The organism is Bordetella muralis, from assembly GCF_054781015.1.
Map to the genome: position 1 here is coordinate 57,223 of NZ_BAAGVF010000003.1, position 57,171 is coordinate 114,393.

Here is a 57,171-nt window from a genome sequence, read left to right on the forward strand (position 1 = left end):
GCGCGTCGGCCATCATGGCCGCACCGCCCTCCTGGCGGCAGACCGTGACGTCGATCTGGGCGTCATGCAGGCCGTCCAGCACGGCCAGATAGCTTTCGCCGGGGACACAGAATACGTGTTTGACGCCGTGGGCGGCCAGTTGATCGACCAGAATATGTCCGCCCAGGCGGGCACGGGAAGGAGTCGTCGCGATAGTCATAGGTAAGCCGGTAATTAAATAAGCGGGCAGGCAAAATCAGCCGGATAGCAAGCTATTGAGCATAATGTTCCTCGCTTGCACAATGCAATTGATAAAATTGCACAATATAGTGACTTGTCAGCACGTAGTGTTCAACCTTGCGATGTTTCTTTATGCGTAATGGCATTCCTAATCTGAGCGCCTTGCAGGCTTTCGAGGCATCGGCCCGGCTGGGGAGCTTTTCCCGCGCGGCGGAGGAGCTCGCACTGACGCATAGCGCTGTCTATCGTCAGGTAGCCAGCCTGGAGGCTCGCCTGGGCGTGCAACTATTCACGCGCGTGCGCCGGCGTATTGTGCTGACCGAGCATGGCGCCGAATATGCGGGCCGCATCCGCCATCATCTGGATCAGATCGAAAAGGACACGTTCGGCCTGGTCAGCCGCACCGGGATGGGGCGCAGCATTCACATTGCGGTGGTGCCGACGTTGGCCACGACGTGGCTGATTCCGCGTTTGCCGGGTTTTCAACAGCAGTATCCCGACATTAGCGTGAGCCTGTCGGTGCGCACGCTGCCATTTCAGTTCAAGGACCAGCCATTCGACGGGGCGCTGTATCACGCCACGAGTCTCTGGCCGGGGACTCAAGGCGTGCTGCTGTTTCCGGAAAAGGAACTCGTCCCGGTCTGCGCCCCGCATTTGCCACGTCGCGAAGAGGACGGCCTGGCTGGGTTGACTCATCTGCACTTGAGCTCCCGGCCGGATGCCTGGCGGCTCTGGTATGCGGCTAATGGTCAATCTTATGGGCCTCAAGCGGCGGGTGGGCCGCGTTACGAGCTTTTCACCATGATGCTGGCGGCTGCGGAGGCCGGCTTAGGCGTGGGGCTGGTGCCGCATTTTCTGGCTTATCCGGCGTTGGAGGAGGGGAGGCTTGTGCAGCCGGTGCCGCAGGTGTTGACGGTGGGGCAGGGGTATTACTTCGGGTATTCGCAGCGGGATGAGAGGTCTGAGGCGTTGCGGGCGTTTGAGCGGTGGCTGCGGTCGGTGGCTTAGGGGGTTGCTTGCATGCGGGAATCGGGGTTCTTTGGGCGCCGGGGCTCGTCGTGTCAAGGGCGCGCTGGCCCTATCGCCTGGTCTGGCCGCCTGCGCGGCCAGACTGCCCTTCACCTGTCTCGCCAGGCGGGGCGGCTGGGCAAACTCACTCCGCTGCGCTGCGTTCAAACATGCCCAGCCGACTGCCCCCCGCCTGGCAAGACAGGTTCGGCAGGCTCTACGGGCCAGCACGCCCTTGACACGACGAGCCCCGGCTCAGAGCTTCTCGTATTCATCGATGTTGGCCAGCGATATATGAGCTCTCGCGGATTCGCTGATGCTGGCCACCTATAAGGTCTAGACTACATGCATCGATGGCAAGTCACCATTGTGAGTCCCTGTCGCGTGCCGGAGTGTGATGCCGGGCCTATCGCACGGACTCGGCCCATGACCAGGGGCCTCGGCCCGCTTCGCGGGCTAAATCCGCGCTCAACGGCCCGGCATCACACTCCGGCACGCGACAGGGACGTTTTAATAGCGATCATCTCTCATCAGACGTAGATATAACCTTGCAAACTCAGAGACCACCGCGATAGCGATAGGCATCGCTCCCGTGGCACCAGAGATCATCTTTTAGAATCGCCACATGACCTCCACACCGTTAACTTCCCAGCCGGATATAGACGCCTTCATCGACGCCGTATGGCTGGAAGACGGCCTGGCCGCAAACACGCTGGCGGCATATCGACGTGATCTGACTGCGTTTGCACAGTGGCTGGAAAATCCGGCCGAGCATGGCGGCGCCGCGATGGCCACCCAATTGCGAGAGGTTGCGGCCGGCGATATCGAGGCGTGGTTTGCCGCGCGCCACGAGGAGAGCCGCGCGACGACTGCGAATCGCCGATTGGCGGCATTGCGGCGGTTTTATGCGTGGGCGTTGCGGGAACATCGCGCAGAGAAAGATCCCTGTCTGACGCTCAGCGCTGCAAAGCAGCCGCCCCGCATGCCCAAGACGCTGTCCGAGGCGCAGGTCGAGGCGTTGTTGTCGGCGCCCGATTTGAATACCGCGCGCGGGTTGCGAGACCGCGCCATGTTGGAAACACTGTATGCCACGGGGCTGCGCGTGTCTGAGCTGGTCAACGTCAAGGTGCTTGAAGTCAGTTTGAACGAGGGCGTGGTGCGCGTTGTGATGGGCAAGGGCGGCAAAGACCGCCTGGTGCCGCTAGGGGCCGAGGCGGCGCATTGGATCGAGCGTTATATGCAGTCTGCGCGCCCAGAGCTTGCCGGTGCACGGGTGAGCGACGCTTTGTTTTTGACGGGTCGTGCGCAACCGATGTCGCGACAGGCATTCTGGCAATTGATCAAGAAGTACGCCATCATCGCAGGCGTACAGGCACCGTTGTCGCCGCATGTGCTGCGCCATGCGTTTGCCACCCATTTGCTGAATCACGGGGCTGACTTGCGTGTCGTGCAGATGCTGTTGGGACATGCGGATATTTCTACGACGCAGATCTACACGCATGTGGCACGCGAACGGCTCAAAGCGCTGCATGCGGCGCATCATCCCCGCGCTTGAATGCAAGGCACGGCAGGTGAACCGGTTTTCATCAGCGTGATGGATATAGAACACGTGTGAGAGGCGTGTCAGGCCGCTGCGCACCGTGGTATTTTGACGCGCTCTGATTGCCGTCCAGGTCTACACTAACGGGCTTCTGGATTACGCCTAATTGCTGCTTGTGCCATGAGTAAAGCCCGTCACGTTTCCGAAACGCCCGCCACCCAGCTATTGAAGAAAAACAAGGTGGACTACACCGAGCATACTTATGACTATGTCGATCATGGGGGCGCAGGCGAGGCGGCCCGCCAGTTGGGGCTGGACCCTCATGCGGTGGTCAAGACCTTGATCATGGAAGACGAGGCGGCGCGGCCTTTGATTGTGGTGATGCACGGTGACCGCGAAGTCTCGACTAAAAATCTGGCTCGCCAGGCAGGCTTGAAGAAGGTCGCTCCTTGCCATCCCGAGGTCGCGCAGCGGCATTCCGGGTACCAGGTGGGCGGAACATCGCCATTCGGTACGCGCAAGCGTATGCCTGTGTGGGTCGAGGCACAGGTGCTGGAGTATCCCGTGGTCTATATCAACGGCGGACGCCGAGGGTATTTGATCGGCATTGATCCCAAGGTGCTGGTGAGCCTGTTGGGGGCCAAGCCTGTGTCCGTTGCGCTGGAATAGTTCGTATTGTGCGCTGCCGCGGCGGCTTGCCGTGCGGCTGCAATGCGGTAGTTTTCGGTCCGGCCGTATTCCTGTCCAGGCGGTATTCGGTTACCACCTCTTGTTCCGCCTCATGCCGCACAATGTCCTTTCTCATTCAGGCGGCGCTGGACGCGTCGAGCGCCGCCTGAATGTCGCCTCGCAACCAGGAACAGGGAGACAACGATGGCCAAGAAACTCTTGATGTTGGTCGGCGATTACGCCGAAGACTACGAAACCATGGTGCCGTTTCAGACGCTGCTGGCGGTGGGGCATACCGTGCACGCGGTCTGCCCGGGCAAAAAAGCCGGTGACAGTGTCGCGACGGCGATTCACGATTTTGAGGGCGCGCAGACCTATAGTGAAAAGCGCGGGCACAATTTCGCGCTGAATCATGATTTCGAGCAGGTCGATGTGGCGTCTTATGACGGCCTGGTGATTCCAGGCGGGCGTGCGCCGGAATATCTGCGTTTGAACGAACGCGTGCTGGAAATCGTGCGGCAGTTCGATCAGGCGGGCAAGCCTATCGCGGCCGTCTGCCACGGCGCCCAGTTGCTGGCCGCGGCAGGTATTTTGAAGGGGCGCACGTGCTCGGCCTATCCCGCCTGCGCACCAGAGGTTCGCCTGGCGGGCGGCACCTACACCGAGATTGCCATCGATCAGGCACACACCGATGGCAATTTGGTGACGGCTCCTGCCTGGCCGGCTCACCCCGCCTGGTTGGCGCAATTTTTGCAGGTTCTGGGCACCAAGATCACGCATTGATTCGTCTCCAGGCCGGCCGCTGCCTGCTCATCAAGCAGGCAGCAAGGTTGGCCATTACGGCTTGTGTGATCGTGGTCAGTGCCTGCCTGCGGCGAGGGCAGCAGAGTTTGGCGGGGAGTCGCCGTGCCCCTCGGAGCGCGTGGCGTTGTGCCGCCTGGCTTGCCGTGGGAGCGTCACAATCGTACAGTGACGTTCAGCTACCAGGAACTTGCGCCATGTGTGAAATCTTTATTCGTGCCCATCCCGATTCCTACGCGCCCGAGAGCCGCTCGCTGCGGTTGCATGGGGTGGCCACTAGTGTGCGGCTCGAACGTCTGTTCTGGTCGGTGCTCGAGGAAATCGCCGCTCGTGATGGCATGCGGGTGACGCAACTCATCGAGCGGCTTTATGACGAATTGATCGAGTATCGGGGCGAGGCGGCGAATTTCACGTCGTTCCTGCGCGTGTGTTGCCTGCGATATGAGGTGCTGCAGGTGGATGGCCGTATTCCGGCCGATATGGACGTCCCGATCCGCTCGCTGGACGCCCGGGCCGTACTGGCGGGTTTGCCCGGAACGCTGCACGATGGCGCGGTGCTGCAGCGCGCTGCGGCGTGATTGTCCGCTGGTTTTGTTTGGTCCGGCGGGATCGCGCAAGCCCGTGTGGTCAGATGAGCGGCGTCAGACGCTGCGGGTGCAAATTATTCGCAGCGTTCTCGTTACAGGCCAACGGCATGCGCCCTCGGCCTAGCGCATCGACATGACATTCGACCCGGTTGCCGGGGCCAATGAGGCGACGTCGCTTTGCAGAATGCGGCGCATGCGTACGGCATCGCCGATGCGCGAATATTTGCCTTGAGAGTCCAGCAGCACAATGGCAATATCGCGGCCGTTGATGCGGGTCATCATGACCAGGCATTCGCCGGCCTCGTTGATATAACCCGTTTTTGACACCTTGATGTCCCAGTCCGCCTTGCGCACCAGCAAGTTGGTGTTGCGGAATGTCTGGGTGCGGTTGGCGACGTCGACTTCGTATTCGTCGTCGGTGGAATAGCGGTGGATGAGAGGACGCTGGGCTGCCGCGCGCAGCAGGCGCGCCAAATCGTGGGGGGATGACACGTTTTGGCTGGACAGGCCGGTGGGTTCGATGAAGTAGGTGCTGGACATGCCGAGCGCGCGAGCCTTGTCGTTCATGGCCCGGACAAAGGCAGGGATACCGCCCGGATAATTTCGTCCCAGTGCGTGGGCTGCCCGGTTTTCAGAGGACATCAATGCCAGGTGCAGCATGTCGCCGCGGCTCAAACGCGTTCCGACCTGCAGGCGCGATGTCGTGTGCTTGAGGACATCTACGTCTTCGGTGGTGATTTCCAGGACTTGGTCCATGGGCTGGTTGGCGTCCACGACGACCAGCGCCGTCATCAGCTTGGAAATCGAGGCGATCGGCCGTACGACGTTTTCGTTTTTGGCGAACAGGACCGTCGAGGTTTCCAGGTCCTGGGCGTAGGCCGTGGTCGAACGCAGGGCACGGATTTCCTCGCGGATGGAGGCTTCGGCGGTGGGCAGGGCGGCGGCGCTGGCGTGGGCGGCAGCGGTGCGCTGGCGTGCGATGATCGTGCTCTTGCGCGATTGGGTACGCGAAGCGGTTTTCTTGCTCGTGGTGCGGCTTGCGGATTTCTTGGCGCTAGTCTTGGCCGAGGTCTTTTTGGCCTGGGAACTGGACTTTGCCGTCGCCTTGGTGGATTTTTTGGCGGTAGCCTTGGTCGTGGACTTGGCGCTGCTCGTCGCGGTCGTCTTGGATTTCGCTGCCTTGCAGGCAGAGGATTTCGCGTTGGTTTTGCACGGGTCGGCCTTGGCCGCATAGGCCGCGCCAGGCAACAGACTGACCAGTGCCATGGCCAAAGGCACCAGGGTGGTTACAACGGCGCGTTTCCAGAAAAACACCATAAGACTACCGAGACAAAAGGGGTACGCGACCGGACTGGTCAGGGGCGGCTTGAGCGGAGCCGGGAAAAAGTCAGATGAATTATAGACTTACGTGCAGAATTTAAACAGTTTTTTTAACTGTGGCGCAAGCGCGCGATTGCAACAGAGCCTAAGCGTGGCTTTTTTGCCCTGACATGGGGGCAACAAAAGGGATGGCCTCGCCGGGTGGAATCGAACCACCAACTGACCCTTAGGAGGGGTCTGTTATATCCATTTAACTACGGCGAGGCAGGCTCGGAACGCGCAAGTTCCTGATAACAAAGCATATCGTTGGTACGACCATTCGCTTTGCGAGAGCCGAATTCTAGCATCTGGCCGGGTGTGCTTTGGTGCGTCGCAAGATTGCGTTCGCGGGTCTGCGTGGAATGCACTCATATGGTGCAGCCGTGCACGGGGGGCGATACCCCACTCCCGGGCAGGGACTAAACCGTTTTATTACGGCAGCTTGTATATGATGGGCACGATTTCATCACGTGCACAATCTTGGTGCTCAAGCCTGCGCTTTGCATCATGTCGGCGCCCGCGCTAATCCTCTAGGCAAATCAGATGTCTTCATCGCAATCCGTTTCACTACGTACCCTGTGGTTGGGCACGTTGATCGTGCTGCTCGCCATGGGTGTGCGCGCCACGTTTGGGCTGTTCATGCAGCCGATGGGCCTGGCGCATGGGTGGGGGCGCGATGTGTTTTCGATGGCGTTTGCGCTGCAAAACCTGGTGTGGGGCGTGGCCTGTATTTTCATGGGGATGCTGGCCGACCGATATGGTTCGGGGCGCACGATTGCGCTGGGCGCTTTGCTCTACGTCGCGGGCATGATCGGGACGCGCTTGGCGACCGACGAATTCAGCCTGTACATGACAGCGGGCGTGTTGGTGGGCTTGGGCCAGGCCGGTACGACTTTTCCTGTGATTTTGCCGGTGGTGGCGCGCTCGGTGCCACCGGAGTTTCGCAGCACGGCGATGGGTATTGCCAGCGCGGGCGGTTCGATGGGGCAATTTTTGGTGGTGCCTGCCGGACAAATGCTGATCAGCGGGCTGGATTGGACAGGGGCGCTATGGGCGCTTTCCTTGTTGGCGGCGACAGGTATTCCGTTGGCCTACTACCTGCGAGGCAAGCCCGCGACTCACGCTGGCGGCCAGTCGCTGTCTGCCGCCATCCGTCAGGCCTTGCAGCATCCGTCGTTCCACTTTTTGGCCGGCAGTTATTTCGTCTGTGGATTCCATACTGCGTTTATCACGCTGCATCTTCCCGCCTATGTGGCCGACGGCGGATTGAATGCCAGTCAAGGCGCGACGGCGATTGCGTTGATTGGTTTATTCAACGTGATCGGGTCGTTTTACGCCGGCAAACTGGGGGGACGCCATAGCAAGAAGAAACTATTGGCGGGCGTCTATGGCTTGCGCGCCTTTGGCATGTTGTTATTGCTGGCGATGCCCCTTTCGCCCTGGGTGCTGTACGCCTTTGCGGCCTGGATGGGCCTGTTCTGGCTGGGCACGGTGCCGTTGACCCAGGGACTGATCGGGCAGATCTACGGGCTGCGGTATGCCGCTACCTTGTCCGGCATCGCATTTTTGGGGCATCAGGTGGGCAGCTTCATTGGCGTGTGGCTGGGGGGCTATGTCTACTCCACCACGGGGAACTACGACCTGATGTGGTGGATTGGCATTGCGCTGGCCGTCATTGCCGCGCTGTTGTGCCTGCCGGTGCGCGAACAATCGCTGGAATCGCGGCCGGTGCCGCAAGCGGTGGCCTGACATGGCGCGCCGCTCTCTCTGGCGGGCGCTAGGCGCAGTCGCATTGGTAGCGGTCCTCGCGCTGGGGTTTCTCGGATACATGAGACCGGACTTGCAACTGAACTGGGAAACGCTGGCGGCGATGTGCGGGTTTTGAACTGCTTGGGATTGAATTTAAAAATTATTTTTCATGATCGATAGTTAAAAGCTATTTATCGTTTTATTTAGTTCAATTTCATCTCCTAACAAAGCCTGAGTAAGATGAGTGCTCCAGTAACACCAGGGAACCCTCATCGTGTCATCTGAAGCCAAGTGTCCTTTCCATCTCGTCGCCGGCAGCGGTACTACCAGTCACGACTGGTGGCCCAATCAATTGCGTGTCGATCTCCTCAATCAACACTCCAACCGCTCCAATCCGTTGGGCGAGACGTTCAACTACGCCGAAGAATTCAAGAAACTCGACTACCACGCACTGAAGAAAGATCTGCGTGCCTTGTTGACCGACTCACAGGACTGGTGGCCCGCAGACTGGGGTAGCTACGCCGGTTTGTTTATCCGCATGGCCTGGCACAGCGCTGGTACGTACCGCATGGTCGATGGCCGCGGCGGCGGTGGCCGGGGTCAGCAACGTTTTGCACCCTTGAACTCCTGGCCGGACAACGTCAGCCTGGACAAGGCACGCCGTCTGCTGTGGCCAATCAAGCGCAAGTATGGACAGGCGATTTCCTGGGCCGATTTGATGCAATTGGCTGGCAACGTGGCATTGGAAAACAGCGGCTTCCGCACGTTTGGTTTCGGTGCCGGCCGTGAGGATGTGTGGGAACCTGATCTGGATGTGAACTGGGGCAATGAAAAGGCCTGGTTGGCGCATCGCAAATCCGAGGCATTGGAGGGCAGCCCGCTCTCGGCGACAGAGATGGGTTTGATCTACGTGAACCCTGAAGGCCCGGAGGCCAGTGGCGATCCGCTGTCTGCAGCGCCGTTTATCCGTGCGACGTTCGGCAACATGGCGATGAACGACGAGGAAATCGTCGCGCTGATCGCGGGTGGTCACACGCTTGGCAAGACCCATGGCGCTTTCCCGGCCGACAAGATCGGCGAGGCGCCAGAGGCCTCGCCGCTCGAATCGCAGGGCTTGGGCTGGACTTCCGGCTATGGCACCGGCGTCGGCGCGGATACCGTGACTTCGGGTCTCGAAGTCGTGTGGACGCAGACCCCCACACAATGGAGCAACCACTTTTTCGAGAACCTGTTCAAGTACGAATGGGTGCAGACGCGCAGTCCGGCAGGTGCCATTCAATGGGAAGCCAGCGACGCCGAGGCCATCATCCCCGATCCGTTCGACCCGTCGAAAAAGCGCAAGCCGACAATGTTGACGACGGATCTGACACTGCGCTTTGACCCGGAATTCGAAAAAATTTCCCGTAGATTCCTTGAGGATCCGCAGGCGTTCAACGAAGCCTTTGCTCGTGCCTGGTTCAAACTGACCCATCGCGACATGGGGCCGAAGGCGCGCTACCTCGGACCGGAAATTCCGAAAGAAGATCTGATTTGGCAGGATCCGTTGCCCGCGCCCGTGCATGCGCCGACCCTTGCCGATATCGCCGATCTGAAGGCCCGCATCGCTGAGTCCGGATTGACCGTCGGTCAGTTGGTCTCAGTGGCCTGGGCTTCGGCGGCCACGTTCCGGGGCGGCGACAAGCGAGGCGGCGCTAATGGCGCACGCCTGGCCTTGGCGCCCCAAAAGGACTGGGCAGTCAATCAGACGGCAGTCTGTGCATTGGATACGCTCAAGGCGATCCAGCAGGCCAGCGGCAAGGCCTCATTGGCTGATGTGATTGTGCTGGCGGGTGTGGTCGGCATCGAGCAGGCTGCCAAGGCGGCCGGTGTGGCGATCGAGGTCCCGTTTGTGCCGGGCCGTGTCGACGCGACGCAGGAACAGACCGACGTGCCGACGTTTGAACTGATGGAGCCGGTCGTTGATGGTTTCCGCAACTACGGCAAAGGCGGTCAGGGTGTGCGCACGGAGGAATGGTTGATCGACCGGGCACAGTTGCTGACGCTCTCTGCGCCGGAGTTGACTGTGCTGATCGGCGGCCTGCGGGTGCTGGGCGCCAATTACGACGGCGGCACACATGGCGTGTTCACCGATCGTGTTGGTGTTCTGAGCAATGATTTCTTCATTAATCTGCTCGACATGAACACGGCGTGGACTGCCACCGATGACAGCGCCGAAGTCTTCGCAGGGCGTGATCGCAAGACAGGTGAGGTGAAGTACACCGCCACGCGCAATGACCTGGTGTTCGGCGCGAACTCGATCCTGCGCGCTTATGCAGAGGTTTACGCTGCCGAGGATGCGCGCGAGCGGTTCGTACGCGACTTTGTCGCCGCCTGGGCTCGGGTGATGAACCTGGATCGTTTCGACGTGCAGTGATCCCCGCATCGTAAGGGATAGCAGAACGCAAAACCGGTCGCCAAGGCGACCGGTTTTGCGTTCTGCGAAAGCGAGATGCGCGGGTGCGCGATCAGTCCAGCTTCAAGTTGGCTTCGCCGACCACTTTTTGCCATTTGGCGATTTCCGCTTGCCGGAATGTGTCCAGCTCGGCAGGCGTGGACCCAATGGCTTCTGCACCGATTCCTGCCAGGGTTTGAGCGACGCCGGGATCTTTCAGAACCTCGGCCAGGGCTTTGGACAGTTGATCGAGGATGGCTGGGGGCGTGCCTGCAGGGGCGAAGATCGCATTCCACTCATAGGACTCATAGCCGGGAACCCCCGATTCCGCAATCGTGGGCAGGTCTGGAGCGGATGGCGAACGTGTGGCGCCGCCTACCGCCAATGCACGCAGCTTGCCATTCTTCACGTGTTGCCAGCCAGAGCCCATCGAAGCAAACATCACGGGTACCTGGCCTGCCATGACGTCCAGCATGGCAGGGCCGCCACCTTTGTACGCGACATGTACCAGGTGCGTACCGGCCATCAGATTAAAGAGTTCGCCTGCCAAGTGTTGCGCCGATCCTGGGCCAGCCGAGGCGAAGTACACAGGATGGGCGGGATCTTTCCCTTTTGCAATGACATCGGCCACTGTTTGAAAGGGCGCGTTGGGGGTGACCACCAGCATATTCGGGACGCGCAACAACAGCGACACCGGGGCGAAATCTTTCAGCGTGTCGAACTGCATTTTGCTGTGCACTGCCGGGTTTTGGGCGTGATTGGACGCGTCGAGCATCAACGTATAGCCGTCTGGTTTCGCTTTGGCGACCACGGCGCCGCCGATCATGCCGCCTGCGCCACCTCGATTTTCGATGACGACGGGCTGGCCCAGTTTTTCAGCGAGTTTGGGGCCAATGAGCCGTGCGACCACGTCGACCGTTCCGCCGGGTGGATAGGTGACCACCATGGTGATGGGGCGTTCGGGATAGGCGGCCAGCGCGGCGGAGCAGGTCATCAACGTCGCGGCTATCGTGGCCACAGTACGGCAAGTCAAAGAAAATAACGGATTCATGGAGTGTCTCCCTCGATATCAAACAAGGCCGATGGGGTGGCGGCCAATATGGTGTGCAGGATGCTGGGGTCTGTGACCCAGTCGCGCAGCCAGGCAACGGTGCGTGGATAGTTCGCGTGATGCTGGTTTTCGGTATGAGGCCAATCGCTGCCCCACATCAGCCGGGTGGCCGTAAAGGCCTGCAAGAGCTGTTCGGTCGCCTGGTGTCCGAGCGTCGCGCTTTGTTCGGCGGGCCACAGGCGATAGGCTGCCGACAGCTTTACCCAAATCCGGCCGCTGGCTGCCTGATCGAGCAGATAGCGAAAACCGGGGTCGTCAATCCCCGCCGCAGGATCCGGCCTGCCGAAGTGGTCCACCACGATGTGGCAGCCTGCAGTGAGCAGGGATGGCAGCACGTCAGGCAGACGAGCTGCGGGAATATGCACCTCGACGTGCCAGCCCAATGGATTGATGTGCTCACACAATGCGCGCCATGCCGTGGACTGCAGGTCCGGCGCGGGCAGCCCAAACAGATTCAGCCGTATGCCACGCACACCGGCGTGATGCATTGCAGTCAGTTCTTGGGCGGTGATCTGTTCAGGATCTACGACGCTGACGCCACGCAATCGATGCTTGGCCTGGGCCAAGGCGCTCAATAGAAAGCGGTTGTCCGTGCCGAGGAAACTGGGCTGCACCAATACGCCGTGGGACAGACCGTGAGCATCCAGATGCATCAAATAGTCGGCAAGCGTGGCATCGTAGTCCGGCGTATAACGCCGGCGGGAAGCCATGGACAGACCACGCGTAAAAACGTGGGCATGTGTGTCGATGGCTACCGGGGTTGATAGCGGGGATGGGGCTGAAGTCAAACCAGCGTCTCCAATGGCACGCCGTGTTGCTTCGAGCGCTATGCGGCCATTTGTTTGTATGGGTGTGGAATGGCTCGCATTCTAGGATTCCCAGATATATTGATCTATGCTGAATAGGTTAATTATTCATATCCTTTTAATATGGAAACGAGGCATCTTCGCCATTTTTTGGCCGTCATCGACCGAGGGAGCGTCAGCGCTGCCGCCAATTGGTTGGGCATTGCACAGCCCGCGCTGTCCCAGTCTCTCGCCCGCATGGAAAAAGAATTAGGAGTGCAGTTGTTTGTACGCAGCCGGCGGGGCGCCGCACCGACCGCAGCCGCCCAGTCGATCTTGGAAGATGTCCGGATCAGCGTGGCGCGTATTGATGCCGCGGCCAGACGGGCTCAAGACATTGCCAAGGGCAGTGCCGGCCAATTGACCATCGGATTAGTGAGCTCCGCGTTGTTCGACATGTTGCCGCGAGCGTTGCGCGCCTTGCGCCGCGCCGCGCCTGGCGTGCGTGTTGTCCTGAGGGAAATGAGCAATGCCGAGCAGGCCGATGCGTTGGTGAGCGGCGAAATCGATCTTGGTCTGATGCATACGCCCGTGGCCGTTGCGGGCAAAATGCGTGAACGCCTGCTATTGCGTGATCGTCTGGTGGCGGCCGTGCCTGACGAATTCGTCGTCTCGGAGCAGGGCACGGTATCGTTGGCGCAGATCGCAGAAGCGGGACTGGTGCTGTATCCGCAAAACCAATTACCGGTTTTTTATGCAGGCATTCTGGATGCCTTGCGCAAGGCCGGCCTGACGCCGCATGTGGCCCAAGAAGCCAATCGTACGTTGACGGTGCTGGCTTGCGTGGCGGGCGGCTGCGGCGTGGCGCTACTGCCCAGCTGGATTCAGTCTATGGACTTTCGCGGAGTACGCTTTTGCCAGGTGCACGATGGCGATGAGTTGCCGAGTTTCGATCTCAGTGCCATCTGGCCCGCCAAGTCGGTACCGACCTTGGCGGATGTGTTTGCGAATCTGGATGTGACGACGTAGCACGCGTTTGTCTTGCTAATCAAATACATCAAACAGCACATCCGCGATGATCGCGGTGCCGATGGCCACCAATATCAGATCCGTGCCGGCCACTTGCCATTCGTAGCCCGGATGAACGGGTAAATGCGCCAGCATGGGGCCGGGCACCATTTTTTTGGCTATTCCCGGAGGCAGGGGCTTGCCGCGTGCCAGATTCTTGCGGATGCCGGGAGGCAATGCGGTATAGCGCGTTGCGCCATAGTCGACGGCATAACCGCGGGCCGTCGATACCGTGATGCCTGCGTAGCTGAGCGAAACGTTGACGTCGCTGTCTCCGCCGCCATGACCACCTTTGCCGTTGTTGCCGCCTTTTGAGTTGGATGATTTGTTGGAGTGGCTGCCGTTGCTCTGGCCGTTGTTTTTGCCGTTGCCATTCCCCTGGTTTTTGCTTTTTCCGTTTCCGTTTCCACCGCCTTGGCTGGACTGAGACGACTTCCCCTTGCCCTCGGGTGGTGCGGCCAGAGGCTGGCTGACGAGTGCGACCTGGCAGATCACGGCCGCAAAGAGGGTAGCTAATGAGGGTGCGCGCATGGTAAAGGACTCCCGCTTGTTTTGAGTATTCGACTGGCGAACCCAGTGTATGCCACCGTTTTTCTGCCGGGGTATCAAATGAGCCGCCGAGCGTTGCTAGTATGACAAAATGCAACAAAAAACGCCCCGCGCAGGGCAAGCGGGGCGTTTGGTGGACGGTGACAGGCCGGTCGATTAATCGTCGGTCAAATGTTCCGGATCCAGATGGCGGTGTTCTTTGCGATGCACCAGCACCGTGATCCCCCACATGACGACACCCAGGGCCAGCAACCATCCGGCTACCTGATACTGAATCGGATCGCGGCCCGTCAGTGGGGTGACCAGAAAGATGCAAGCAGCGGCGCCCACGCATGACAGCACCGTATTTGCACGGAAATGCTCGTGTTGGACGCGGTCTTTGCGCAGTACCAGTACCGCCACGTTGACAAAGGCAAACACCCCCAGCAACAGCAGCGCCGTGGTTCCGCCCAGGGCGCTGATAGCCTTGGAGTTGCTGGAAGACACCAGCACGATCAGCCCCAGGCCCAGCGCGGTCGTAAACAGAATCGCCGACCACGGGGTGTGATTGCGGGCATGCACATACGACAAAAACTTCGGCAGCACGCCTTGGCGCGACATCCCATACAGGAGCCGGCTGGCCATCATCATGTTGATCAGCGCCGAGTTCGCCACGGCAAACATCGAAATGATCGGCATGACGGTTTCCATCGGCAGACCGGGGGCGGCGCGTTGGACCACCAGCACGAGCGGGGTGGAGCTCGCGGCCAGTTCACCGACCGGAATCAAGGCGACGGCACAAATGGATACCAATACATAGATGACGGCGGTGATTCCCAGGCCGGTCAACATGACTTTAGGAAAGATACGGTGCGGGGCATGGACCTCTTCGGCCATGTTGACCGAGTCCTCGAACCCGACCATGGCAAAAAATGCCAACGCCGTCGCAGACGTGACTGCCAGGAAGACACTCTTGTTTTCCGGGGTTTCGAATGCCACGACGCGGGAGAAATCGGCTTGGCCGTTACTGATGGCATAAAAGCCCAACAGGATCACCAGCAGCAGCCCGCTCAGCTCGACCAGCGTCAGGACGACGTTGGCTTTTACGCTTTCTGACGCGCCACGGAAATTGACCACCATGATCAACAGCATGAATCCCAGCGCGCCCATCGTCACGGCTGTGGGGGCGTTTTCTAGCCCCAGCGCCACGAACAAATTGGCAGCAAACGCTCGCGAGGCCGTCGCCGCGGAGGTCAGTCCCGAGCACATCACCGTAAAGCAGACAATGAATGTCAGAAAATGAATGCCGAACGCTTTATGCACATAGAGTGCGGCGCCAGCAGCCCGCGGATATTTGGTGACCAGCTCCAGATAAGAAAACGCGGTGAGCAACGCCACGAAAAAGGCCACTAAAAAAGGAGCCCATGCCGCCCCGCCGACTTCGGCGGCGACCTGCCCTGTCAGAGCATAGATCCCGGTGCCCAGAATGTCGCCAATAATGAACAACAGCAGCAGCTTTGGCCCCATGACCCGTTTCAATTGGGGGTGTTCTGCGCTATCTTGCGTAGACATACTTCTCTCCTCTAGTTATTTCCGCCGGGTGCAAGTATGTCGCTGGCGGCTTCTGTCTCGTGATTGACTGTGTCACCGGTAATTACGAGAGGTTTCCATCGTGCGCCGATTTAATGAGATCCAAGGGGCGCAAAATGTGCGTCAATCGGTCGCATTGCTATTTATTGTGTTTTCTGTGCAAATTATGATTGCGGTCCCCGCCGGATAGGAGTATTTCTATACCTAACAGCAGTTCGTGACTAACACGCTGGTGTTTTGGTGGACCGGGGCAGCAGAAGTCCGGCCACGCTGAAGTGCCAGGCCAGTAGCTGTGCAGGCAATGTGTCTGCACAGGCGTAGAGCGAGGAGGCGCATATGGCAGTGGTATACGCGGATTTTGTACGTGAACGAGGCAAGGGTGGACGTACTGTCAAGACTTACCGTGCCAAATCACAGCGCGCAAAGGCGTATCAACGCGCGACCGCGGCAGCAGCACAACGGGCAGCAGCACCGGTTCATGTTCGCCAGGGCGGGGCCATTTTCTGGATGATCATGTTGCTGGCGCCTTTGGCAGGCTTGGCGGCGCCCTTGTTGGCAGTGCCTCTTATCGGTGAACCGCAAGGATGGATTTTGGCCGGTGCCGGATTGTTGGCCTGTGTCTTGATGCTATTGCGTTTGGCGATGCACGAGGCAGACCACGCTCAGCATAGCAAGTAGTCTTCATCGCATAGGTTTTGGATGCCGGTGTGGCCCTCGTGGGTCGCACCGGCATCGCCGTTTTGAGCGGCGATTCTTTCTTTTTATCCGTTTTTCGCCGAGGGGTTGCCTCGCGGCAGCCAGCGCCAGAATACTGCTGCCGCGCCCAGGCCAAATATTCCCATGGTACCGACGGCCAGAGCCAGCGACGCGACACCTGTCATGATCGACAGCACCACGGGCCCCAGGCTGCTGCCCATGTCGGCGACCAGCCGCCAGATCCCCAGAAATTCGGTACGCCCCTTGGTGGGGGCCGCGTCGGCGCCCAGCGTCATGACGATACCGGAACTGATGCCATTGCCCAGGCCCAGCATCATCGACACCACGATAAAGCCGATGACGCCCGTGCTGAGCGAGGTGCCAATCAGGGCGACCCCCATCAACAACGTAGAGGGTACCGCGACCCACAGGCGTCCGCGCCGATCCATCAAGGTACCGGCAGGGTAGAACACCGACATATCGATCGCTGCGACCAGGCCATAAATCAGAGACGTTGTACTGGCGCTCATGCCTAGATGGTCCGCCCAGAGCGGAATGACGACTTGCCGCGACGCGCGCACGGCACTGACCAGCAGGATGCCCAATCCCAGGGTCAAGAGCACTCGGCTGTGCGAGCGCGCGATATCGAGCAGTCGCGGTTTGGCGTGGGCCGAGCCGCCTGGTTGGCGCTCGGGCGGCGCCATGTCAGGCGCATGATAGGCAATCAGGCCGGCGCCCATCATGGCAGCGATCGCGACCCAATAGGCCCCGTCCAGGCCCATGAAATGGATCAATGCTGCACCGGCAAAGGGCCCGGCAAAGGCACCGATCCGCATCGTGCCTGCCAGTGTCGACAGTGCCCGCGCCCGCATATAGACCGGTACCGCATCGATCATGTAAGTCTGCCGGGCCAGCATGAAGATCGACGACGCCATGCCGATAAAGAACACGCCGACGGCGAGCATCCAGGCATGGCTGGCGAAGATGCACAACAACAGGGCCAGGACACTGAGCGCCGCCGCGCCGACCATGGAGTGCCGCTCGCCATAGCGCGAGGTCACGAGCGCCGCAGGGATATTGCTGACGAGCGAGCCGATGCCGATCAGCGCCACGATGAGTCCCGAGGTGGCGACGGACGCGCCCAACTCGCGGGCGCTCAGTGCCACTACCGGCAGAATGGCGCCGTTACTTACACCGTAGAGAACCGATGGGCCGAACGCCGGAACGGCTATTTTTTTTAAACTGAAAGGCGCGTCGGGGCTCTGCACGGTGAGGCCAAAAAGTAAGATCAGGCGCTATTCTAGACCTTTGCGGCTTGCTTGCCGGGGGCGTGGCGCGCTATCTTTGCCGCATGCAGCCTCTACATTTGACTGGCGACGAGCCATTTTTCATTGTGCTGAATACAGGCTCCGGCCGTGATGACGCCAGTGATGTCCAAGCGACCATCCAGAGGGTGCTGGACGAGGCGGGACGCCGCTATACCTTGATGCCGGTTCACGATGGCCGGCAGTTGCCCGCTATGGCGCAAGAGGCCGTGGCGCGTGCGCGCGAGCAGGGCGGAATCGTCGTAGCGGCGGGCGGTGATGGCACGTTGAGCGCGGTGGCTCAGGCAGTGCTGAGCAGCGGCTTGCCGTTCGGCATTTTGCCTCAGGGCACCTTCAATTATTTCGGGCGTACCTATGGGATTGCGCAGGACACCGAACTGGCTACCCGATGCCTGCTGGCGGCACAACCGCAGCCGGCCCAGGTTGGGCTGGTCAACGGCCGGCTGTTCTTGATCAATGCCAGCCTCGGTTTGTATCCCCAACTGCTCGAAGACCGCGAGGCTTACAAGCGGCGATATGGGCGCAGCCGGTTGGTCGCGGTCTGGTCGGCGCTGGTGACCCTGGCGCGGGCTCACCGCCAATTGACGGTGCACCTGGAGCATGAGGGCCAGGTGCGGACCTTGCGTACGCCAACCATCGTCGTGGGCAATAACGAGTTGCAGTTGGAGCAGGTTGGGATTGCCGAGGCTCCTGCGTTGCAGCAGGGCCAGCTTGTCGCGATGGGGGTTCGGCCGGTGGGCACATGGGCTCTGTATGGCCTGGTGCTGCGTGGCTGGCTCAGCCGTCTGGGCGATGCGGATCATGTGTTCAGTTTCGGGTTTGAACACCTGACCGTGCGCCTGTCGCGGAACAGGCGGCGCATCAAGGTCGCCCTGGATGGAGAAATCCATTGGCTCGATGCGCCGCTGGAATTTCGCGTGTCGGAGCAGCCGTTGCAATTATTGGTGCCTCCCCCGTCACTGCGCGCGGCGCGCGCCTGAGGGGTGACGGAATATCAATGACACGGATTCTGCACCTTTCAGACACGCATTTCGGTACCGAGCGCGAACCTGTCGTTCAGGCGCTGTTGAGGCTGGCGAATGAGTGGCAGCCCGATCTGGTGCTGTTGAGCGGCGATATCACACAGCGAGCGCGGGGTGCCCAGTTTGCAGCGGCGCGGCGCTTCGTGCAGGCGTTACAGCGCCCGGTACTGGCCGTACCTGGCAATCACGATATTCCGTTATTCAACGTGCTGGCGCGTTGGTTGAATCCGTACGGTGGGTATCGCCGGGCAATGGGGGCCGTGCTGGAGCCGGCGGTCGAAATGCCGGGACTTTTGGCGATCGGGGTGAATTCGACTCGGCCAAGCCGGCACAAAAACGGCCAGGTGGATCGGAGGCAGGTCGAGCGGGTCGTGCAGCGGCTCAGAAAATCGAGTCCTGATTGCCTGAGGATCGTGGTGTTGCATCATCCTGTGCGCGCTGCCGTAGAAAGCGATCAGTCCAATTTATTGATCGGACGCGAATGGGCGGTGCCGGCCTGGATCGAGGCTGGCGTGGATCTCATATTGGGCGGACATATTCATTTGCCATATGTATTGCCCGCGTCAGAGCTCTCTACCGCAGTGCCACCTGGCCTGGAGGCGGGCACAGCATCGGCGAATGCCTTCGGCATCGTCGATGTGCCGACGATGTCGGACGCAGCGGAGGCTGTCGGTGTTTTGCGCGGATCGGATCGTGCTGATGTATCCGAGGTTTCGGGTGCAGATGCATCGAGTGCTGCACATGTTTCAGGTACCGTCGGCGCCAGCCGTCGGGCCTGGGTAGTGCAGGCCGGAACCGCGGTGTCGCAGCGCGTGCGGGGCGGTATTTCAAACTCGATCAATCTGATCGAACACGAGGCCGGGCAGGGACAGCACCAGTGCGTCATCCAGCGCTGGGACTATGCTGCCGATCTCCAGGCGTTTGCGCGTGCCAATAGCCAGACCTTGGATTGGTCTCGTGGTGCGCGATAAGGTTTTGCTACGGGTTGACGGCAGTCTTTGCGTGCAACCTTTCTTATTTTTTGTTCCTCGTTGATGTTGTATGGAAACAGTCGCGCATTGGGCCGCTGCCTACCCCTTGTTGATTCTATTGGTGATATCGGCCGCCGCGGGGGGCGTGGTCGGCGGGTTGAGCCGCCGTCATGACGCCCGGTCGCCATTGTCTGGACAGGGGGCATACTGGTCCGTGGCCGGCGGGGCCGGGGTGACGTTTCTCTTGATTGCTGTCGCGATGAGTCTGGGCAGTCCTTTGGTCCGGTTTGACAATCTGCTGGCTGCGGCGCTCGGGCAGTCCATGCCATCGTGGTTGTTGTGGATGCTGTCGTGGTTCACCTTTCTGGGAAATCGCAACCTCCTCGCGTTGATCGCCAGCGCGTTGACGCTATGGCTGTGGTGGCGGGGTGAGCGCGCGACGGCGGTGCTTTGCGCGGTCGTGACCGGCGGCGGGGGGTTGCTGAATATGGCGATGAAGCACACATTTGAGCGCGTTCGCCCCGAGTATGTGCATGGTTACGTCCACGAAGTCGGCTGGAGCTTTCCCAGCGGCCACGCGTCTGCATCGATGGCCGTATATGGATTTGCGTGTTATCTGGCCGTGCGCATGATGCCGGTGCGTTGGCATCATGCGTGTCTGGCGGGCGGCGCGATGCTGATCGCGGCGATCGGCGTCAGCCGCGTGCTGCTGCAGGTGCACTATTTGAGCGATGTGATCGCCGGTTTTGCCTTGAGCCTGGCCTGGTTGTCACTATGCCTGGGCATGATGAGACGCTGGTACCGACCACGTGCTGACGATGTGGGCCACAGGCTCCGATGAGTGTTCCCCGTGCAGGAGCACTTCGCCTGCCGTCATTCTGCCGATTTTGAGCAGGCGGGCGTCGGCAATGATGGCGCCCGCCGGGCTTTTGCGTAAAAAGTTGATGGTGAGACTGGCTGTCACGGCGTTGGCCTGACCGGTGGCGCCGACTACCGCCGCATACAACACCAGATCGGCGAGTCCCATCAGCATGGGGCCCGCGACAATGCCGCCGAGTCGTTGATGGCTGTCCCGGGCGGGCAGGACTGCGCGTGCCGTGCCGTAGCCAATGTCGGTAATCTCTATGCCCAGTACTTCTGCAAAAGGGTGCTGTTCCGCCAGCAGGCATTGAAAATCAGCCACGCTGATGCGTGGCGGCTGGGTGGCGGCCGTCGGCTCCGTGTAAGCGCTCATGGTGTTCCCTGGCGAGTTGTTTCCAGTCTGTGCAGACCTGTATCCACTATTGTTTCGCGTTACTAAAATAAGGAGCGTAGCAGACCGGCCGCCAAAGCATCAGCTTGACGTCAGGTCGCGCCAATGCTGGCTCTCACAGGGGTTTAGGGTAAACACTTAGAGGAATTGGGCTGAGATCGGCGAGTGTTGCAGTATCCCAACATCTCGGGCGTCGATCTCCCTCTTTTATGGGGAGAACCGTAGCCAGTACGAGGGTTTTTTGATGCAATAGCGTCAACTTCCCTTCGCGGAGTTAGGGGGGCGCAGGTTCTTCGCAAAACCAGGCGCCCTTGTCACTCAAATCAACGGAGATTTCTTAAATGAAAAAGACTCTGCTCGCTGCCGCCCTGCTCGCTGGCTTTGCCGGCGTGGCCCAGGCAGAAACCTCGGTGACGCTGTACGGCATCATCGATACCGGTATCGGCTACAACAAGGTGAAGGGCGACGGCTGGGACAGCGGTAGCCGTGTCGGCATGATCAATGGCGTGCAGAACGGTTCGCGTTGGGGCCTGCGTGGCACCGAAGATCTGGGTGATGGCCTGCAAGCCGTCTTCCAACTGGAAAGCGGTTTCAACTCCTCCAACGGTAACTCCGCTCAAGGCGGCCGTCTGTTCGGTCGTCAAGCCACCATCGGTCTGCAAAGCGACAGCTGGGGCCGTCTGGACTTCGGTCGTCAAACCAACATCTCGTCCAAGTACTTCGGTTCGATCGATCCGTTCGGCGCTGGTTTCAACCAAGCCAACATCGGTGTGGGCCTGAGCGCTGCCAACACGGTTCGCTACGACAACCTGGTTCTGTACCAAACCCCGTCGTTCAGCGGCTTCCAAGCTGGCGTCGGTTACTCGTTCAACGCTGATGACGAGAACGATGAGCAAACCGGCTTCCGTACCGCCGACAACACCCGTGCCATCACGGCTGGTCTGCGTTACCAAAACGGTCCTCTGAACGTCGCGTTCTCGTACGATCAGTTGAACGCCTCGAACCAGATGTCGCAAGAGGCAACCGATGCTACCCCGCGTATGTACGCCATTGGCGGTTCGTACGACTTTGAAGTTGTGAAGCTGGCTCTGGCCTATGCTCGCACCACCGATGGCTGGTTTGGTGGTCAAGGCATCAACGGCGCGTCGTTCTCGCCGGATCAACGCGGTCTGGGCAGCAACCTGTTCGCCGACGGCTTCAAGGCCAACAGCTACATGGTGGGCTTGACCGCCCCCATCGGCGGCGCTTCGAAGCTGTTCGGTTCGTGGCAAATGGTTGATCCCAGCAACGATCGCCTGACCGGCGGCGACGAGAGCATGAACGTGTTCTCGCTGGGCTACACCTACGACCTGTCCAAGCGTACCAACCTGTACGCCTACGGTTCGTACATCAAGAACTACGCGTTCTTGGAAGACGTGAAGAGCACCGCTGTTGGTGTTGGTATCCGTCACCGCTTCTAATCGGCTGCGGGGCGCAAGCCTCGCTTCGATTGATTGCGTATGAGCGGACCTTGGTCCGCTTGCGAAAAAAGCCGCCTCTCGGGGCGGCTTTTTTCATGGGATTTTCTTGTTGCTGCGGTGCCTTAAAATAAAACAATGCTCCCTCGGCGAGGGCGGCAAACCGCAGGGGTGATGCGACGGGATTATTGTTCGCGCTAACTCGTTTTTGGGCGGTTGGGTTCAGCGCATCGTCACTTTGCAAATGCTACAATCTGAAGGTTTGCGCATTTGACGGACGCCAAAATGAACTTGCAACAGTATTTTCCCGTCCTGCTGTTTATCGCAGTGGCTACCCTGATCGGGTTTGCGCTGTTGACGGCGGGTTCGCTCTTGGGGCCTCGCCGCCCCTACGCTGAAAAGCTTTCAGCGTATGAGTGCGGTTTTGAGGCCTTCGAAGACGCTCGTATGAAGTTCGATGTGCGCTACTACCTGGTAGCCATCCTCTTCATCCTGTTCGATCTCGAAATCGCCTTTTTGTTCCCGTGGGCGATTGCTCATGGCACGGTTGGTCTCGTCGGTTTCTGGACTGTCATGGTCTTTCTGACGATTCTGACGGTCGGCTTCATCTACGAATGGAAAAAGGGCGCGCTGGATTGGGAATAACCCAAGGCTCTCCTGCACGCTATCAGAGACAACTATGGCTATAGACGGCATCCTTAAGCAAGGCTTTATCACCACCAGTGCCGACAAGTTCCTCAACTGGGCAAAAACCGGCTCCATGTGGCCCATGACCTTTGGTCTGGCCTGTTGTGCGGTGGAAATGATGCACGCCGGTGCGGCGCGCTACGACCTGGATCAGTTCGGCATCATTTTCCGCCCCAGCCCCCGTCAGTCCGATCTGATGATCGTGGCCGGCACGCTGTGTAACAAAATGGCGCCCGCGCTGCGCAAGGTCTACGACCAGATGCCCGAGCCGCGCTGGGTGGTTTCCATGGGATCGTGTGCGAACGGCGGTGGTTATTACCACTATTCGTACTCGGTGGTGCGTGGTTGTGATCGTATTGTGCCGGTCGATGTTTACGTGCCGGGCTGTCCGCCTACGGCCGAAGCATTGGTCTATGGTCTGCTGCAAATGCAGAACAAGATCCGACTGACCAACACTATTGCCCGCTGATCGCATTTCGCCGCGCCATGTAGTGCGCCGGCGGTGCTCGTCAGCATATCGGTTTACCTAAGCGACATGACGATGACCAGGCTCGAAACCCTGAAACATAACCTGCAGGCTGCGTTGGGGGCGGATATCGCCCTGACCGAGGCATACGGCGAGCTCACGCTCGAGGTGCCGGCCGATCAATGGATCACGGTCTGCAACAAGCTGCGTACGGATGCCAGCCTGCACTTCGAAACCTGTATCGATCTGTGCGGCGTTGATTACCTGACCTGGGGTAACGGCAGCCGTCAACTCGAGACGGAAAATACGGCCGGCGGCGCGCCGAGCCTGCGCTATGCAGTGGTGGTGCACTTGCTGTCCGTCACGCACAACTGGCGCCTGCGGGTGCGTACGTTTGCGCCCGATGACGAATTCCCCATCGTGACCTCGCTGCTAGGGTGCTGGCCCGGGGTTAACTGGTTCGAACGAGAGGCGTTTGATTTGTATGGCATCGTTTTCGAAGGCCATCCCGATCTGCGCCGCATTCTGACCGACTACGGTTTCATCGGTCATCCTTTCCGCAAAGACTTCCCCCTGTCGGGCAACGTCGAAATGCGCTACGACCCGGAACAGCGCCGCGTGGTGTACCAGCCGGTCACCATCGATCCGCGCGAAATCACCCCGCGTGTCGTGCGCGAAGACTCCTACGGCATGGGGCGTTAAATCATGGCAGAAATCAAGAACTACACTCTGAACTTCGGTCCTCAACACCCGGCCGCGCACGGTGTGCTGCGTCTGGTGTTGGAGCTCGATGGCGAAGTGATTCAGCGCGCCGATCCTCACATTGGGTTGTTGCATCGCGCCACGGAAAAACTCGCTGAACACAAGACTTTCATCCAGGCGCTGCCCTATATGGATCGCCTGGACTATGTGTCCATGATGTGCAACGAGCACGCCTATGTCATGGCCATCGAAAAGCTCCTGGGTGTCGAAGCGCCCCTGCGCGCGCAGTACATCCGCGTCATGTTCGATGAGATCACGCGTCTGCTCAATCACCTGATGTCCCTGGGCTCGCACGCCCTGGACGTGGGCGCCATGGCCGTGTTCCTGTATGCCTTCCGCGAACGCGAAGACCTGATGGACTGCTACGAGGCGGTCTCGGGGGCACGCATGCACGCGGCCTATTACCGGCCGGGCGGTGTGTATCGTGATTTGCCGGACACCATGCCGCAATACGGTGACAGCAGCAAATACCGCGGTGAAAAAGACCTGCGCATCATGAACGATGCGCGCTCGGGTTCGCTGCTGGATTTTATCGAGGACTTCACCAACCGGTTCCCGGCGTGCGTCGATGAATACGAAACGTTGCTGACCGACAACCGTATCTGGAAACAGCGTCTGGTCGGCATTGGTGTGGTCGACCCTGATCGCGCCAAGGCTCTGGGTTTTACCGGCCCGATGTTGCGTGGTTCGGGCGTGGCCTGGGATCTGCGCAAGATGCAGCCGTACGAGGTTTACGATCTGCTCGAGTTCGACATCCCGGTGGGGGTGAACGGCGACTGCTATGACCGTTATCTGGTACGCGTGGCCGAAATGCGCGAAAGCAACCGCATCATTCGCCAATGCGTGGAATGGCTGCGCAACAACCCCGGTCCGGTCATGATCGAGAACCACAAGGTCGCGCCGCCCAGCCGTACCAACATGAAAACCAACATGGAAGAGCTGATTCACCACTTCAAGCTCTTCACCGAAGGTTTCCACGTTCCTCCTGGCGAAGCTTACGCCTCGGTGGAGCACCCCAAAGGCGAATTCGGCATTTATCTCGTGTCCGACGGCGCCAACAAGCCTTACCGCCTGAAGATTCGGGCACCAGGATTTGCCCATTTGCAATCGCTCGATGAGATGGCCCGCGGTCACATGATCGCCGACGCCGTCACCATCATCGGCACGCAGGATATCGTTTTCGGCGAAATCGACCGCTGAACCCTCAGCCCGACCGCCCCGCATAACCCGGATTCAAACTATGCTGCTTTCCGCACAGGCCTATCAGAAAATCGATCGGGAACTTGCCAAGTTCCCGGGCGACCAGCGCCAGTCGGCCATCATGGCTTCGCTTGCCATCGCGCAAGAAGAAAAAGGCTGGCTCCCTCCCGAGGTGCTCGAAGATGTGGCCAATTACATTGGCGTGCCTCCTATCGCAGTGCAGGAAGTCGCCACGTTCTACAACATGTTCGACACCCGGCCCGTAGGCAAGCACAAGATCTCCGTGTGCACGAATTTGCCCTGTGCCTTGCGCGATGGCGAAAAGGCGGGCGATTTCCTCAAGCGCAAGCTGGGTATCGAGTTCCGTGAGACCACCCCCGACGGCCTGTTCACGCTGGTCGAAGGTGAATGCATGGGGGCTTGCGGTGATTCGCCCGTGCTGCTGGTCAACAACAAACATATGTGTGTGCGTATGACCGAAGAAAAACTCGACGCGCTGGTCCAAGGCCTGAAAGCGCAAGGAGAATCGGCATGAACGCGCCCGATCTGTACCAACGTTTGGCTCAGGGCTTGGATCCCAACCCGCTGAACGATCTGTCGAATTCCATGTGTCTGCATGGCCGTCATATTGCGCCGCAAATCATGGCGGACGTCGACGGCAGCAACTGGCACCTGCAAGACTACGTCAAGCGCGGCGGCTACGAGGCGTTGCGCAAGATCCTGACCACGGGCATGAAGCCCGAGGACGTGATTGCCGAGGTCAAGGCCTCCGGCCTGCGCGGCCGTGGCGGCGCGGGTTTCCCGACGGGCCTGAAATGGAGCTTCATGCCGCGCGCATTCCCGGGTCAAAAATACCTGGTGTGCAACTCCGACGAAGGCGAGCCCGGCACGTTCAAGGATCGCGACATCCTGCGCTTTAACCCGCATATCGTGATCGAAGGCATGGCGATTGCCGCCTATGCCATGGGCATCAGCGTGGGTTACAACTACATCCACGGCGAGATCTTCGAGGTGTATCAGCGCTTCGAAGAGGCTCTCGAAGAAGCCCGCGCCGGCGGTTTCCTTGGCGACAAGATCTTCGGTTCCGATTTCAGCTTCCAGCTGCATGCCTTCCATGGCTACGGTGCCTACATCTGCGGCGAAGAAACCGCGCTGCTCGAGTCCCTCGAAGGCAAAAAGGGCCAGCCGCGTTTCAAGCCGCCGTTCCCGGCCAGTTTTGGTTTGTACGGCAAGCCCACCACCATCAACAACACCGAGACTTTCGCGGCGGTGCCCTGGATCATCCGCAATGGCGGCCAGGCCTATCTCGAAGTCGGCAAGCCCAATAACGGTGGCACCAAATTGTTCTCGATCTCGGGCGACGTTGAGCGTCCGGGCAACTACGAGATCCCGATGGGTACGCCGTTCCCCAAGCTGCTGGAATTGGCTGGCGGCATGCGTGGCGGCAAGAAACTCAAGGCCGTGATCCCCGGCGGTTCGAGCGCACCCGTGCTGCCCGCCGACATCATGATGGACACCACCATGGACTACGACTCGATCTCCAAGGCCGGGTCCATGCTGGGTTCGGGTGCGGTCATCGTCATGGACGAAACCCGCTGCATGGTGAAGTCGCTGTTACGGTTGTCGTATTTCTACTTCGAAGAAAGCTGCGGTCAATGCACGCCGTGCCGTGAGGGCACGGGCTGGCTGTACCGCATGGTGCACCGTATCGAGCATGGCCAAGGTCGCAAAGAAGACCTCGATCTGCTCGACAACGTGGCCGGCAACATCATGGGTCGCACCATTTGCGCACTGGGTGACGCTGCCGCTATGCCGGTACGCGGCTTTCTCAAGCACTATCGCGACGAATTCGCGCACCACATCGAGCACAAGTCGTGTGTGGTTCCGCATTATCTGTAGGTCTCAGGAACAGCAATGGTTGAATTAACCGTCGACGGCAATCAGGTCGAAGTCCCCGAGGGCAGCATGGTGATGCATGCGGCCCAGAAGATCGGCTTGTATGTGCCCCATTTCTGCTACCACAAGAAACTGTCCATCGCGGCCAACTGCCGCATGTGCCTGGTTGAAGTGGAAAAAGCGCCCAAGGCGCTGCCCGCCTGCGCTACGCCGGCCACGAATGGCATGGTGGTGCACACCTGCTCAGAAAAAGCCAAGGCCGCGCAGAAGTCGGTCATGGAATTTCTGCTGATCAATCACCCGCTCGATTGCCCGATCTGCGATCAGGGCGGTGAGTGCCAGTTGCAGGATCTGGCCGTGGGCTATGGCGGCTCTGCCTCGCGTTACCGCGAAGAAAAGCGCGTGGTCTTTCACAAGGATCTCGGCCCGCTGGTATCGGCCGAGGAAATGTCCCGTTGTATCCACTGCACCCGTTGCGTGCGCTTTGGCCAGGAAATCGCCGGCGTCATGGAACTGGGCATGCTGGGCCGCGGCGAGCATTCCGAGATCACGACTTTCGTGGGCCGCTCGGTCGAGTCGGAGCTCTCCGGCAACATGATCGATCTCTGTCCCGTCGGCGCGTTGACCTCCAAACCGTTCCGCTATACCGCCCGCACCTGGGAATTGGCGCGCCGCCGTACGGTCAGCCCGCACGATAGCCTGGGCGCCAATCTGGTGGTGCAGGTCAAGGGCGAACGCGCCATGCGCGTCGTGCCTTTCGAGGACGAGGCCATCAACGAATGCTGGATCAGCGACCGCGATCGCTTTTCCTACGAGGGTCTGAACAGTGGCGATCGTCTGACCGCTCCGATGATCAAGGGCGCGGACGGCAAGTGGCAGGAGGCCTCCTGGGCCGATGCGCTGCAAGCCGTCGCCCAGGGCCTGTCGCGCGTGCGTGATAGCCACGGCGCGGGCCAGATCGGCGCCTTGGCTGCCGAGTACGCCACGACCGAAGAATTCGCCTTGCTGGGCCGTCTCGTGCGCGCCCTGGGTTCGGAAAACATCGATTTCCGCCTGCGTCAGACCGACGCGAGCTTCGACGCTGCCTTGTCGGGCGCGCCGTGGCTGGGCATGCCGATTGCCGATCTGGATTCGCTGGATCGTGTGCTGGTGGTCGGTTCGTTCCTGCGCAAAGATCATCCGCTGATGGCGCAGCGCCTGCGTCAGGCTGCCAAGCGCGGCACGCAAGTATTGCTGGTTGACAGCGCCGCGGATGATCCTCTGCTGCCGGTGGCTGGCCGTATCACGGTTGCGCCGTCGGGCTTGCCGCTGGCTCTGGCCCAAGTCGCAGTAGCGCTGGCCCAAGCTAAAGAGCAATCCGTTCCCGCCGAGTTCGCCTCGGTGACGCCGGACGAAAACGCCAAGCGTATCGCCGCCAGCCTGGCCTCGGGCAGCAACGTCGCTGTGTTGATGGGCAATCTGGCCGTCGCATCGCCGCAGGCTTCGCTCCTGGCTGCCAACGCACGCAGCATCGCCGATATCGCCGGTGCGCGCTTCGGGTTCCTGACCGCCGGTGGCAATACGGTGGGCGGTTATCTGGCCGGCGCCGTGCCGGGGCAGGGCGGCAAAACTGCTGCTGCCATGTTGGCCGAGCCGCTCAAGGCCTATATCGTGCTGCACGCCGAGCCCTCGCTGGATGCCGACAACGGTCCCCAGGCCGTGGCTGCGTTGCGCGCCGCTGAGTTCGCTGTGGCGCTCACGCCGTATGCATCGTCCGCCGAGGATTGGGCCGACGTCATGCTGCCCGTGTCGCCGTTTACCGAAACCTCGGGCACCTTTGTCAACGCCCAGGGCCTGCCGCAGAGTTTCAAGGGCACCGTTACCCCCTTGGGTCAGACGCGTCCCGGTTGGAAAGTCCTGCGCGTGCTGGGCAATGTGTTGCAACTGCCGGGCTTTGACGACGAGACCTCCGAATCCGTGCGCGACACCGCGCTGGCCGGTGGCATCGAGAGCCGTCTGTCCAACGAGATCAAGGCCCCGCGTGGCCTGGGCCAGGTGGCCACATCGCTCGAACGAGTGACCGATGTGCCGATCTATCGCACCGATGCCATCGTGCGTCGTTCGTGGCCCCTGCAAGACGCACCCGCGTCGCAGGCCCCCGCGGCACGCATGAACGGCGCCACCTTGGCTGGGCTGGGCCTGGCTGCAGGCGTCAAGGTTCGCGTGAGCGGTGCGGCCGGTTCGGTCGAGCTTGAAACCGTCCAGGATGATGCTGTGGCCGATCGTTCGGTCCGCATTGCGGCGGCCTTCGAACAAACTGCCGCCCTGGGTGGCGCATTCGGTGAAATCAGCGTGGAGCGTGCCTGACATGGAATGGCTCAATACTCTTGAAAGCCACGGTCAGGCCTTGCTGGGCCCGACGGCCTGGCTGGTGATCTGGACGATCGTCAAGATCGTCGTCATCGCGGTTCCCATCATTTTGTGCGTGGCTTACCTCACGTACTGGGAACGCAAGATGATTGGCTGGATGCACGTGCGTCTGGGACCGACCCGTGTCGGTTTCCGGGGCTTGCTGCAGCCGTTTGCCGACGTGTTCAAGCTGCTCACCAAAGAAGTCGTCGTTCCCACGCAGGCCAACAAGATCCTGTTCGTCGTGGCGCCGGTTGTCACGCTGATGCCGGCCTTGGCCGCCTGGGCCGTGGTGCCGTTCGGTCCCGAGATCGTGCTGGCCAACGTCAATGCGGGTCTGCTCTACGTGATGGCGATCACCTCCATCGGCGTGTATGGCGTGATCGTTGCAGGTTGGGCGTCGAACTCCAAGTACGCCTTCCTGGGCGCGCTGCGGGCTTCGGCACAAATGGTGTCTTACGAGTTGGCCATCGGTTTCGTGCTGGTGACGGTGTTGCTGGTTTCCGGCAGCCTGAACATGTCCGAGATCGTGATGGGGCAGGGCCGCGGTTGGTTTGCCGAGCGTGGCCTGACGTTCCTGTCGTGGAACTGGCTGCCGCTGTTGCCGCTGTTCGTGATCTATGTGATTTCGGCCGTGGCCGAAACCAACCGTCACCCGTTTGACGTCGTCGAAGGCGAATCCGAAATCGTGGCCGGCCACATGGTCGAATACTCGGGTATGGCGTTTGCCCTGTTCTTCCTGGGCGAATACGCCAACATGATTCTGTTGTCAGCCATGGCAGCGATCATGTTCCTGGGAGGCTGGATGCCGCCGATCGATATCGCGCCGTTGACCTGGATTCCGGGTTGGTTGTGGCTGGGTCTGAAGACATTCTGCGTGGTGTCGTTGTTTGTGTGGTTCCGCGCGTCGTTCCCTCGTTACCGCTATGACCAGATCATGCGGTTGGGCTGGAAAATTTTCATCCCGCTGACCGGCGTTTGGCTGGTCGTGGTGGCGATCTGGATGCAGACGCCCTGGAACATTTGGCGTTAACGCGTCAAGCAGAGGCAGGATATGGAAGCGATCAAAGATTTCTTCGGCAGCCTGATGCTGGCCGAGTTGCTCAAGGGCATGCGCCTGACGGGCAAGTACTTTTTCAAGCGCAAGGTCACCTTGCGTTATCCGATGGAAAAAACGCCGACGTCGGCGCGTTTCCGTGGCTTGCACGCGTTGCGCCGCTATCCCAATGGGGAAGAGCGCTGTATCGCGTGCAAACTATGCGAAGCCGTATGTCCGGCCTTGGCCATCACGATCGAATCGGACGTGCGTGACGACGGCACTCGCCGCACTACGCGCTACGACATCGATCTGACCAAGTGCATTTTCTGCGGTTTCTGTGAAGAAAGCTGCCCTGTGGATTCGATCGTGGAAACCCACATTCACGAATACCACGGTGAAAAGCGCGGCGACCTTTATTTCACCAAAGACATGCTGCTCGCCGTCGGCGACCGCTACGAAGCCGAAATCGCCCGCCGCCGGGCCGAAGACGCGCCATACCGTTGACGCCCAAGGTCTGACTCATGACTTTTACCACTGTCCTGTTCTACATATTGTCTGCGGTCCTGGTGATCGCCGCGTTCCGCGTCATCACGGCGCGCAGCCCGGTGACTGCCGTACTGCATTTGATCCTGGCGTTCGCCAACGCCGCCATGCTGTGGATGCTGCTCGGGGCCGAGTTCCTGGCGCTGCTGCTGGTGTTGGTGTACGTCGGCGCTGTCATGGTCCTGTTCCTGTTCGTGGTCATGATGCTCGATATCCGTATCGACGCCTTGCGCGGCGGACTCAAGACCTATCTGCCGCTGGGGCTGATCATCGGTGTTGTGCTGGTGCTTGAAATGTCGTTCGTGCTGGCCAGCACCTGGTATGGCGCGGGCCCGCAGGCCGTGACTGCCGGCGACTACAACAACAGCCGTGCCCTGGGTGAGGTGATGTACACGCAATATGTGTACGCCGTCGAAGTCGGCGCCGCATTGCTGCTGGTCGGTATGGTTGCCGCCATCTCGCTGACTCTGCGCCGCCGTCGCGACGCCAAGTACAACGATCCCGCCGCCGCCGTGCGTGTGCGCGCCAAAGACCGTTTCCGCCTGGTCAGCATGCCTGCACAGAGCGATCGTGCCCAGGGCCGCGTCGCCACGCCGGCCGACGGTGCCCAAGGAGAAAAACAATGACGTTGACGCTGGCTCATTATCTGGTGCTGGGGGCGATCATGTTCGCCATCGGTATCTTTGGCATTTTCCTGAACCGCCGCAATCTGATCATCCTGCTGATGTCCATCGAGCTGGTGCTCCTGGCTGTCAACATGAACTTCGTGGCGTTTTCCAGCTGGTTTGGCGATACCGCCGGCCAGGTGTTCGTGTTCTTCATCCTGACGGTGGCTGCTGCCGAAGCCGCCATCGGTCTGGCGATTTTGGTGCTGCTGTTCCGTAACCTGAACACGATCAACGTTGACGAACTCGATCGCCTGAAGGGCTGACGGGGTATTGGAAGAAAATGTCTAGTTCACCCAATCTGTACTTGCTGATTGCGCTGGCCCCCTTGGCCGGTGCGATCCTCGCCGGGCTGTTCGGCACCGGGTTCCTGGGCCGGCCGATCGGCCGCCGCGGTTCCCACATCATCACCATCCTGGGGGTGTTGATCTCCGCGATCGGCTCGGTGATCGTGCTGCGCGACGTGCTCAACGGCCACACCTTTGACGGCGCCGTCTACACCTGGAGCCTGATCGGCCAGACCAAACTCGAGATCGGTTTCCTGATCGATCCGCTGTCGGCCATGATGATGGTGGTGGTCACCTCGGTGTCGTTGATGGTGCACATCTACACCATCGGCTACATGGCGGATGATCCTGGCTATCAACGCTTTTTCGCCTACATCTCGCTGTTCACCTTCTCGATGTTGATGCTGGTCATGTCCAACAACATGGTTCAGCTGTTCTTCGGTTGGGAAGCCGTGGGCCTGGTGTCGTACCTGCTGATCGGTTTCTGGTACACCCGTCCGACGGCGATTTTCGCCAACATGAAGGCCTTTCTGATCAACCGCGTCGGTGACTTCGGTTTCGTGTTGGGGATCGGCCTGCTGTTCGCCTACGCTGGCACCATGCACTACGGCGAGGTGTTTGCCCAGGCCGATACGCTGGCTGCTCAAACGCTGCCCGGCACGGACTGGATGCTGTTGACGGTGGCATGTATCTGCCTGTTCATCGGTGCGATGGGTAAATCCGCCCAGGTGCCGTTGCATGCCTGGCTGCCCGACTCGATGGAAGGTCCGACCCCGATCTCGGCGCTGATCCACGCGGCCACCATGGTGACCGCCGGTATCTTCATGGTGGCGCGTTTCTCGCCACTGTTCGAACTGTCGGATACGGCGCTGTCGTTCATCATCGTGATCGGTGCGATCGGCGCATTGTTCCTGGGTATCCTGGGTATCATCCAGAACGACATCAAGCGCGTGGTGGCATATTCCACACTGTCGCAGCTCGGTTACATGACGGTGGCGCTGGGCGCCTCGGCCTACTCGGTCGCGATCTTCCACTTGATGACGCACGCGTTCTTCAAGGCGCTGCTGTTCCTGGGGGCGGGCTCGGTCATCATCGGCATGCACCACGATCAGGACATCCGCAACATGGGCGGCCTGCGCAAGTACATGCCCATTACCTGGATCACGTTCCTGCTGGGCACGCTGGCGCTGGTGGGGACCCCGTTCTTCTCTGGTTTCTATTCCAAGGAACACATCATTGAGGCTGCGGGTGCCGCCAACGTGTGGGGCGCGACCTTCGCTTATTACGCAACCCTGATCGGCGTGTTCGTGACCTCGCTGTACTCGTTCCGCGTGTACTTCCTGGTATTCCATGGCAAGGAACGCTTTGATACCAGCGGTGGCCACGCGCACGGCCATGGTCATGACGACCACGGTCACGACGATCATGGCCATCACGGCGGCACGCCGCACGAGTCCCCATGGGTCGTGACGCTGCCCCTGGTGTTGCTGGCTATTCCGTCGGTGCTGATCGGCGCCTGGGTGGTCGATCCGATGCTGTTCGGCGGTTTCTTCGACGGCGTGATCAAGGTGCTGCCGCAGCATCCCGCCATGCACGAACTGCACGAAGAATGGCACGGCTGGGTGGCCTTCGGGATGCATGCATTCCAGACCCTGCCGTTCTGGCTGGTGGTCGCCGGCGCAGTGATTTCCTGGTACTGCTACCTGATCAACCCCAAGGTCCCGGCTGCGATCAAGTCCAGCTTGTCGGGCGTGAACAAAGTGCTTGAGAACAAGTACTTCGTCGACTGGGTCAACGAACAGATCATCGCGCGTGGCGCGCGCTGCCTGGGCTACGGCCTGTGGCAACGCGGCGACCGCGGCTTGATCGATGGCTTGCTGGTCAACGGCAGCGCTCGTGTGGTCGGCTGGGTGGCTGCAATCAGCCGTCATCTGCAGTCCGGCTATATCTATCACTACGCGTTCGCGATGATCATCGGCATCATGGCTCTGATTACTTTCTTTGTGCTGATTCCCCAATGATGGCAAGCGACATGGCATCCAACACTTTTCCCTGGCTAACGCTTGCGATCTTTGTTCCGATCGTATTCGGCCTGCTGGTGCTGGCCCTGGGCCGCGATGACCGGCCTGGGCTGACACGTGGCTTGTCTTTGATTGGCGCGATTGCGGGCTTTCTGGTCACGATTCCGCTGTACACCGGTTTTGATTCCTCGACGGCTGCCATGCAGTTCGTCGAAAAAGCCCCCTGGATCGAAGCCTTCAACGTCAACTATCACCTCGGTATCGACGGTATCTCGCTTTGGTTCGTGCTGCTGACCGCCTTCATCACCATCATCGTGGTGCTGGCAGGCTGGGAGGTCATCACCAGCCGCGTATCGCAGTACATGGCCGCCTTCCTGATCCTTTCGGGTCTGATGGTGGGCGTGTTCGTGGCGCTGGACGGCATGCTGTTCTACGTGTTCTTCGAAGCCACGCTGATCCCGATGTACATCATCGTCGGGGTGTGGGGCGGTCCGAATCGCGTCTACGCTGCGTTCAAGTTCTTCTTGTACACCTTGATGGGCTCGTTGCTGACGCTGGTGGCATTCGTCTACCTGTGGAATGTTTCGGGCGGCTCGTTCGATATCCTGACCTGGCACCAAGTCAAACTGGGCCACACGCCGCAGATCCTGATCTTTGTGGCCTTGCTCGCAGCGTTCGCGGTCAAGGTGCCGATGTGGCCGGTGCACACCTGGTTGCCGGATGCCCACGTCGAGGCGCCTACCGGCGGTTCGATCGTGCTGGCGGCCATCATGCTCAAGCTCGGCGCCTATGGCTTCCTGCGTTTTTCGTTGCCGATTGCACCGGATGCCTCGCATAGCCTGGCTGGCCTGATGATCGCGTTGTCGCTGATTGCCGTGATCTATATCGGTCTCGTTGCCATCGTGCAAGACGACATGAAAAAGCTGGTCGCGTATTCGTCCGTGGCTCACATGGGTTTTGTGACCCTGGGCTTTTTCATCTTCAACACCGCCGGTGTCGAGGGTGCGATCGTTCAGATGATCTCGCACGGTTTCGTGTCGGGTGCGATGTTTATGTGTATCGGTGTGCTGTATGACCGCATGCACTCGCGGCGCATTGCCGATTATGGCGGTGTGATCAACGTCATGCCGCGCTTTACGACGTTCTTTGTGCTGTTCTCCATGGCCAATAGCGGCTTGCCCGCCACGAGCGGTTTCGTGGGCGAGTTCATGGTCATCATGGGTGCGGTCGAGCACAACTTCTGGATCGGTCTGTTGGCTGCGACGGCGCTGATTCTGGGGGCCTCGTACTCGCTGTGGATGGTCAAGCGCGTGGCCTTTGGTGATATCGCCAACGATCATGTGCGTGAACTCACCGATATCAACGGCCGTGAATTCCTGATTCTTGGCGTGATGGCTATCGCTGTGTTGTACATGGGTATCTATCCCAAGCCCTTTACCGACGTCATGCACGTTTCGGTCGAGGCCCTGCTGCAACACGTTGCCATCTCGAAACTGTAAGACTGACTCATGATGCAATCTCACATTGATTTCGCCTTGGCTACGCCCGAGATTCTGTTGCTGATTTTCGGTCTGGCGATTCTGCTGATCGATGCGATCAGCACTCATCCCGAGCGCAAGCCCACTTTTGTGCTGACGCTGCTGGCGTTGGGTGTGGTGACCGTCGTCTCGTTGCTGCAATGGAAAAACGGCACGGTGGGTCGTACGTTCAATGGCCTGTATGTGGCCGACAATCTGTCGCACCTGCTCAAGGTCGCGTCGTACATTGCCGTTGCGGTGACGCTGATTTACGGCCGTGCTTACGCACAAGTCCGCGACATGCTGCGCGGCGGTGAACTGTATGTGTTATCGCTGATGGCGCTGTTAGGCCAGATGGTGATGATCTCGGCAGGTAACCTGATCAGCGTGTATCTGGGCCTGGAACTGATGTCTCTGGCGCTGTATGCCTTGATCGCGTTGCGTCGTGATGATGTGGTCGCCACCGAAGCCGCCATGAAGTATTTCGTGCTGGGCGCATTGGCCTCGGGTTTCCTGCTGTACGGTATGTCCATGGTGTACGGGGCGACTGGCCATCTGGATATCGTCGAGATTTCCAATGTCATCGCGGCTGGCAAGCAGGAAAATATGGCGCTGGTATTCGGCGTGGTGTTCCTGGTGGCGGGTCTGGCGTTCAAGCTGGGCGCGGTGCCGTTCCATATGTGGGTGCCTGACGTTTACCAGGGTTCCCCGACTGCTGTGACGCTGATCCTGGGCGCTGCGCCGAAGCTGGCCGCGTTTGCGATTACGCTGCGTTTGCTGGTGGAAGGCCTTCATGGTCTGGCTGCCGATTGGCAACCGATGCTGATGATCCTGGCGATTCTGTCGCTGGCCATTGGTAACCTGACTGCGATCGCGCAGACGAACTTCAAGCGCATGCTGGCGTACTCCACGATTTCGCATGTGGGTTTCGTGCTGTTGGGGCTGATGTCGGGTGTCGTGGCAGGTAAACCTGATGCGTCGGCGAATGCCTACGGTGCGTCGTTGTTTTACATGCTGATCTATGTGCTGACCACGCTGGGCACTTTCGGCATGGTTCTGTTGTTGTCGCGTCAGGGTTTTGAGTGCGAGCAGATCGATGACCTCAAGGGCCTGAACCGCCGCAGCCCGTGGCATGCTGCATTGCTGCTGCTGTTGATGTTCTCGCTGACGGGTATTCCTCCGATGGTGGGCTTCTACGCCAAGCTGGCTGTGCTGCAAGTGCTGGTGGATGCCGGCTACGTGTGGCTGGCGGTGGTGGCCGTGGTGTTTTCGCTGATCGGCGCGTTCTACTACCTGCGTGTGGTCAAGGTGGTGTACTTCGACGAGCCGGCTGCTGACGCTGGCAAGATCGCGGCACCTTCCAGCCATTGCGGTGTGTTGTCGGTCAATAGCGCATTGATCCTCGTCCTGGGTATTCTGCCTGGTGGCTTGATGGCATTGTGCGTGCACGCGATTCAGACCTCTCTGGGTCTGTGAGGTAGGCGATACCTGTGCGTAATAGGGCGATGACGCGGTCGAACACGATAGGGGGATGGTCATGAACCAGACCTTGGCTGTTTGGCTGCTCATCGCTCTTGCTTTAGTCAGCGCGAATTTGCCGTTCTTGACTGAGCGAGTGTTGACGGTGCTGCCGTGGAAACGGGGCACCGTGGTCAAGCCGTTCTGGCTGCGTATGGTTGAGCTCTTGCTGTATTACGCAATGGTGATGGGCCTGGGGTTTGCTTTTGAAGCGGCCTTGGGGAATCCGTTTGCTCAGCGGTGGGAGTTTTACGCGATCACCTTTAGTCTGTATCTGGTGCTGGGGTATCCGGGGTTTGTGTTTCGGTATCTGTTTAAGCGGCATCCTGTGGCTAGAGGGTGAGAGTTGTTCGGGCGCATCTCTGTATGAGGTGCGTTTTTTTTGGGCTGAATCGGGGGGCAGGGTTCTGTTGGTCGTCGAGCCGAGGCAATCGGCCCGGCCGGGCTTCACAAAGTCGGTCCGGCGCGCGGGCGCCGGACACCGCGTCGCTCACCTCGTCCGGCCCCTACGGGCCTCCCTACGGTGGCTGCTCGCTCGACTCTGAGGCGCCCGGCCGGGCCGATTGCCTCGGCTCGACTGGCAGCAATTAGAATTCTCTGCATCGCCGGCACGACTTTCTTGCTTGGCGTTTTTCTGCAGCCGCAATGGAAGAGAGAAAGATCTTACGGTGCTGCTTTCGGCGGACGCCCTGCGCGTCCCCCTCAAGCGATCGGTCCGGGCATGCGGCGGGGTGGCGTGGTGCCAATTGGAAGATCTGCTTGGCCTCGATCGAGGCTGGCGACGATGATGCGTGGCGCATTTCTTTGACGGTGCGTCTATTGCATGCGTGTGTCATCCCGTGACATCAGCCCAATGCAGCTCGAGAGATCTTTTGTTATGCAACAGTGCCACAGCCTATGCATGCAGATCCCGAACGCGATGAGCGGGTGTGCAGGGCACCCGCTCATCGCAGCCCTGCAAGATCTTTCTCTTTACCCAGGCTGATGCAGAAAAACGCCAAGCAAGAAACTCGTGCCAGCGATGGGAGGAATTAGAGACAGTGCGAGTCGATGCGGGGCAGTGGCCGCGTGGGGGCGCCTCGTGGTCGAGCGGAGCGGACACCGTAGGTAGCGCGAACGCGCGGACGAGGTGAGCGAACGCGGTGTCCGGCGCCCGCGCGCCGGACCGACCACGTGAAGCCCCCACGCGGCCACTGCCCCGCATCGACGTCCAATAGCACTAAACCATCACCCCCCATCAACCCTCAAACCAATTCAGCACCCCATCCAATCCCGCCACGTTCAACGCATAAGGCGTCTGCTGCCGCACAATAGGCTTAGCCCGATAGGCAACGGCATAGCGCGCAAACCCCAGCATCTTGAGGTCATTCGCCCCATCTCCCAGAGCAATGATCTGATCCACCGTCGCCCCATATGTCTGGGCGAACGTCCGCAGATGCATCAGCTTGGCGTCTGCATCCAAAATATCGCCAAGCACTTTGCCAGTCAGCACGCCGTCTTTGATTTCCAGGGTGTTGGCATACGCGCTATCGAGGTTCAGCCGTTGGCGCAGGCGTTCCGTAAAGAACGTGAATCCGCCAGACACTAATAGCACCTTGATCCCTGCCGCCTGTGCCGTTGATATCAATTGCTCCGCACCCGGATTCAGACGCAGTTTGTCTGCATAAACCTGTTCCAGGGCCGATGCCGGCGTGCCCTCCAGCAAGGCCACCCGACGGCGCAGGCTTTCGGAGAAGTCCTTGATTTCGCCCCGCATTGCAGCCTCGGTGATCTCGGCGACTTTGGGTTTGACCCCCGCGACGCCGGCGATTTCGTCGATGCACTCGATGTTGATCAGCGTGGAATCCATATCCATCGCCAATACCTTGCATTGAGACAGACGCACGCCGGCAGGCACGAATGCCGTGTCGATGCCATGCTGTTCTCCCCAGGCCGTGACCTGTGCGCGCACATCGGCGTCTTGCGATACGTCCAATAGACGAGAGGCCGTGGCGCTGAGATGGACGACGCCTTGAGCTTGCGCCAGGGCCGCTAATTGTTCGACCTGGGCAGCGCCGAGCGCCGGGGATTGAATGACGAGATGAGTGGTAGACATGGCAGAAAGTGTGTCGGTGAGGGGCCGGTGCGTGCTGATGCTGCTCAAAGCATACCGCGGACATGAGAGAGGCTATTTTGCAGGCGCATTTTCAGCGCCATGCAAAGGGTGTTTGAACGAGTATGTCGGCACGCATGGCTATTTCAATGAGCGCAGCACCGCACGTACGGCATCGGCACGCGTGGAAACTTTGACGACGGTGAACTCGATACGCAACTTGTCCGGACCGGCCAATTTGATGTGGCGCTGCTTTTGTATCAGCTCGATGATCCGCGCGGGATCGACCGTGGTCTTGGGGCCAAACTGGATCAGTGCCTGGTTTTCGCTGGCATCGATCTTGATGATACCCAGCGGCTGCGCTGCCAGTCTCAGGCGATGCGTGGTCAGCAGTACCTGTGCGGCCTCGGGCAGTTTGCCAAAGCGGTCGATGAGCTCTTCCTGGATGCGGATCAGATCGTCTTCGTCTTCGGCATGCGACAGACGTTTGTAGATCGCCAGACGTGCATGCACGTCTGCACAATAGTCCGATGGCAACAACGCCGGGGCATGCAGATTGACCTCGCATGCCAGGTTGAACGGCGCATCCAGATCGGGCTCTTCGCCCGCCTTGAGCGCGCGTACGGCTTCGTTCAACATCTCGTTGTACATCGAGAAGCCGATTTCGTGGATGTTGCCCGATTGCGATTCGCCCAGGACTTCGCCCGTGCCGCGGATCTCCAGATCGTGCATGGCCAGATAAAAGCCAGAGCCCAGTTCTTCCATCGCCTGAATGGCTTCCAAGCGCTTTTTGGCGTTGGAGGTAATTGCGTCTTCGCCGGGCGTCAGCAGGTAAGCATAAGCCTGGTGGTGCGAGCGCCCGACCCGGCCGCGCAACTGGTGCAATTGCGCCAGGCCGAAGCGATCAGCGCGATGGATGACGATGGTGTTGGCGCTGGGTACGTCGATACCGGTTTCGATGATGGTGGTACACAGCAGCACGTTAAAGCGCTGCTGATAAAAGCCCTTCATCACTTGTTCCAGCTCGCGCTCGGGCATCTGGCCGTGCGCGACGGCGATGCGGGCCTCGGGGACGAGTTCTTCGAGGCGCGCCCGGCGATTGTGGATGGTCTCGACTTCGTTATGCAGGAAATAGGCCTGGCCGCCACGCTTGAGTTCGCGCAGCAGGGCCTCGCGTATGGTGCTGCTGTCTTCGCGACGGACAAAGGTCTTGATCGCCAGACGCTTTTGCGGTGCGGTGGCAATGACGGAGAAATCGCGTATGCCTTCGAGCGACATGCCCAGGGTGCGGGGGATGGGCGTGGCGGTCAGCGTCAGGACATCCACCTCGGCGCGCAGGGCCTTCAGCGCCTCTTTCTGGCGTACGCCAAAGCGGTGCTCTTCGTCGATGATGACCAGGCCCAGACGCTTGAACCGTACGTCTTTAGACAGGATCTTGTGCGTGCCAATCACGATGTCGACGCGGCCATCGTTGATGCCTGTGACGGCATCGGCGACTTCTTTTGATGAACGGAAACGCGATAGCTCGACTACACGCACAGGCCAATCGGCAAAGCGATCGGCAAAGGTCTGGGCATGCTGTTCGGCCAACAATGTCGTGGGGCAGAGCAGGGCCACTTGTTTGCCGTTGGCGACGGCCAGAAAAGCGGCGCGCAACGCGACTTCGGTTTTGCCAAAGCCGACATCGCCGCACACCAGGCGATCCATCGGGCGGCCCGAGGTCATGTCGCTGATGACGGCTTGGATCGCGGCGGCTTGATCGGGCGTTTCTTCGAAGCCAAAGCCTTCGGCGAAGGCTTCGTAATCGTTGATGGGCAGGTTAAAGGTATAGCCCTCGCGTGCGGCGCGTTGCGCGTACAGCGCCAACAGTTCGGCGGCAGTGTCGCGCACCTGGCGCGCGGCCTTGCGGCGAGCCTTGTCCCATTGCCCCGATCCCAGTTGATGCAGCGGTGCGGCCTCGGGGTCTGCGCCGCTATAGCGAGCGATGACGTGCAACTGCGAAACGGGCACGTATAACGTGCTGCCGTTGGCGTATTCGAGATGCAGGAATTCCATCTCGCCGTCGCCCATGTCCATGTTGATCAGGCCATGGTATCGCCCGATGCCGTGCTGCGCGTGGACGACCGGGTCGCCAGCCCGCAACTCGGACAGGTCCCGCACCATCGCTTCGACGTTGCTGGTACGTTCCTGATCGCGCCGGCCACGTCGCGTCCCACCGGCATTGCCAGGATACAGATCGTTTTCGGTGAGAAACAGCAGTTCGGCCGAGGGGATGCCAAAGCCTGCCGACAGCGGCGCCGCGAGCAGGGCAAAAGCGGACTGAGAGACGAGAAATTCCTGCAGCGATTCCGGCTGCGCATCGGGTGGCAGGTCGAACTCGGTCAGCATTTGCGCCAGCGTTTCGCGCCGGCCTGCCGAGTCTGCGCACAGCAAGACGCGCGATTCGCCGCGCGCCAACAAGGCGCGCAGGCGAGCGATGGGGTCTTCGGCGCGACGGCTGATGCTGACGTTGGGCGCGGTGGAGAAATCCGGATGCGGCGCGCCCTCGGTCAATGCCAGGCGTGGAAACGCCTTGAATCGGCCATGCAGTCCTTCGCTGTCCAGAAACAGGGCCGAGGGCGGCAGTACTGGGCGTTCGCGGTCGCTTTTCAGAAAGGTATAACGGGTGCTGGTGTCCTGGGTGAAGCGCTGGATCGCATCTTCGATATCGCCCAATGTGACAGTAATCGCATCGGCCGGCAGATAGTCAAATAGCGTTGCAGTTTCGTCAAAGAACAGCGGCAGGTAATACTCGACACCGGCAAAAGCAATGCCGTTGCCGATGTCTTTGTAGGGCAGGGCGCGGGACGGGTCGCCCTCGAATTCCTCGCGAAAACGCGCCCTGAACCGATTGCGCGATTCCTCGTCCATCGGAAACTCGCGGCCCGGCAGCAACTGTACCTCGCGCACAGGGTACAGACTGCGTTGCGTGTCGACGTCAAAGCTTCGTATGGACTCGATTTCATCGTCAAACAAGTCCAGCCGGTAGGGCACTGCCGAACCCATGGGGAATAAATCGATCAGTCCCCCACGTAGACAGAATTCCCCCGGCGCAGTCACCTGGGTCACGTGAGCGTAGTTCGCCAATGTCAGCTGGGCGCGCAGCGCGGCCTCGTCCAGCTTGTCTTTCTGCTTGAACGAGAATGTATAGGCGGCCAGAAACGAGGGCGGGGCCAATCGATACAAGGCGGTTGTCACCGGGACCAGCAGCACGTCGACCGTATGCTGCATGAGGGCATGCAGGGTGTGCAGGCGTTCCGACACCAAATCCTGGTGGGGCGAGAACGCGTCGTACGGCAGCGTTTCCCAGTCGGGCAATTGCCGTACCCGCAGATCGGGCGCGAACTGGGGAATCTCGTCGGCGAGCCGCTGTGCCTCCAGGGGCGCCGCCGTCAAAACGACGAGCGGTCGGCCGCTTTGCCGGGCGAGATCGGCCAATAGCCATGCGTCGGCCGAGCCTGGTGGACGCGGCTGCGCGTAGCGGGTGCCGGCTTTCAGGGCGGACAGTGTGGCGGCAGTGGCGGGGATCCGCGAGGCCGCATTGAGTAGTGAGGAATCAGACATCAGGCGGAAGATTATAAAATCTCTCGGCCATGACTGACTCTCTAATTGCAATTGTTCCTGCCGCCGGCGTCGGCCAGCGTGCTGCACGGGCCGGCGAATCGGGCCCGCCCAAGCAATATCGCCTGATTGCGGGGCAGCCTATGCTGCGCCACGCGGTGCAGGCGTTGCTGGCGGACGCCCGTATTGCCCAGGTGCGGGTGGCGGTGTCTGCCAATGATGGCTGGGCCGCTGAGGCCCTGGCTGGCTTGCCCCGCACCGTCTGCCGGTCGTGTGGTGGCCCTACACGGGCTGAGACGGTGGCAGCGGCGTTGGCTGACAGTGGGGCGGCAGATGGTGACTGGGTGCTGGTTCACGACGCAGCGCGCCCGGGTTTGCCTGCGGAGGCGTTGGCTCGTCTGATTGATGCTTGCCTTTCTGACGCTGTGGGCGGACTGCTGGCATTGCCGGTGGCGGATACGGTGAAATCGCAGCGCAGGCTCGATACGGGGGCTGCGCGCGGCCAATCTGCCGCTGAAGTATCGATACCGCTTGGTGACAGTAGGCCCTCTGAGGTCGATTCCACGTCTGCGGAGCCCCGTGTGCGTGCGACGCTGGATCGCGAGGGGCTATGGCTGGCCCAAACTCCCCAGATGTTCCGCGCAGGTCTGCTGCGCGCGGCGTTGGCGAGTGCGCAATCCGCGGGTGTGGCAGTCACTGACGAGGCTTCGGCCATCGAGGCGGCTGGCTATGCTCCTTTGCTGGTGCCTGGGTCGTTGCGCAATTTCAAGGTGACGTGGCCGGATGATTTTGAATTGATGGGAAAATGGGTTTGACACGTTCCGTTTTGGGGCAGCAAGCTTTTTGGAGTATTGGATGAGTTTTCCTTTCCGAGTCGGTCAGGGCTTTGACGTGCATGCCTTGGTGACGGGCCGTCCGTTGATTATCGGTGGCGTCACGATCCCGCATACGCATGGGCTGCAGGGGCATTCGGATGCAGATGTGTTGCTGCATGCGGTGACAGATGCGTTGCTGGGGGCGGCTGGATTGGGGGATATCGGGCGGCATTTTCCTGATACGGATCCTGCCTATAAGGGCGCCGATAGCCGTGTGCTGTTGCGAGATGCGGTTGCCAAAATCCGTGCAGCCGGGTGGGTGCCGGTGAATATCGACGCTACCGTTCATGCCCAGGCGCCGAAAGTCGGCCCTCATGCCGCCGCAATGGTGGCGAATATCGCTGCGGATGTGGGCGTTGAGGTTGATGTGATCAACATCAAGGCCAAGACTAACGAAGGGTTGGGGTATTTGGGGCGTAAAGAGGGGATTGCCGCTACGGTGGTTGCTTTGCTGGCTCGGGGGGAGTGACGGGTTTTTTTGCGGGTTGATGTTTTGGGGCTAGGTAGGGGTTCTGTTGGTCGTCGAGCCGAGGCAATCGGCCCGGCCGGGCTTCACAAAGTCGGTCCGGCGCGCGGGCGCCGGACACCGCGTCGCTCACCTCGTCCGGCCCCTACGGGCCTCCCTACGGTGGCGGCTCGCTCGACTTTGAGGCGCCCGGCCGGGCCGATTGCCTCGGCTCGACTGGCAGCAATTAGAATTCTCTGCATCGCCGGCACGACTTTCTTGCTTGGCGTTTTTCTGCAGCCGCAATGGAAGAGAGAAAGATCTTACGGTGCTGCTTTCGGCGGACGCCCTGCGCGTCCCCCTCAAGCGATCGGTCCGGGCATGCGACGGGGTGGCGTGGTGCCAGTTGGAAGATCTGCTTGGCTGCGATCGAGGCTTGCGACGATGATGCGTGGCGCACTGCTTTGATGGTGCATCTATTGCATGTGAGCGCCTCGTGGTCGAGCGGAGCGGACACCGTAGGGAGCGCGAACGCGCGGACGAGGTGAGCGAACGCGATGTCCGGCGCGCAGGGCGCCGGACCGGCCACGTGAAGCCCCCACGCAGCCACTGCCCCGCATCGACGTCCATAAGTACTACTAAACCACCCGCAGCAAAATCACTTCCCTTGGGCAGCCAACGACAACGCCGCAGCATTCACCACAGCCGCAATCCGCCCCACATCCCGCAGTTGCTCCACACTGAATCCATCTTTCTTCAGATTCTCATAGTGCGACTGCACGCAGAAATGGCATTTACCGATGATGGAAGCCGCCAAGGCAAACAGCTCGAAGCGTTTCTTATCCACCCCGCCATGCGTCGCATATGCATTCATCCGCAACTGCGCCGGCAGGCTTTTGAGCTGATCGTCGCCGGTCATCTCCACGTAGGGATACCAGACATTGTTCATGCCCATCAACGCCGAGGCCGTCAGCGCGGCATTGGCGTCGGTTTCCGACAGGCCGCTTTTGAATGCCTCGATCAGCACGGGGCTGCGAGCTGCAAAGGCGGCCGACAGGGCGGCGCCTACGGCGTCTTCGGGGGCCAGCGTCGAACGGGCAATCACACCGTCCAGATTCAGGCGAATGTCTTTGGCCCAATCCGGCAGTTGCTCCTTGATGGCTGAGATGAATTCCATAGTTTTTACCTATAATCTGGATCAGGAAAAGCCCGGCAGGGCCGGGCTGAGAAATTACAGCGTTGCGCCGCCAACCGTACGGTTGCAGGGGCACAGCTCATCGGTTTGCAGACCGTCGAGCAAGCGCAGGATTTCTTCGGGGTTGCGACCCACGTTCAGGTTGTTGACCGACACGTGCTGGATGGTGTTGTCCGGATCGACGATGAAGGTAGCGCGCAGAGCGACGCCAGCTTCTTTGTCACGGATGCCCAGTTGGTCGATCAGCGAGCCGGTGACGTCGCCGAATTGGTAGTGACCCAGCTTGTTCAGGTCCGGGTGCTCACGGCGCCATGCCAGCTTCACGAATTCGTTGTCCACGGAACCGCCCAGCAGGACAGCGTCGCGGTCTGCGAAGTCATTGGCCAGCTTGTTGAAGCCGACGATTTCGGTCGGGCACACGAAAGTGAAGTCTTTCGGGTAGAAGTAGATGATTTTCCACTTGCCGGGAAAGGAGCTTTCGGTGATGTCTTCGAACGCCGAAACACCGTTTTCTTCGTGCTGATTGAAGCCAGGCTTGACACCGGCAACCTTGAAGGGCTCGAGTTTATCGCCAACAGTTTTCATGAATGCTCCCGTAAGTTGTTGGGTGGAATGAAGGCACACAGTATCGCGTGCTAAGACCCAAATTTTACGCTATTGGCTATCGCTGTCTAATTGATAATTTCTAAATCGAGCTTTGGGAATCTCTATCCTTGCGGTTAATCCGCCGCCCGCCCGTTCCAGCATTTTCAGTGAGCCGCCCACGTGCTTGAGCAACCGTTCGACAATGGCCAAGCCCAAGCCTGCTCCGCTGACGCCTGTGCGCGCTGCCTCGCCCCGAGAAAAGGGGCGGAGCAGGCGATCGACGTCATCGGGGGCGATGCCCGGCCCACGATCAGAGACTTCGATGATCAGCGAACTGCCTTCACCATGCAGACTCATGATCAGATGAGCCTGGCCATCGGCAGAACGGCCGTAGCGGCGGGCATTTTCGATGAGGTTGCTGACAACGCGTTTCAGGTCCAGGGCCGTGACGCGGGCGTGCAGGTCGGGTTCGATGAACGCGTCCAGATTGCCGCCTAAAGAGGCGGTATGGCTGCGTTCGCGCTCGTATAGCTCTGCGAGGATTTCGGAGATATTCGTGGCGACTTGGGGCAGGGAGCCCGCGGGGCGAGCGTATTCCATCAGCTGGCCGATGCTGTGATCGATTTGCCCCAGGTCATCGTCGATCGCCTGGCGCGCATCCTCGGACACGCCGCTCATCTCGATCTCGAGCCGCATGCGGGCCAGCGGAGTGCGTAAATCGTGCGAAATCCCCGCCAGCATCAGTTCGCGATCGGCTTCGGCTTGCCGGAGGTCTTTTGCCATCCGGTTAAACGAGGCGTTGAGATCCCGGATCTCCAGCGGGCCGTTTTCGGGCAGGGAGGCAGGTGTTTCGCCACGGGACAGTACCTGTGCCGCCCGGGCCAGGCGGGAGAGCGGCCGATTGACAAAGCCCACGCTGACCGCAGCCCCCACGAGAGAGAGCAACAGGGCAGTGGCGCCCCAGCCCAGCCATTCAATGCCGCCCGTCAGGCCGATTTGTTCGCGTTCGAAGACGAGCCAATACAAGTCCTGGTTGATCTGGAAACTGACCCAGAAGCCCGGAACCTGATTGACGCCCCACATGATCTGGGTCTCGGGCCCAAAGCGGGTGCGTATATGCTGGGCGACACGTTGCCAGTAGTCGTCTTCGGGCAACGCCTCGGTGAAATCCGTGACTTCGCGGGGATAGACCTGGATCCCCTCGTTGGTGGCCAGGTCCAGCAGCAGCTTGCTGCGCTCGGTGTCGTCGGAATAGATCAGCGCGGTGCGGGTGATATTGACGGCCGTGATGACCCGTTGCGCCATTTGGTTGGCGCGCGGGCCGAGTTCCATGCTGAAGAAAACCTGCAGCCATGCCCCGAGGCTCACGAGCATCAGGGCTGCCAGCAGCAGAAATGTGCGGCCGAACAGCCCTAACCTGAGTCGTGAGGTCAGGTTGCGAAGGATCCTGCGTACACCGGGCACAAGACGTCGTGCTTGTCGAGATCCTTTGGGACGATCAGCTGCCACCATCCGGAACGAAGACGTAGCCCAGACCCCAGACCGTCTGGATGAAGACCGGCTTGGACGGGTTGGGTTCGATCAGTTTGCGCAAACGCGAGATTTGCACGTCCAGACTGCGATCGAAGGCTTCGTATTCGCGGCCGCGGGCCAATTCCATCAGCTTGTCACGCGACAGCGGGATCTTGGGGTGACGCGCAAAGACCTTGAGCACGGAGAATTCGCCCGTGGTGATGGGGACTTGTTCGTTGTTGCGCGTGAGGGTACGGGTCGACAGATTGAGGGTATACGGTCCAAACGCGATGGACTCGTTTTCCTGGCTGGGAGCACCGGGATGCTCTTCGGTGCCCCGGCGGCGCAGGATGGCGTTGATACGGGCCAGCAGTTCGCGGGGGTTGAAGGGCTTGGACAGATAGTCGTCGGCGCCCATTTCGAGGCCAACGATGCGGTCGATTTCCTCGGCCTTGGCTGTCAGCATAATGATGGGGGTATTGTCGTGACCACCACGCAGGCGGCGGCAGATCGACAAACCGTCCTCACCGGGCAGCATCAAATCCAGAACGAGCAGGTCAAAATGCTCGCGCTGCCAGAGCTTGCCCATTTCCTTGGCGTCTTCGGCGACAAAGACGTTGAATCCTTGTTCCGACAAGTACCTGCGCAGCAGATCGCGCAGGCGAGGATCGTCATCGACGACGAGAATTTTGCGGACGGGATTGGTGTTTTGCGTATTCATGGCCGGAAATGTAACAGTGACAAGAATCAACGGCTAGTGGGTATTCACAAGATATTACACATTGCGCATTAAGGTTGAAATCCCCCCGTTGGTCCTAGGGGAGGGTTCTTTGGATTTCGTACAATCTCTCCCTATGAATTTGAACCTGCTGGCCCTCGAAACCTCCTCCTCGCGTTGCGGGGTGGCCCTTTTGCGCGAAACCGATGCGGGTTGCACGGTTTCCGTGCTGGAGCACGAAGGTGCCCAGGAACACGCCGAGCGATTGCTGCCGATGGCGGGACAGCTCCTGGAGCAGGCAGGGCTGACGCCAGGGGACCTGGACGCGATCGCGTTTGGTCAGGGGCCAGGGGGCTTTACGGGCTTGCGAGTCGCCTGCGGCGTCGCTCAGGGGATGGGCTTGGCGCTGGGGATACCCGTGGTGCCCATTGTGTCTCATCTGGCGGTGGCGCACGAAATCGGCGCGCAACCGGGGGGCATGGTCCTGGTGGCGCTGGATGCCCGCATGAACGAGGTCTATCTGGCCGCCTACGCCTATCGGACGGACAGCGAGCGTCCTTGGCTGACCTTGCAGGCGCCTATGCTGATCGCCGCGGACGAGGCGGTGCCCTGGGCCGAGCATCATCTGCCGTTATGGGCGGCCAATGACCAGGCCGAACGGTTGGGCCATGGTTTGGCCGGTGGGCTGGTCGATGGCTTGGCAGGCGGCTTGGTCGGCGGAGTGATTGCCCCGTCCGCGGGGACAACCCTGCGTTTGGCCGGGGACGCGTGGGATGTTTACGCGGCTGAGATGGCGCCGCCCGCAAATTGGCGGCGCCATGCTGCCGCACGGCCTCAGGCCAGCGCTGTGGCGCATTTGGCGCGCCAGGCATGGTTGCGAGGCGAGGCGGCAGCTCCCGAGTTGGCCGCGCCCTTGTATGTGCGAGACAAAATCGCCTTTACGACGGCGGAACGCGAGCGCGGTTTGGGGGGCAACCCCAAGGCCGTACCTGCCTGGCCCGCGCCAGTACTCGAGCCCATGGCCGAGCCGGATGTGGATGCCGTAGCCGAATTGGAGGCCAGCTTGCAGGCATTTCCCTGGACGCGAGGCAATTTTGCGGATGCATTGGCCTCGGGATACGAGGCTTGCGTACTGCGTCAGGGCGGCAAGGTCGTCGGGTTCTGCCTGGTGATGCTGGCGCCCGACGTGGCGCATTTGCTAGTGATAGGCGTGCCTCGCGAGCATCATCGCCAAGGTCTGGGCAGTGTGCTGTTGGCGTGGTGCGAGCAAATCGCCCGGCAACAGGATTTGCCTGCTGTGATGCTTGAGGTGCGGCCGTCCAATACGTCTGCGCTGGCATTCTACGAAAAAAGCGGTTTTAAGCGTATCGGCGTGCGTCGCGGCTATTATCCTACGGGTAAGGGACAGCGCGAGGACGCCTTGGTGATGCAGAAAATGCTGGTGAGCGAGGGATCGTCGCAATGACGCCGGTGCTTGACGACATGGCGGCTCCTCGCATCAATGCGCTGCAAAAACTCTGGCTGCGCGAAATCGGTATCGAGAAAACCTGGCTAAAGGCTGCGGATCCGCAGCCGCTGCCGGCGGCATCGGTGCTTTCGGCGCAGGCGCCTGCCTCGGACGCTGATGCCGGTGCACGCCAGGATCCGGCGGCCCAGGCAAGAGACGCGCTGCGGGCAGGGGGACATCCCATTGCCGGCGATGGCGCAATGATGCGTTCGAATGCCGCGGGCGGTGCCGGACATTCTGATGCAGGCGGTGGCGCGGATTCGCTCGGCATAGAAGGCCGCCGCGCGGAGGCTCCGCCTGCGGCAGGGGCGTCCGCCCAGGGCGAACGTGCAGGCGCGCCCGTGCGGCCTGCGTCGACGCAGCCCCGCCCACCAGCAGGCGTCGCGCCCGCGGCGCCTGCGCCGGCCCCTACGATAGAGCCCGTTGTCGCCGCGACCGATTTCGATGCTTTGCGCGAACAGGTCCAGCAGTGCACGGCCTGTGGCCTGTGCCAGGGGCGCCGCCATGCCGTTTTCGGCATGGGCGCTCGTCCTGCGCGCTGGATGGTCGTGGGGGAGGCGCCGGGCGAGCAAGAAGACCGTCAGGGCCTACCGTTCGTTGGGCGCTCCGGCCAACTGCTGGACGCGATGTTGAGCGCCGTGGGGATGAGCCGCGAAAAAGACGTCTTTATCGCCAACGTGATCAAGTGCAGGCCGCCGGGCAATCGCAACCCCAAGCCCGAGGAAATTGCCGCGTGCAGTCCATACCTGAAGCGGCAGATTGAGCTGATTCGACCCGAGCGGATCCTGGTGCTGGGCCGTTTTGCCGCCCAGACCCTGTTGGGAACGGATGCCACCATAGGCAGTCTGCGCGGACGCCAGCATGTGTGGACCATGGACGACGGGCATCGGATTCCCGTGGTGGTCAGTTATCACCCGGCGTATTTGCTGCGCAGCCCGGTCGAAAAGGCGCGCGCATGGCAAGATCTGCAACTCGCAATGGCCTTGACCTGAACGCTGACAGGCTCCCTGGCCTGGGGTAATGATCAGCCAAGGCTGCAGAGGCCGGCGTCAGGCCAAATGTCAGGTCACGCAGGCGCAGCCACCCAGGATAATCGCCGTGACACTTGAATGAGCGCTCAGCAACTGGCGTTCATCGCCCGGGCGCTCAATGCTGCTTGATCGCGTGGCCGTGTCCTTCCTGGCCGATTTGCTCGTGCAGTGCGGGATCCGCGTTGAGGTTGCGGCGGCTCCAGCGCATGAACAACACCATCAGGATCGCGACCAGCACGCCAAACAGCACGATCACGACGTTGATCGGCATTTCCAGCCACAGCATCAGCGTATAAACCGCCACCATCAACAAGATGTTGAGCTGTTCGTTGAAGTTTTGCACGGCGATGGAGTGCCCGGCCGACAGTAGGACATGTCCCCGGTGCTGCAGCAGCGCATTCATCGGTACGACAAAGAACCCGGCTAGCCCGCCCGTCAGGAGCAGGACGCCGTAAACCGCCCACGTGCTGTGCACCAGCGGCATGAGCAGTACCACCAGACCCATCAGGGCCCCGACGGGCAAGACGCATAAGGCTTTGCGCAGGGGAATGCGTCCCGCCAGAATGGAGCCCACGACGGTGCCTACGGCTGCGACGCCCATCAGCATCGAGGCCTCGTCGAGCCTATAGCCCAGATGCTGCCGTCCCCACTCGATCACGATCAATTGCAGGACCGCGCCGGCTCCCCAGAACAGGGTGGTGACGGCGAGGGAAATCTGTCCCAGCTTGTCCTGCCACAGGACGCGGACATAGCTGGCAAAGACGCGTGTCAGCTTGATGGGATTTTTCTGTTGCGGCGGATAGCGCACATGGGTGTTGGGGATCAGCAGATTGCAGAGCGCGGCCAGCAGATAGACGCAGGCAATGACGAGAATGGCGGCTTCGGCCGGGGTGTGCACCCATTTGCCGATGATGTGGTGATCAAGCAGCAGGGTCGAGGTGGCCGGAGAGATCAGTACGCCTCCCAATACCGTCCCCAGAATGATGGAGAACACGGTCAGGCCTTCGATCCAGCTATTGCCCTTGACCAGCATTTCCGGGGGCAGCATTTCGGTCACGATGCCGTATTTCGCAGGCGAGTAGGCGGCAGCGCCGACGCCTACCAGGCCATAGGCCACACAGACCAGATAGGTCTGGTATTCCTCGGGAACGCCCAGGTTGGCATAGAGGAACATCAACAGGCAGCCGGAGACCTTGAGGGCGTTGGTGGCGAACATCACCCGCCCTTTGGGGAACGAGTCAGCGACTGCGCCGACAAATGCCGCGAGCACCACGTACGACAGTGCGAACGACCATTTCATCAGCGGCGCCATCCAGTCTGGGCCATGCAATTCCAGAATCAAGGCGATCGCCGCAATGAACAGTGCATTGTCCGCCAGAGACGAGAAGGCCTGAGCGGCCATGACCAGATAAAACCCGCGTTTCAAAAGAGAGTCCCCGGTGGCTGCCGGCAAATCGGCAGCGGTGAAAAATCTGTTTCGGATGAAAAAAAAGTGTCAGCGAGTATAGCGTCTGACGTGTGGATGATGGGATTAGCGTCGTTTTCAGCGTGGGCCGGCAACAGCCTGGGGTATCATACGAGCCACACTAGATTCGCCATTCTACGGTCCCCGAGGGGCCGGTTCGCTATTCGTAGGGCAGGTCTGTTCAACGCGTTTCGTTCAACCCCACCCGTCCATCCATCGTACTGTGCGCCTGACTCAACTAAAACTCGCCGGATTCAAATCGTTCGTCGATCCCACTGTGATCCCCGTACCCAGCCAGCTGGTGGGGGTCGTGGGACCCAATGGCTGCGGCAAATCTAACATTATTGATGCGGTCCGCTGGGTGTTGGGCGAGGCCAAGGCCTCCGAGTTGCGTGGCGAATCCATGCAGGACGTGATTTTCAACGGCTCGGGCCATCGTAAACCTGCCGCGCGGGCGTCTGTCGAAATGGTATTCGACAACAGCGAAGGCCGCGCTGCAGGCCAATGGAGCGCTTATTCCGAGATCGCGGTGCGCCGCGTGCTCACGCGCGACGGCACCAGCAGTTACTACGTCAACAACCAGCAGGTACGCCGGCGCGATATTCACGATATTTTCCTGGGCACCGGCCTGGGCGCGCGTGGCTACGCCATTATCGGTCAGGGCATGATCAACCGCCTGATCGAGGCGCGTCCCGAGGAATTGCGTGTCTTCCTCGAAGAAGCCGCCGGCGTCTCGCGCTACAAAGAACGTCGCCGCGAAACGGAAAATCGCCTTTCCGATACTAGGGAAAACCTGACCCGCGTCGAAGACATTCTGCGCGAATTGGGATCGCAGTTGGAAAAGCTCGAGGCGCAGGCCGAGGTGGCCCGCCAATACCGCGAGTTGCAGGCCGACGGCGAGAAAAAACAATTTGCCCTCTGGCTCCTGAAAGAAACCGGCGCGCGCGATGAACGCCAGCGCAAGAACCAGGACATGGCGCAGGCCCAGACCAACCTCGAGGCGGCCATCGCGGGGCTGCGTGCTGGCGAACTCGAGCTGGAGTCGCGCCGCCAGGCCCACTATGCCGCCAGCGACGCCGTGCACACTGCCCAGGGACAGCTTTACGAGGCCAACGCGCAGGTCAGCCGCCTCGAGGCGGAGATCCGCCACGTGGTCGATTCTCGTAACCGCCTGCAGGCGCGGCGTGATCAACTGCAGCAGCAGATCGCCGAATGGGAAACCCAACAGGCCCACTGTGTCGAGCAGATCGCCCAGGCCGAAGAAGACCTCGCCGCCAGCGCCGCTCGTACCGAAGAAGCGCGTGCGCAGGCCGAAGAAGCCCAGGCCAGCCTGCCTGCGACGGAATCCCGGGTGCGCGATGCCGCGGCTTCGCGTGACGAGATGCGCGGGGCCTTGGCTCGTGTCGAACAGAATCTGGCCCTGGTCGCACAGACACAACGCGATGCCGACCGCCAACTGCAAAACTTGGAGCAACGCCGCGAGCGCCTGCAGCAGGAATTACGCGAATTGCACACCCCGGATCTCGCCAGGCTGGAGCAATTGGCGGGCGACCGTGCGGTGGGCGAGGACCAGCTCGAAGAAGCCCAGCAACAGCTCGCTGACCTGGAAGCCCGGGTCCCAGAGGCTGACGCCGAACGCAGCCGCGCACAGACAGCCGCCCAACAGGACGCGCAGACACTGGCCCGCCTGGAGGCTCGCTTGGCCGCATTGGTCAAGCTGCAGGAAGACGTCCAGAAGCAAGGCGCGCTAGAGCCTTGGCTCGCCAAGCATGAGCTGACCGGCCTGGCACGGCTGTGGCAAAAGCTGCATATCGAGCCTGGCTGGGAAAACGCCCTGGAAGCCGTCCTGCGCGAGCGCATGGCCGCCATGGAGGTGCGCAACCTGGACTGGTCGCGAGCCTTTGCCGAGGACGCTCCGCCCGCGCGCCTGGCGTTTTATCAGGTTCCGGCTGCGGCGCCGGCACCGGCTGCGCCCGCGGGGTTGACGCCCTTGGCGAGCTTGTTGCGCATTACCGATCCAGACCTGCGCACGTTGCTGAACGACTGGCTGCGCAACGTCTATACCGCTGCCGACATGGGCCAGGCACTGGCGGCTCGTGCGACACTGCCGCCTGGCGCCGCATGCGTGGTGCAGGCCGGGCATCTGGTCGATGCGCATAGCGTGCGGTTCTATGCTCCCGATTCCGAGCAGGCAGGCATGCTCGCTCGCCAGCAGGAAATCGAAAACCTGCAGCGCGAGATCAAGGCGCATCAGCTGATTGCGGACCAGGCGCGAGCCGCCGTGGCGCGCGCCGAGAGCGCATGGCAGCAGGTGTCGCAGGCCATTACGCCAGCACGCCAGCGCGTCGCTGAAGTGACGCGCCGGGTGCACGACATTCAGCTCGAACACTCGCGTTTGCAGCAGCAGGCCGAACAATCGGGCGAACGGGCGACTCGCCTGCGCCAGGACCTAGAGGAAATCGCAGCCCACGAGGAAGACCTGCGTGCCACACGCGAAGAGGCCGAGGCGCGTTTCGAAACGCTGGACCAGGAATTGGGCGAGCATCAGTCGCGTTTTGCTGATGCCGAGATGGCAGGCGAAGACCTCGCCGCGCAAGCCGAGGCTGCTCGTGCCAAATTGCGCGAACTCGAGCGCGCGGCCCAGGAGGCCGAGTTTGCCGAGCGCGGCGTGCAATCGCGTATCGCGGATCTGCAACGCAATCGCCAGTTGGCCATCGATCAAAGCCAACGCGGGGCCGTCGAGCTCGAACAATTGCAGGCCGAGTTGGCTGAGTTCGATGCGTCTGCGTCGCAAGCCGGCTTGCAAGACGCGCTGGAGGCGCGAGCCGAGCGCGAAGAAGCCCTGACCCGGGCGCGCCAAGAGCTCGACAACCTGTCGGCCCTGCTGCGCGGCGCCGACGAAGAACGCATGCAACAAGAGCGTGCGCTGGAACCGCTGCGCGCGCGCATCACCGAACTGCAATTGCAAGAGCAGGCTGCTCGTCTGGCCGAGGAGCAATTCACCGAGCAGTTGAATGCTCGTGAGGTAGACCGTGAGACCCTGGCTCGGGAACTGGCCGATCGCCCCGATGAATGGCGCCGGGCCAACTGGCTGCAATCCGAAGTCGGCCGTATTTCCCGTCAGATCGATTCGCTGGGCTCCGTGAACCTGGCCGCATTGGATGAGCTCAATGCCTCGCGCGAACGCAAGGAGTTCCTCGATTCCCAGCAACAGGATTTGCTGACGGCGATCGATACCCTCGAAGACGCCATCCGCAAAATCGATCGCGAAACGCGCGAGCTGCTGCAGGCGACGTTCGATACGGTTAACGGCCACTTTGGCGAGCTGTTCCCCCGGCTGTTTGGCGGCGGTGAAGCCAAGCTCACGATGACCGGCGACGAAATCCTGGACGCAGGCGTGCAGGTCATGGCGCAGCCGCCTGGCAAACGAAACAGCACGATTCATTTGTTATCAGGTGGTGAGAAAGCGTTGACCGCCACGGCACTGGTGTTCGCATTGTTCAAACTGAACCCTGCGCCATTCTGCTTGCTGGACGAGGTGGATGCCCCGTTGGATGACGCCAATACCGAGCGCTACGCCAACCTGGTGAGCAGCATGAGCGAGCAAACGCAGTTCCTGTTCATCTCGCATAACAAGATCGCGATGCAAATGGCCAAACAATTGGTCGGCGTTACCATGCAAGAACAAGGGGTTTCGCGTATCGTTGCTGTTGATATTGATTCGGCCGTGCAAATGGCCTCCGAAGCCGCATAACCACTACAACGGAAGGGCGCTGCCTCGCAGCGCAGGATTGACACATGAGCGACTTGCAGATTGGGCTGATTGCCCTGGGTGTACTGCTGATACTGCTGGTATTGGGATTCAACTGGTGGCAGGACCGCCGTGCGCGCAGTCGTATGCAGGCGCGTTTTCCTGCTTCCGAGCAAGATCCTCTATTCGGCGCGAACGAGGCGGCCGGACGCCCCGCTGCGCCCGAGGCACAGCGCCGTGAGCCTGGCATGGGCGGCGGGCAGGCGACCGCTCATGCTGCGGCGGCAGCGGCACCAAGCAATGATCTGGATGACACCGAAGAGCCCGATCCCGCGTGTGAAATCGTGATCGAGGTCCAATTCGGCGAGCCTGTGCGTGGAGCCGATTTATTGGCCGCGGTGCAGGGACTGGATCAGGTCGGGCGTAAACCGGTGCGCCTATTTGCGTCCACCGATCGTGGCCGTCATCGTGCCCGCATTCATCCCGAAGAGTCTTATGCATCGTTGCAGTTGGCTGTGTTGCTCGCCAATCGCAGCGGCCCCTTGACTGCCATCGAATGGTCGCAGGCCTGGGCGCGTGCGCAGGACCTCGCCGATCGTTTCGAAGCGACAATCGAAGGCCCGGACCAGCAAGTGGTGCTGGACCGTGCCGGCAAGCTCGATACCCTTTGCGCCTCGCTCGATGCGCAAGTTGGTTTGACGTTGTTGATGGGGGCCCCGCGAGCCACAGCCGAAGTCATCGGTGTAGCGCGTGAGTTGGGCTTTGCGGTGGATGGCGCACGTTTGGCATGGCTGGCCGATAACGGCGTAGCGCGCTTTACGTTGTCGCGCAGCGATGGCGCAGGCTTTGACGACGGTATGGCGGTGGTGGATCGTCTGGTGCTGTTATTGGACGTTCCGTGCAGCCCCGAAGACCCGCGCGCATTTGGCCGCATGGTCGATGTGGGTCGCGACCTGGCCCGGCGTTTACAGGCAGAACTGGTCGACGATCAAGGCAAATCCGTGGTCGATGGCATGGAAACAGGTATCGACGAACAATTGCAGAAGCTGTTCCAGCAGTTGGACCAGGCCGGCTTGCCCGCCGGCAGTGAGCGCGCACAAAGGGTGTTTGCCTGATGGTTGAGCACGCCAGCGCCACCGAAGCGGCGCAGCGGGCCGCCGAGCTGCGCCACGAGATCGAACAGCACAATGTGCACTACTACGTGCAGGATGCGCCCACGATTTCAGATGCCGACTACG

General features: G+C 60.6%; 51 protein-coding genes and 1 tRNA gene (2 of these 52 cut by a window edge). 36 read left to right on the plus strand and 16 right to left on the minus strand.

Going from position 1 to position 57,171, the window contains the following annotated elements; translation table 11 throughout:
* Positions 1-199 carry the 5' end (the start) of a thiamine pyrophosphate-binding protein gene (locus tag ACYVIT_RS05410; RefSeq protein WP_415808549.1) on the minus strand. The gene continues 1,496 nt to the left of window position 1, outside the view, so the window shows 199 of its 1,695 coding nt (coding positions 1-199); it begins with the start codon at positions 197-199; its stop codon lies off the left edge, out of view.
* Between the two features lie 152 nt (positions 200-351).
* Here ACYVIT_RS05410 and ACYVIT_RS05415 point away from each other — a divergent pair, with 152 nt between their 5' ends.
* From ACYVIT_RS05415 to ACYVIT_RS05435, 5 genes are all read left to right on the plus strand, one after another.
* Positions 352-1,227, plus strand: coding sequence for a LysR substrate-binding domain-containing protein (locus tag ACYVIT_RS05415; protein WP_415808550.1), 876 nt, complete (start codon positions 352-354; stop codon positions 1,225-1,227).
* 625 nt (positions 1,228-1,852) lie between these two features.
* Entirely contained in the window at positions 1,853-2,782 is a 930-nt protein-coding gene (gene xerD, locus ACYVIT_RS05420) for a site-specific tyrosine recombinase XerD (RefSeq protein WP_415808358.1), read from the plus strand.
* A 165-nt stretch (positions 2,783-2,947) separates the two neighbouring features.
* On the plus strand, positions 2,948-3,436 hold the full coding sequence (ybaK, locus tag ACYVIT_RS05425; protein ID WP_415808359.1) for a Cys-tRNA(Pro) deacylase: 489 nt from the start codon (positions 2,948-2,950) through the stop codon (positions 3,434-3,436).
* 204 nt (positions 3,437-3,640) lie between these two features.
* A complete protein-coding gene (locus ACYVIT_RS05430) occupies positions 3,641-4,219 on the plus strand; it encodes a DJ-1/PfpI family protein (protein ID WP_415808360.1) in 579 nt (192 codons plus the stop codon).
* Between the two features lie 215 nt (positions 4,220-4,434).
* Positions 4,435-4,815, plus strand: a complete 381-nt coding sequence (locus ACYVIT_RS05435; protein ID WP_094821483.1) for a ribbon-helix-helix domain-containing protein — start codon at positions 4,435-4,437, stop codon at positions 4,813-4,815.
* 129 nt (positions 4,816-4,944) lie between these two features.
* Here ACYVIT_RS05435 and pbpG read toward each other — a convergent pair whose 3' ends face one another.
* Together pbpG and ACYVIT_RS05445 are read right to left on the minus strand one after the other, a co-directional pair.
* Positions 4,945-6,141 (minus strand): D-alanyl-D-alanine endopeptidase, encoded by a 1,197-nt coding sequence (gene pbpG, locus ACYVIT_RS05440; protein WP_415808362.1) that lies wholly within the window; start codon positions 6,139-6,141, stop codon positions 4,945-4,947.
* 192 nt (positions 6,142-6,333) lie between these two features.
* Positions 6,334-6,408 (minus strand) — tRNA-Arg (locus ACYVIT_RS05445).
* Between the two features lie 318 nt (positions 6,409-6,726).
* Here ACYVIT_RS05445 and ACYVIT_RS05450 point away from each other — a divergent pair.
* The 3 genes from ACYVIT_RS05450 (at position 6,727) to katG (ending at position 10,345) form a co-directional block, all read left to right on the plus strand.
* Positions 6,727-7,932, plus strand: a complete 1,206-nt coding sequence (locus ACYVIT_RS05450) for an MFS transporter (RefSeq protein WP_415808363.1) — start codon at positions 6,727-6,729, stop codon at positions 7,930-7,932.
* Position 7,933: 1 nt separating this feature from the next.
* Positions 7,934-8,068 carry a hypothetical protein gene (locus ACYVIT_RS05455; protein ID WP_415808364.1) on the plus strand — a complete coding sequence of 45 codons (135 nt, stop codon included), beginning with the start codon at positions 7,934-7,936 and terminating at the stop codon, positions 8,066-8,068.
* A 138-nt stretch (positions 8,069-8,206) separates the two neighbouring features.
* The gene (gene katG / locus ACYVIT_RS05460) at positions 8,207-10,345 is read left to right on the plus strand and encodes a catalase/peroxidase HPI (protein ID WP_415808365.1); all 2,139 of its coding nucleotides are present in this window, start codon (positions 8,207-8,209) and stop codon (positions 10,343-10,345) included.
* 91 nt (positions 10,346-10,436) lie between these two features.
* Here katG and ACYVIT_RS05465 read toward each other — a convergent pair whose 3' ends face one another.
* Positions 10,437-11,414, minus strand: coding sequence for a tripartite tricarboxylate transporter substrate binding protein (locus ACYVIT_RS05465; protein WP_415808366.1), 978 nt, complete (start codon positions 11,412-11,414; stop codon positions 10,437-10,439).
* On the minus strand, positions 11,411-12,262 hold the full coding sequence (locus tag ACYVIT_RS05470) for an amidohydrolase family protein (protein WP_415808367.1): 852 nt from the start codon (positions 12,260-12,262) through the stop codon (positions 11,411-11,413). The genes ACYVIT_RS05465 and ACYVIT_RS05470 overlap by 4 nt, the downstream gene beginning before the upstream one ends.
* A gap of 141 nt (positions 12,263-12,403) precedes the next feature.
* Between ACYVIT_RS05470 and ACYVIT_RS05475 the strand changes: the two genes are divergently transcribed.
* A complete protein-coding gene (locus ACYVIT_RS05475) occupies positions 12,404-13,288 on the plus strand; it encodes a LysR family transcriptional regulator (protein ID WP_415808368.1) in 885 nt (294 codons plus the stop codon).
* Positions 13,289-13,303: 15 nt separating this feature from the next.
* Here ACYVIT_RS05475 and ACYVIT_RS05480 read toward each other — a convergent pair whose 3' ends face one another.
* Positions 13,304-13,858, minus strand: a complete 555-nt coding sequence (locus ACYVIT_RS05480; protein WP_415808369.1) for an anti-virulence regulator CigR family protein — start codon at positions 13,856-13,858, stop codon at positions 13,304-13,306.
* A 174-nt stretch (positions 13,859-14,032) separates the two neighbouring features.
* Entirely contained in the window at positions 14,033-15,427 is a 1,395-nt protein-coding gene (locus tag ACYVIT_RS05485) for an APC family permease (RefSeq protein WP_415808370.1), read from the minus strand.
* Positions 15,428-15,781: 354 nt separating this feature from the next.
* Here ACYVIT_RS05485 and ACYVIT_RS05490 point away from each other — a divergent pair, with 354 nt between their 5' ends.
* Entirely contained in the window at positions 15,782-16,123 is a 342-nt protein-coding gene (locus ACYVIT_RS05490; RefSeq protein WP_415808371.1) for a hypothetical protein, read from the plus strand.
* A gap of 83 nt (positions 16,124-16,206) precedes the next feature.
* On the opposite strand, the gene ACYVIT_RS05495 is transcribed toward ACYVIT_RS05490, so the two are convergent.
* Positions 16,207-17,409: an MFS transporter gene (locus ACYVIT_RS05495; protein ID WP_415808372.1), complete on the minus strand. Its 1,203-nt coding sequence runs from the start codon at positions 17,407-17,409 to the stop codon at positions 16,207-16,209.
* A gap of 83 nt (positions 17,410-17,492) precedes the next feature.
* Between ACYVIT_RS05495 and ACYVIT_RS05500 the strand changes: the two genes are divergently transcribed.
* The 3 genes from ACYVIT_RS05500 (at position 17,493) to ACYVIT_RS05510 (ending at position 20,300) form a co-directional block, all read left to right on the plus strand.
* Positions 17,493-18,446, plus strand: a complete 954-nt coding sequence (locus ACYVIT_RS05500; protein WP_415808373.1) for a diacylglycerol/lipid kinase family protein — start codon at positions 17,493-17,495, stop codon at positions 18,444-18,446.
* Positions 18,447-18,463: 17 nt separating this feature from the next.
* Complete coding sequence (locus ACYVIT_RS05505) at positions 18,464-19,459, plus strand: metallophosphoesterase family protein (protein WP_415808374.1); 996 nt, start codon at positions 18,464-18,466, stop codon at positions 19,457-19,459.
* A gap of 70 nt (positions 19,460-19,529) precedes the next feature.
* Complete coding sequence (locus tag ACYVIT_RS05510; RefSeq protein ID WP_415808375.1) at positions 19,530-20,300, plus strand: phosphatase PAP2 family protein; 771 nt, start codon at positions 19,530-19,532, stop codon at positions 20,298-20,300.
* Here the strand turns inward: ACYVIT_RS05510 and ACYVIT_RS05515 are convergent.
* Positions 20,232-20,693 carry a PaaI family thioesterase gene (locus ACYVIT_RS05515; protein WP_415808376.1) on the minus strand — a complete coding sequence of 154 codons (462 nt, stop codon included), beginning with the start codon at positions 20,691-20,693 and terminating at the stop codon, positions 20,232-20,234. The two genes, ACYVIT_RS05510 and ACYVIT_RS05515, sit on opposite strands and share 69 nt — an antisense overlap.
* A gap of 359 nt (positions 20,694-21,052) precedes the next feature.
* On the opposite strand from ACYVIT_RS05515, the gene ACYVIT_RS05520 reads away from it, so the two are divergent.
* From ACYVIT_RS05520 to ACYVIT_RS05595, 16 genes are all read left to right on the plus strand, one after another.
* Positions 21,053-22,171 (plus strand): porin, encoded by a 1,119-nt coding sequence (locus tag ACYVIT_RS05520; RefSeq protein WP_415808377.1) that lies wholly within the window; start codon positions 21,053-21,055, stop codon positions 22,169-22,171.
* A 282-nt stretch (positions 22,172-22,453) separates the two neighbouring features.
* A complete protein-coding gene (locus ACYVIT_RS05525) occupies positions 22,454-22,813 on the plus strand; it encodes an NADH-quinone oxidoreductase subunit A (protein ID WP_415808378.1) in 360 nt (119 codons plus the stop codon).
* Positions 22,814-22,847: 34 nt separating this feature from the next.
* On the plus strand, positions 22,848-23,324 hold the full coding sequence (locus ACYVIT_RS05530; protein ID WP_006217960.1) for a NuoB/complex I 20 kDa subunit family protein: 477 nt from the start codon (positions 22,848-22,850) through the stop codon (positions 23,322-23,324).
* A 66-nt stretch (positions 23,325-23,390) separates the two neighbouring features.
* Positions 23,391-24,023, plus strand: coding sequence for an NADH-quinone oxidoreductase subunit C (locus ACYVIT_RS05535; protein WP_415808379.1), 633 nt, complete (start codon positions 23,391-23,393; stop codon positions 24,021-24,023).
* Positions 24,024-24,026: 3 nt separating this feature from the next.
* Positions 24,027-25,283 (plus strand): NADH-quinone oxidoreductase subunit D, encoded by a 1,257-nt coding sequence (locus ACYVIT_RS05540; protein ID WP_415808380.1) that lies wholly within the window; start codon positions 24,027-24,029, stop codon positions 25,281-25,283.
* A gap of 40 nt (positions 25,284-25,323) precedes the next feature.
* The gene (nuoE, locus tag ACYVIT_RS05545) at positions 25,324-25,818 is read left to right on the plus strand and encodes an NADH-quinone oxidoreductase subunit NuoE (protein WP_094821466.1); all 495 of its coding nucleotides are present in this window, start codon (positions 25,324-25,326) and stop codon (positions 25,816-25,818) included.
* Positions 25,815-27,182 (plus strand): NADH-quinone oxidoreductase subunit NuoF, encoded by a 1,368-nt coding sequence (gene nuoF, locus ACYVIT_RS05550; RefSeq protein ID WP_415808381.1) that lies wholly within the window; start codon positions 25,815-25,817, stop codon positions 27,180-27,182. The genes nuoE and nuoF overlap by 4 nt, the downstream gene beginning before the upstream one ends.
* A 15-nt stretch (positions 27,183-27,197) precedes the next feature.
* The gene (nuoG, locus tag ACYVIT_RS05555) at positions 27,198-29,525 is read left to right on the plus strand and encodes an NADH-quinone oxidoreductase subunit NuoG (protein WP_415808382.1); all 2,328 of its coding nucleotides are present in this window, start codon (positions 27,198-27,200) and stop codon (positions 29,523-29,525) included.
* A 1-nt stretch (position 29,526) separates the two neighbouring features.
* Positions 29,527-30,600, plus strand: coding sequence for an NADH-quinone oxidoreductase subunit NuoH (nuoH, locus tag ACYVIT_RS05560; RefSeq protein ID WP_415808384.1), 1,074 nt, complete (start codon positions 29,527-29,529; stop codon positions 30,598-30,600).
* Positions 30,601-30,621: 21 nt separating this feature from the next.
* On the plus strand, positions 30,622-31,110 hold the full coding sequence (gene nuoI, locus ACYVIT_RS05565) for an NADH-quinone oxidoreductase subunit NuoI (protein WP_094821462.1): 489 nt from the start codon (positions 30,622-30,624) through the stop codon (positions 31,108-31,110).
* A 17-nt stretch (positions 31,111-31,127) separates the two neighbouring features.
* Complete coding sequence (locus ACYVIT_RS05570; protein ID WP_415808385.1) at positions 31,128-31,775, plus strand: NADH-quinone oxidoreductase subunit J; 648 nt, start codon at positions 31,128-31,130, stop codon at positions 31,773-31,775.
* Entirely contained in the window at positions 31,772-32,080 is a 309-nt protein-coding gene (gene nuoK / locus ACYVIT_RS05575; RefSeq protein WP_094821460.1) for an NADH-quinone oxidoreductase subunit NuoK, read from the plus strand. The genes ACYVIT_RS05570 and nuoK overlap by 4 nt, the downstream gene beginning before the upstream one ends.
* 17 nt (positions 32,081-32,097) lie before the next feature.
* Positions 32,098-34,122 carry an NADH-quinone oxidoreductase subunit L gene (gene nuoL, locus ACYVIT_RS05580; RefSeq protein WP_415808386.1) on the plus strand — a complete coding sequence of 675 codons (2,025 nt, stop codon included), beginning with the start codon at positions 32,098-32,100 and terminating at the stop codon, positions 34,120-34,122.
* Positions 34,119-35,621, plus strand: a complete 1,503-nt coding sequence (locus ACYVIT_RS05585) for an NADH-quinone oxidoreductase subunit M (RefSeq protein WP_415808387.1) — start codon at positions 34,119-34,121, stop codon at positions 35,619-35,621. Before nuoL ends, ACYVIT_RS05585 begins: the two co-directional genes overlap by 4 nt.
* 9 nt (positions 35,622-35,630) lie before the next feature.
* Positions 35,631-37,115 carry an NADH-quinone oxidoreductase subunit NuoN gene (gene nuoN / locus ACYVIT_RS05590; protein WP_415808388.1) on the plus strand — a complete coding sequence of 495 codons (1,485 nt, stop codon included), beginning with the start codon at positions 35,631-35,633 and terminating at the stop codon, positions 37,113-37,115.
* A gap of 61 nt (positions 37,116-37,176) precedes the next feature.
* Positions 37,177-37,500 carry a DUF2818 family protein gene (locus ACYVIT_RS05595; protein ID WP_415808389.1) on the plus strand — a complete coding sequence of 108 codons (324 nt, stop codon included), beginning with the start codon at positions 37,177-37,179 and terminating at the stop codon, positions 37,498-37,500.
* Positions 37,501-38,394: 894 nt separating this feature from the next.
* Here the strand turns inward: ACYVIT_RS05595 and serB are convergent.
* Positions 38,395-39,252, minus strand: coding sequence for a phosphoserine phosphatase SerB (serB, locus tag ACYVIT_RS05600; protein WP_415809054.1), 858 nt, complete (start codon positions 39,250-39,252; stop codon positions 38,395-38,397).
* 138 nt (positions 39,253-39,390) lie between these two features.
* Positions 39,391-42,852, minus strand: coding sequence for a transcription-repair coupling factor (mfd, locus tag ACYVIT_RS05605; RefSeq protein ID WP_415809053.1), 3,462 nt, complete (start codon positions 42,850-42,852; stop codon positions 39,391-39,393).
* A gap of 29 nt (positions 42,853-42,881) precedes the next feature.
* Between mfd and ACYVIT_RS05610 the strand changes: the two genes are divergently transcribed.
* Together ACYVIT_RS05610 and ispF are read left to right on the plus strand one after the other, a co-directional pair.
* Positions 42,882-43,664, plus strand: a complete 783-nt coding sequence (locus tag ACYVIT_RS05610) for an IspD/TarI family cytidylyltransferase (protein ID WP_415809052.1) — start codon at positions 42,882-42,884, stop codon at positions 43,662-43,664.
* 40 nt (positions 43,665-43,704) lie between these two features.
* Positions 43,705-44,193, plus strand: coding sequence for a 2-C-methyl-D-erythritol 2,4-cyclodiphosphate synthase (ispF, locus tag ACYVIT_RS05615; RefSeq protein WP_415809051.1), 489 nt, complete (start codon positions 43,705-43,707; stop codon positions 44,191-44,193).
* Positions 44,194-44,827: 634 nt separating this feature from the next.
* Here the strand turns inward: ispF and ACYVIT_RS05620 are convergent.
* The 4 genes from ACYVIT_RS05620 to risA form a co-directional block, all read right to left on the minus strand.
* The gene (locus tag ACYVIT_RS05620) at positions 44,828-45,346 is read right to left on the minus strand and encodes a carboxymuconolactone decarboxylase family protein (protein ID WP_415808390.1); all 519 of its coding nucleotides are present in this window, start codon (positions 45,344-45,346) and stop codon (positions 44,828-44,830) included.
* A 54-nt stretch (positions 45,347-45,400) separates the two neighbouring features.
* The gene (locus tag ACYVIT_RS05625) at positions 45,401-45,949 is read right to left on the minus strand and encodes a peroxiredoxin (RefSeq protein ID WP_415808391.1); all 549 of its coding nucleotides are present in this window, start codon (positions 45,947-45,949) and stop codon (positions 45,401-45,403) included.
* Positions 45,950-46,018: 69 nt separating this feature from the next.
* Positions 46,019-47,413: a two-component system sensor histidine kinase family protein gene (gene risS, locus ACYVIT_RS05630; protein WP_460478166.1), complete on the minus strand. Its 1,395-nt coding sequence runs from the start codon at positions 47,411-47,413 to the stop codon at positions 46,019-46,021.
* 34 nt (positions 47,414-47,447) lie between these two features.
* The gene (gene risA / locus ACYVIT_RS05635) at positions 47,448-48,182 is read right to left on the minus strand and encodes a response regulator transcription factor RisA (RefSeq protein WP_094821448.1); all 735 of its coding nucleotides are present in this window, start codon (positions 48,180-48,182) and stop codon (positions 47,448-47,450) included.
* A gap of 133 nt (positions 48,183-48,315) precedes the next feature.
* Between risA and tsaB the strand changes: the two genes are divergently transcribed.
* Together tsaB and ACYVIT_RS05645 are read left to right on the plus strand one after the other, a co-directional pair.
* Complete coding sequence (tsaB, locus tag ACYVIT_RS05640) at positions 48,316-49,644, plus strand: tRNA (adenosine(37)-N6)-threonylcarbamoyltransferase complex dimerization subunit type 1 TsaB (RefSeq protein WP_415808393.1); 1,329 nt, start codon at positions 48,316-48,318, stop codon at positions 49,642-49,644.
* Entirely contained in the window at positions 49,641-50,678 is a 1,038-nt protein-coding gene (locus ACYVIT_RS05645; protein WP_415808394.1) for a uracil-DNA glycosylase, read from the plus strand. Before tsaB ends, ACYVIT_RS05645 begins: the two co-directional genes overlap by 4 nt.
* A gap of 154 nt (positions 50,679-50,832) precedes the next feature.
* On the opposite strand, the gene lplT is transcribed toward ACYVIT_RS05645, so the two are convergent.
* Positions 50,833-52,143, minus strand: coding sequence for a lysophospholipid transporter LplT (lplT, locus tag ACYVIT_RS05650; protein ID WP_415808395.1), 1,311 nt, complete (start codon positions 52,141-52,143; stop codon positions 50,833-50,835).
* A gap of 262 nt (positions 52,144-52,405) precedes the next feature.
* Between lplT and smc the strand changes: the two genes are divergently transcribed.
* The 3 genes in view from smc to ligA are tightly spaced (at most 44 nt apart) and all read left to right on the plus strand, a layout consistent with a single transcriptional unit that may run on beyond the window.
* Entirely contained in the window at positions 52,406-55,936 is a 3,531-nt protein-coding gene (gene smc, locus ACYVIT_RS05655) for a chromosome segregation protein SMC (RefSeq protein ID WP_415808396.1), read from the plus strand.
* A gap of 44 nt (positions 55,937-55,980) precedes the next feature.
* Positions 55,981-57,048, plus strand: a complete 1,068-nt coding sequence (locus tag ACYVIT_RS05660; RefSeq protein ID WP_415808397.1) for a cell division protein ZipA C-terminal FtsZ-binding domain-containing protein — start codon at positions 55,981-55,983, stop codon at positions 57,046-57,048.
* A protein-coding gene (ligA, locus tag ACYVIT_RS05665) for an NAD-dependent DNA ligase LigA (RefSeq protein ID WP_415808398.1) crosses the window boundary here: on the plus strand, positions 57,048-57,171 show its 5' portion. 1,976 nt of this gene lie beyond the right edge of the window; the window shows 124 of its 2,100 coding nt (coding positions 1-124); its start codon is at positions 57,048-57,050; the stop codon falls past the right edge of the window. Before ACYVIT_RS05660 ends, ligA begins: the two co-directional genes overlap by 1 nt.

What these genes read in the sequence shown, in the direction of transcription:
- ACYVIT_RS05510 (WP_415808375.1), top strand. Translation starts at nt 19,530, where the DNA reads ATGGAAACAGTCGCGCATTGGGCCGCTGCCTACCCCTTGTTGATTCTA.
- ACYVIT_RS05490 (WP_415808371.1), top strand. Translation starts at nt 15,782, where the DNA reads ATGGCAGTGGTATACGCGGATTTTGTACGTGAACGAGGCAAGGGTGGA.
- ACYVIT_RS05500 (WP_415808373.1), top strand. Translation starts at nt 17,493, where the DNA reads ATGCAGCCTCTACATTTGACTGGCGACGAGCCATTTTTCATTGTGCTG.
- ACYVIT_RS05485 (WP_415808370.1), bottom strand. Translation starts at nt 15,427, where the DNA reads ATGTCTACGCAAGATAGCGCAGAACACCCCCAATTGAAACGGGTCATG.
- ACYVIT_RS05430 (WP_415808360.1), top strand. Translation starts at nt 3,641, where the DNA reads ATGGCCAAGAAACTCTTGATGTTGGTCGGCGATTACGCCGAAGACTAC.
- ACYVIT_RS05585 (WP_415808387.1), top strand. Translation starts at nt 34,119, where the DNA reads ATGATGGCAAGCGACATGGCATCCAACACTTTTCCCTGGCTAACGCTT.
- ACYVIT_RS05570 (WP_415808385.1), top strand. Translation starts at nt 31,128, where the DNA reads ATGACTTTTACCACTGTCCTGTTCTACATATTGTCTGCGGTCCTGGTG.
- tsaB (WP_415808393.1), top strand. Translation starts at nt 48,316, where the DNA reads ATGAATTTGAACCTGCTGGCCCTCGAAACCTCCTCCTCGCGTTGCGGG.
- ACYVIT_RS05625 (WP_415808391.1), bottom strand. Translation starts at nt 45,949, where the DNA reads ATGAAAACTGTTGGCGATAAACTCGAGCCCTTCAAGGTTGCCGGTGTC.
- nuoE (WP_094821466.1), top strand. Translation starts at nt 25,324, where the DNA reads ATGCTGCTTTCCGCACAGGCCTATCAGAAAATCGATCGGGAACTTGCC.
- ybaK (WP_415808359.1), top strand. Translation starts at nt 2,948, where the DNA reads ATGAGTAAAGCCCGTCACGTTTCCGAAACGCCCGCCACCCAGCTATTG.
- ACYVIT_RS05530 (WP_006217960.1), top strand. Translation starts at nt 22,848, where the DNA reads ATGGCTATAGACGGCATCCTTAAGCAAGGCTTTATCACCACCAGTGCC.
- ACYVIT_RS05465 (WP_415808366.1), bottom strand. Translation starts at nt 11,414, where the DNA reads ATGAATCCGTTATTTTCTTTGACTTGCCGTACTGTGGCCACGATAGCC.
- risA (WP_094821448.1), bottom strand. Translation starts at nt 48,182, where the DNA reads ATGAATACGCAAAACACCAATCCCGTCCGCAAAATTCTCGTCGTCGAT.
- nuoH (WP_415808384.1), top strand. Translation starts at nt 29,527, where the DNA reads ATGGAATGGCTCAATACTCTTGAAAGCCACGGTCAGGCCTTGCTGGGC.
- ACYVIT_RS05535 (WP_415808379.1), top strand. Translation starts at nt 23,391, where the DNA reads ATGACGATGACCAGGCTCGAAACCCTGAAACATAACCTGCAGGCTGCG.
- ACYVIT_RS05520 (WP_415808377.1), top strand. Translation starts at nt 21,053, where the DNA reads ATGAAAAAGACTCTGCTCGCTGCCGCCCTGCTCGCTGGCTTTGCCGGC.
- serB (WP_415809054.1), bottom strand. Translation starts at nt 39,252, where the DNA reads ATGTCTACCACTCATCTCGTCATTCAATCCCCGGCGCTCGGCGCTGCC.
- nuoI (WP_094821462.1), top strand. Translation starts at nt 30,622, where the DNA reads ATGGAAGCGATCAAAGATTTCTTCGGCAGCCTGATGCTGGCCGAGTTG.
- ACYVIT_RS05455 (WP_415808364.1), top strand. Translation starts at nt 7,934, where the DNA reads ATGGCGCGCCGCTCTCTCTGGCGGGCGCTAGGCGCAGTCGCATTGGTA.
- ACYVIT_RS05595 (WP_415808389.1), top strand. Translation starts at nt 37,177, where the DNA reads ATGAACCAGACCTTGGCTGTTTGGCTGCTCATCGCTCTTGCTTTAGTC.
- ACYVIT_RS05480 (WP_415808369.1), bottom strand. Translation starts at nt 13,858, where the DNA reads ATGCGCGCACCCTCATTAGCTACCCTCTTTGCGGCCGTGATCTGCCAG.
- pbpG (WP_415808362.1), bottom strand. Translation starts at nt 6,141, where the DNA reads ATGGTGTTTTTCTGGAAACGCGCCGTTGTAACCACCCTGGTGCCTTTG.
- ACYVIT_RS05505 (WP_415808374.1), top strand. Translation starts at nt 18,464, where the DNA reads ATGACACGGATTCTGCACCTTTCAGACACGCATTTCGGTACCGAGCGC.
- ACYVIT_RS05660 (WP_415808397.1), top strand. Translation starts at nt 55,981, where the DNA reads ATGAGCGACTTGCAGATTGGGCTGATTGCCCTGGGTGTACTGCTGATA.
- nuoN (WP_415808388.1), top strand. Translation starts at nt 35,631, where the DNA reads ATGATGCAATCTCACATTGATTTCGCCTTGGCTACGCCCGAGATTCTG.
- ispF (WP_415809051.1), top strand. Translation starts at nt 43,705, where the DNA reads ATGAGTTTTCCTTTCCGAGTCGGTCAGGGCTTTGACGTGCATGCCTTG.
- xerD (WP_415808358.1), top strand. Translation starts at nt 1,853, where the DNA reads ATGACCTCCACACCGTTAACTTCCCAGCCGGATATAGACGCCTTCATC.
- ACYVIT_RS05620 (WP_415808390.1), bottom strand. Translation starts at nt 45,346, where the DNA reads ATGGAATTCATCTCAGCCATCAAGGAGCAACTGCCGGATTGGGCCAAA.
- nuoL (WP_415808386.1), top strand. Translation starts at nt 32,098, where the DNA reads ATGTCTAGTTCACCCAATCTGTACTTGCTGATTGCGCTGGCCCCCTTG.
- ACYVIT_RS05450 (WP_415808363.1), top strand. Translation starts at nt 6,727, where the DNA reads ATGTCTTCATCGCAATCCGTTTCACTACGTACCCTGTGGTTGGGCACG.
- mfd (WP_415809053.1), bottom strand. Translation starts at nt 42,852, where the DNA reads ATGTCTGATTCCTCACTACTCAATGCGGCCTCGCGGATCCCCGCCACT.
- ACYVIT_RS05610 (WP_415809052.1), top strand. Translation starts at nt 42,882, where the DNA reads ATGACTGACTCTCTAATTGCAATTGTTCCTGCCGCCGGCGTCGGCCAG.
- ACYVIT_RS05415 (WP_415808550.1), top strand. Translation starts at nt 352, where the DNA reads ATGCGTAATGGCATTCCTAATCTGAGCGCCTTGCAGGCTTTCGAGGCA.
- ACYVIT_RS05540 (WP_415808380.1), top strand. Translation starts at nt 24,027, where the DNA reads ATGGCAGAAATCAAGAACTACACTCTGAACTTCGGTCCTCAACACCCG.
- ACYVIT_RS05525 (WP_415808378.1), top strand. Translation starts at nt 22,454, where the DNA reads ATGAACTTGCAACAGTATTTTCCCGTCCTGCTGTTTATCGCAGTGGCT.
- ACYVIT_RS05475 (WP_415808368.1), top strand. Translation starts at nt 12,404, where the DNA reads ATGGAAACGAGGCATCTTCGCCATTTTTTGGCCGTCATCGACCGAGGG.
- nuoF (WP_415808381.1), top strand. Translation starts at nt 25,815, where the DNA reads ATGAACGCGCCCGATCTGTACCAACGTTTGGCTCAGGGCTTGGATCCC.
- ACYVIT_RS05515 (WP_415808376.1), bottom strand. Translation starts at nt 20,693, where the DNA reads ATGAGCGCTTACACGGAGCCGACGGCCGCCACCCAGCCGCCACGCATC.
- ACYVIT_RS05435 (WP_094821483.1), top strand. Translation starts at nt 4,435, where the DNA reads ATGTGTGAAATCTTTATTCGTGCCCATCCCGATTCCTACGCGCCCGAG.
- ACYVIT_RS05645 (WP_415808394.1), top strand. Translation starts at nt 49,641, where the DNA reads ATGACGCCGGTGCTTGACGACATGGCGGCTCCTCGCATCAATGCGCTG.
- nuoG (WP_415808382.1), top strand. Translation starts at nt 27,198, where the DNA reads ATGGTTGAATTAACCGTCGACGGCAATCAGGTCGAAGTCCCCGAGGGC.
- nuoK (WP_094821460.1), top strand. Translation starts at nt 31,772, where the DNA reads ATGACGTTGACGCTGGCTCATTATCTGGTGCTGGGGGCGATCATGTTC.